The sequence below is a fragment of the Lederbergia citrea genome (assembly GCF_018343525.1).
Lineage (GTDB): Bacteria > Bacillota > Bacilli > Bacillales > Bacillaceae_C > Lederbergia > Lederbergia citrea.
The window spans coordinates 1-57,671 of sequence record NZ_JAGYPH010000001.1 but is presented as its reverse complement, the minus strand read 5'-3'; the positions used below and the strand labels follow the sequence as shown (position 1 = coordinate 57,671).

General features: G+C 39.8%; 48 protein-coding genes, 19 tRNA genes, 1 riboswitch and 1 other annotated feature (1 of these 69 running past the window's edge). Of the genes, 16 read left to right on the top strand and 51 right to left on the bottom strand.

The genetic code is table 11. The features are described 5' to 3' along the window. The 5 genes in view from KHA88_RS00335 to glgB are tightly spaced (at most 55 nt apart) and all read right to left on the bottom strand, a layout consistent with a single transcriptional unit that may run on beyond the window. Nucleotides 1-2,102, bottom strand: partial view of a glycogen/starch/alpha-glucan phosphorylase gene (locus tag KHA88_RS00335; RefSeq protein ID WP_213121259.1) — the 5' portion only. 325 nt of this gene lie to the left of the window's left edge; only the first 2,102 of its 2,427 coding nucleotides appear in the window; the start codon lies at nt 2,100-2,102; the stop codon falls past the left edge of the window. Between the two features lie 12 nt (nt 2,103-2,114). After that, entirely contained in the window at nt 2,115-3,539 is a 1,425-nt protein-coding gene (glgA, locus tag KHA88_RS00330) for a glycogen synthase GlgA (protein WP_213121258.1), read from the bottom strand. A 55-nt stretch (nt 3,540-3,594) separates the two neighbouring features. Beyond that, a complete protein-coding gene (gene glgD, locus KHA88_RS00325) occupies nt 3,595-4,701 on the bottom strand; it encodes a glucose-1-phosphate adenylyltransferase subunit GlgD (RefSeq protein WP_213097728.1) in 1,107 nt (368 codons plus the stop codon). Nucleotides 4,702-4,728: 27 nt separating this feature from the next. Beyond that, nucleotides 4,729-5,865 carry a glucose-1-phosphate adenylyltransferase gene (locus KHA88_RS00320; protein ID WP_213121257.1) on the bottom strand — a complete coding sequence of 379 codons (1,137 nt, stop codon included), beginning with the start codon at nt 5,863-5,865 and terminating at the stop codon, nt 4,729-4,731. Beyond that, nucleotides 5,862-7,784, bottom strand: coding sequence for a 1,4-alpha-glucan branching protein GlgB (gene glgB / locus KHA88_RS00315; RefSeq protein ID WP_213121256.1), 1,923 nt, complete (start codon nt 7,782-7,784; stop codon nt 5,862-5,864). Before glgB ends, KHA88_RS00320 begins: the two co-directional genes overlap by 4 nt. A 295-nt stretch (nt 7,785-8,079) precedes the next feature. Here glgB and pulA point away from each other — a divergent pair, with 295 nt between their 5' ends. Continuing rightward, nucleotides 8,080-10,236 (top strand): type I pullulanase, encoded by a 2,157-nt coding sequence (gene pulA, locus KHA88_RS00310; protein ID WP_249312844.1) that lies wholly within the window; start codon nt 8,080-8,082, stop codon nt 10,234-10,236. Nucleotides 10,237-10,284: 48 nt separating this feature from the next. Here the strand turns inward: pulA and KHA88_RS00305 are convergent, their stop codons facing one another. Beyond that, entirely contained in the window at nt 10,285-10,443 is a 159-nt protein-coding gene (locus tag KHA88_RS00305; protein WP_213121255.1) for a hypothetical protein, read from the bottom strand. Between the two features lie 113 nt (nt 10,444-10,556). Then, nucleotides 10,557-11,264 (bottom strand): pseudouridine synthase, encoded by a 708-nt coding sequence (locus KHA88_RS00300; RefSeq protein WP_213097732.1) that lies wholly within the window; start codon nt 11,262-11,264, stop codon nt 10,557-10,559. A gap of 140 nt (nt 11,265-11,404) precedes the next feature. Here KHA88_RS00300 and KHA88_RS00295 point away from each other — a divergent pair, with 140 nt between their 5' ends. Continuing rightward, nucleotides 11,405-11,758, top strand: a complete 354-nt coding sequence (locus KHA88_RS00295; protein ID WP_213121254.1) for a bZIP transcription factor — start codon at nt 11,405-11,407, stop codon at nt 11,756-11,758. Between the two features lie 97 nt (nt 11,759-11,855). On the opposite strand, the gene KHA88_RS00290 is transcribed toward KHA88_RS00295, so the two are convergent. Next, nucleotides 11,856-13,475: a putative polysaccharide biosynthesis protein gene (locus KHA88_RS00290; protein ID WP_213121253.1), complete on the bottom strand. Its 1,620-nt coding sequence runs from the start codon at nt 13,473-13,475 to the stop codon at nt 11,856-11,858. A 319-nt stretch (nt 13,476-13,794) separates the two neighbouring features. Continuing rightward, a complete protein-coding gene (locus tag KHA88_RS00285) occupies nt 13,795-16,911 on the bottom strand; it encodes a S8 family serine peptidase (RefSeq protein WP_213121252.1) in 3,117 nt (1,038 codons plus the stop codon). Nucleotides 16,912-17,273: 362 nt separating this feature from the next. Here KHA88_RS00285 and KHA88_RS00280 point away from each other — a divergent pair, with 362 nt between their 5' ends. Next, on the top strand, nt 17,274-18,536 hold the full coding sequence (locus tag KHA88_RS00280; protein WP_213121715.1) for a BaiN/RdsA family NAD(P)/FAD-dependent oxidoreductase: 1,263 nt from the start codon (nt 17,274-17,276) through the stop codon (nt 18,534-18,536). A gap of 57 nt (nt 18,537-18,593) precedes the next feature. Here the strand turns inward: KHA88_RS00280 and KHA88_RS00275 are convergent, their stop codons facing one another. From KHA88_RS00275 to KHA88_RS00240, 8 genes are all read right to left on the bottom strand, one after another. Continuing rightward, complete coding sequence (locus KHA88_RS00275; protein ID WP_213106673.1) at nt 18,594-18,776, bottom strand: sporulation protein Cse60; 183 nt, start codon at nt 18,774-18,776, stop codon at nt 18,594-18,596. A gap of 164 nt (nt 18,777-18,940) precedes the next feature. Next, nucleotides 18,941-21,334 (bottom strand): M14 family metallopeptidase, encoded by a 2,394-nt coding sequence (locus KHA88_RS21245; RefSeq protein WP_213097737.1) that lies wholly within the window; start codon nt 21,332-21,334, stop codon nt 18,941-18,943. 552 nt (nt 21,335-21,886) lie between these two features. Continuing rightward, nucleotides 21,887-22,777, bottom strand: a complete 891-nt coding sequence (locus tag KHA88_RS00265; protein ID WP_213121251.1) for an ABC transporter permease — start codon at nt 22,775-22,777, stop codon at nt 21,887-21,889. Beyond that, on the bottom strand, nt 22,770-23,705 hold the full coding sequence (locus tag KHA88_RS00260; RefSeq protein ID WP_213121250.1) for an ABC transporter permease subunit: 936 nt from the start codon (nt 23,703-23,705) through the stop codon (nt 22,770-22,772). Before KHA88_RS00260 ends, KHA88_RS00265 begins: the two co-directional genes overlap by 8 nt. A 130-nt stretch (nt 23,706-23,835) precedes the next feature. Then, nucleotides 23,836-24,150 carry a rhodanese-like domain-containing protein gene (locus KHA88_RS00255; protein ID WP_213097909.1) on the bottom strand — a complete coding sequence of 105 codons (315 nt, stop codon included), beginning with the start codon at nt 24,148-24,150 and terminating at the stop codon, nt 23,836-23,838. Nucleotides 24,151-24,310: 160 nt separating this feature from the next. Next, nucleotides 24,311-26,728 carry a leucine--tRNA ligase gene (gene leuS / locus KHA88_RS00250; RefSeq protein WP_213121249.1) on the bottom strand — a complete coding sequence of 806 codons (2,418 nt, stop codon included), beginning with the start codon at nt 26,726-26,728 and terminating at the stop codon, nt 24,311-24,313. A gap of 62 nt (nt 26,729-26,790) precedes the next feature. Then, nucleotides 26,791-27,022 (bottom strand) — a binding site (T-box leader). A 94-nt stretch (nt 27,023-27,116) separates the two neighbouring features. Further along, complete coding sequence (locus KHA88_RS00245; RefSeq protein ID WP_213097910.1) at nt 27,117-28,307, bottom strand: MDR family MFS transporter; 1,191 nt, start codon at nt 28,305-28,307, stop codon at nt 27,117-27,119. A 156-nt stretch (nt 28,308-28,463) separates the two neighbouring features. Further along, on the bottom strand, nt 28,464-28,754 hold the full coding sequence (locus KHA88_RS00240; protein WP_213097741.1) for a YtzC family protein: 291 nt from the start codon (nt 28,752-28,754) through the stop codon (nt 28,464-28,466). 189 nt (nt 28,755-28,943) lie between these two features. Between KHA88_RS00240 and mnmM the strand changes: the two genes are divergently transcribed. After that, nucleotides 28,944-29,516, top strand: a complete 573-nt coding sequence (gene mnmM, locus KHA88_RS00235; protein ID WP_213097742.1) for a tRNA 5-(aminomethyl)-2-thiouridylate-methyltransferase MnmM — start codon at nt 28,944-28,946, stop codon at nt 29,514-29,516. A 24-nt stretch (nt 29,517-29,540) separates the two neighbouring features. Here the strand turns inward: mnmM and KHA88_RS00230 are convergent, their stop codons facing one another. Together KHA88_RS00230 and KHA88_RS00225 are read right to left on the bottom strand one after the other, a co-directional pair. Then, a complete protein-coding gene (locus KHA88_RS00230) occupies nt 29,541-30,638 on the bottom strand; it encodes a tetraprenyl-beta-curcumene synthase family protein (RefSeq protein ID WP_213097743.1) in 1,098 nt (365 codons plus the stop codon). Nucleotides 30,639-30,658: 20 nt separating this feature from the next. Then, nucleotides 30,659-31,465: an alpha/beta hydrolase gene (locus tag KHA88_RS00225; protein WP_213097911.1), complete on the bottom strand. Its 807-nt coding sequence runs from the start codon at nt 31,463-31,465 to the stop codon at nt 30,659-30,661. Between the two features lie 541 nt (nt 31,466-32,006). On the opposite strand from KHA88_RS00225, the gene KHA88_RS00220 reads away from it, so the two are divergent. Continuing rightward, nucleotides 32,007-32,519 (top strand): gamma carbonic anhydrase, encoded by a 513-nt coding sequence (locus KHA88_RS00220; RefSeq protein WP_213121248.1) that lies wholly within the window; start codon nt 32,007-32,009, stop codon nt 32,517-32,519. A 114-nt stretch (nt 32,520-32,633) separates the two neighbouring features. Then, a complete protein-coding gene (locus KHA88_RS00215) occupies nt 32,634-33,479 on the top strand; it encodes a C39 family peptidase (RefSeq protein ID WP_213097912.1) in 846 nt (281 codons plus the stop codon). Here KHA88_RS00215 and asnB read toward each other — a convergent pair. After that, nucleotides 33,476-35,368: an asparagine synthase (glutamine-hydrolyzing) gene (gene asnB / locus KHA88_RS00210; protein ID WP_213121247.1), complete on the bottom strand. Its 1,893-nt coding sequence runs from the start codon at nt 35,366-35,368 to the stop codon at nt 33,476-33,478. The two genes, KHA88_RS00215 and asnB, sit on opposite strands and share 4 nt — an antisense overlap. A 674-nt stretch (nt 35,369-36,042) precedes the next feature. Beyond that, nucleotides 36,043-36,300, bottom strand: a complete 258-nt coding sequence (locus KHA88_RS00205; protein WP_213121246.1) for a hypothetical protein — start codon at nt 36,298-36,300, stop codon at nt 36,043-36,045. 484 nt (nt 36,301-36,784) lie between these two features. Here KHA88_RS00205 and KHA88_RS00200 point away from each other — a divergent pair, with 484 nt between their 5' ends. After that, the gene (locus tag KHA88_RS00200; protein WP_213121245.1) at nt 36,785-37,552 is read left to right on the top strand and encodes a CPBP family intramembrane glutamic endopeptidase; all 768 of its coding nucleotides are present in this window, start codon (nt 36,785-36,787) and stop codon (nt 37,550-37,552) included. Nucleotides 37,553-37,709: 157 nt separating this feature from the next. Here the strand turns inward: KHA88_RS00200 and metK are convergent, their stop codons facing one another. Next, nucleotides 37,710-38,912 (bottom strand): methionine adenosyltransferase, encoded by a 1,203-nt coding sequence (metK, locus tag KHA88_RS00195; protein ID WP_213121244.1) that lies wholly within the window; start codon nt 38,910-38,912, stop codon nt 37,710-37,712. A 155-nt stretch (nt 38,913-39,067) separates the two neighbouring features. Further along, a riboswitch (SAM riboswitch) is annotated at nt 39,068-39,195 on the bottom strand. A gap of 195 nt (nt 39,196-39,390) precedes the next feature. Here metK and pckA point away from each other — a divergent pair. Beyond that, entirely contained in the window at nt 39,391-40,977 is a 1,587-nt protein-coding gene (gene pckA, locus KHA88_RS00190; protein WP_430413686.1) for a phosphoenolpyruvate carboxykinase (ATP), read from the top strand. A gap of 47 nt (nt 40,978-41,024) precedes the next feature. On the opposite strand, the gene KHA88_RS00185 is transcribed toward pckA, so the two are convergent. Both KHA88_RS00185 and KHA88_RS00180 read right to left on the bottom strand, forming a co-directional pair. Then, nucleotides 41,025-41,267: a DUF2584 domain-containing protein gene (locus KHA88_RS00185; RefSeq protein ID WP_213097748.1), complete on the bottom strand. Its 243-nt coding sequence runs from the start codon at nt 41,265-41,267 to the stop codon at nt 41,025-41,027. 25 nt (nt 41,268-41,292) lie between these two features. Then, a complete protein-coding gene (locus tag KHA88_RS00180) occupies nt 41,293-42,114 on the bottom strand; it encodes an alpha/beta hydrolase family protein (protein WP_213121242.1) in 822 nt (273 codons plus the stop codon). Nucleotides 42,115-42,259: 145 nt separating this feature from the next. On the opposite strand from KHA88_RS00180, the gene KHA88_RS00175 reads away from it, so the two are divergent. Genes KHA88_RS00175 through KHA88_RS00165 form a run of 3 tightly spaced genes read left to right on the top strand, consistent with a single transcriptional unit; the run spans nt 42,260 to nt 44,833 of the window. Then, nucleotides 42,260-43,252, top strand: a complete 993-nt coding sequence (locus tag KHA88_RS00175; protein ID WP_213107402.1) for an ABC transporter substrate-binding protein — start codon at nt 42,260-42,262, stop codon at nt 43,250-43,252. Nucleotides 43,253-43,266: 14 nt separating this feature from the next. Further along, on the top strand, nt 43,267-44,058 hold the full coding sequence (locus tag KHA88_RS00170; RefSeq protein WP_213121241.1) for an ABC transporter ATP-binding protein: 792 nt from the start codon (nt 43,267-43,269) through the stop codon (nt 44,056-44,058). Beyond that, complete coding sequence (locus KHA88_RS00165) at nt 44,024-44,833, top strand: ABC transporter permease (protein WP_249312842.1); 810 nt, start codon at nt 44,024-44,026, stop codon at nt 44,831-44,833. Before KHA88_RS00170 ends, KHA88_RS00165 begins: the two co-directional genes overlap by 35 nt. Before the next feature lie 31 nt (nt 44,834-44,864). On the opposite strand, the gene ytkD is transcribed toward KHA88_RS00165, so the two are convergent. Together ytkD and KHA88_RS00155 are read right to left on the bottom strand one after the other, a co-directional pair. Then, nucleotides 44,865-45,341, bottom strand: coding sequence for an RNA deprotection pyrophosphohydrolase (gene ytkD / locus KHA88_RS00160; protein WP_213121239.1), 477 nt, complete (start codon nt 45,339-45,341; stop codon nt 44,865-44,867). A 77-nt stretch (nt 45,342-45,418) separates the two neighbouring features. Beyond that, nucleotides 45,419-45,754: a hydrolase gene (locus KHA88_RS00155; protein WP_213097753.1), complete on the bottom strand. Its 336-nt coding sequence runs from the start codon at nt 45,752-45,754 to the stop codon at nt 45,419-45,421. A gap of 194 nt (nt 45,755-45,948) precedes the next feature. Here KHA88_RS00155 and KHA88_RS00150 point away from each other — a divergent pair, with 194 nt between their 5' ends. Then, on the top strand, nt 45,949-46,191 hold the full coding sequence (locus KHA88_RS00150) for a DUF6154 family protein (protein WP_213097754.1): 243 nt from the start codon (nt 45,949-45,951) through the stop codon (nt 46,189-46,191). A gap of 52 nt (nt 46,192-46,243) precedes the next feature. Here the strand turns inward: KHA88_RS00150 and KHA88_RS00145 are convergent, their stop codons facing one another. Beyond that, nucleotides 46,244-46,693, bottom strand: a complete 450-nt coding sequence (locus tag KHA88_RS00145; RefSeq protein ID WP_213097755.1) for a Dps family protein — start codon at nt 46,691-46,693, stop codon at nt 46,244-46,246. 144 nt (nt 46,694-46,837) lie between these two features. Here KHA88_RS00145 and yidD point away from each other — a divergent pair, with 144 nt between their 5' ends. Together yidD and KHA88_RS00135 are read left to right on the top strand one after the other, a co-directional pair. After that, nucleotides 46,838-47,068 carry a membrane protein insertion efficiency factor YidD gene (gene yidD, locus KHA88_RS00140; RefSeq protein WP_213097756.1) on the top strand — a complete coding sequence of 77 codons (231 nt, stop codon included), beginning with the start codon at nt 46,838-46,840 and terminating at the stop codon, nt 47,066-47,068. Between the two features lie 85 nt (nt 47,069-47,153). Next, complete coding sequence (locus KHA88_RS00135; RefSeq protein WP_213097757.1) at nt 47,154-47,306, top strand: DUF1540 domain-containing protein; 153 nt, start codon at nt 47,154-47,156, stop codon at nt 47,304-47,306. A gap of 73 nt (nt 47,307-47,379) precedes the next feature. On the opposite strand, the gene KHA88_RS00130 is transcribed toward KHA88_RS00135, so the two are convergent. The 5 genes from KHA88_RS00130 to KHA88_RS00110 all read right to left on the bottom strand — a co-directional run bounded on the left by KHA88_RS00130 (nt 47,380) and on the right by KHA88_RS00110 (nt 53,736). Then, nucleotides 47,380-48,846 carry an o-succinylbenzoate--CoA ligase gene (locus tag KHA88_RS00130; protein WP_213121238.1) on the bottom strand — a complete coding sequence of 489 codons (1,467 nt, stop codon included), beginning with the start codon at nt 48,844-48,846 and terminating at the stop codon, nt 47,380-47,382. A gap of 100 nt (nt 48,847-48,946) precedes the next feature. Then, nucleotides 48,947-49,765: a 1,4-dihydroxy-2-naphthoyl-CoA synthase gene (gene menB, locus KHA88_RS00125; RefSeq protein ID WP_213106670.1), complete on the bottom strand. Its 819-nt coding sequence runs from the start codon at nt 49,763-49,765 to the stop codon at nt 48,947-48,949. 16 nt (nt 49,766-49,781) lie between these two features. After that, complete coding sequence (menH, locus tag KHA88_RS00120; RefSeq protein WP_213121237.1) at nt 49,782-50,600, bottom strand: 2-succinyl-6-hydroxy-2,4-cyclohexadiene-1-carboxylate synthase; 819 nt, start codon at nt 50,598-50,600, stop codon at nt 49,782-49,784. Next, the gene (gene menD, locus KHA88_RS00115; RefSeq protein ID WP_213121236.1) at nt 50,600-52,342 is read right to left on the bottom strand and encodes a 2-succinyl-5-enolpyruvyl-6-hydroxy-3-cyclohexene-1-carboxylic-acid synthase; all 1,743 of its coding nucleotides are present in this window, start codon (nt 52,340-52,342) and stop codon (nt 50,600-50,602) included. The genes menH and menD overlap by 1 nt, the downstream gene beginning before the upstream one ends. Beyond that, nucleotides 52,339-53,736, bottom strand: coding sequence for an isochorismate synthase (locus tag KHA88_RS00110; protein ID WP_213121235.1), 1,398 nt, complete (start codon nt 53,734-53,736; stop codon nt 52,339-52,341). The genes menD and KHA88_RS00110 overlap by 4 nt, the downstream gene beginning before the upstream one ends. A 198-nt stretch (nt 53,737-53,934) precedes the next feature. On the opposite strand from KHA88_RS00110, the gene KHA88_RS00105 reads away from it, so the two are divergent. Continuing rightward, nucleotides 53,935-54,858: a 1,4-dihydroxy-2-naphthoate polyprenyltransferase gene (locus tag KHA88_RS00105; protein WP_213097763.1), complete on the top strand. Its 924-nt coding sequence runs from the start codon at nt 53,935-53,937 to the stop codon at nt 54,856-54,858. A gap of 166 nt (nt 54,859-55,024) precedes the next feature. Further along, entirely contained in the window at nt 55,025-55,771 is a 747-nt protein-coding gene (locus KHA88_RS00100; protein ID WP_213097764.1) for a TraR/DksA C4-type zinc finger protein, read from the top strand. 59 nt (nt 55,772-55,830) lie between these two features. On the opposite strand, the gene KHA88_RS00095 is transcribed toward KHA88_RS00100, so the two are convergent. From KHA88_RS00095 to KHA88_RS00005, 19 genes are all read right to left on the bottom strand, one after another. Beyond that, a tRNA-Glu gene (locus KHA88_RS00095) sits at nt 55,831-55,902 on the bottom strand. Nucleotides 55,903-55,925: 23 nt separating this feature from the next. Continuing rightward, a tRNA-Ser gene (locus KHA88_RS00090) sits at nt 55,926-56,016 on the bottom strand. 4 nt (nt 56,017-56,020) lie between these two features. After that, nucleotides 56,021-56,092: transfer RNA gene (locus KHA88_RS00085), tRNA-Asn, on the bottom strand. Between the two features lies 1 nt (nt 56,093). Then, nucleotides 56,094-56,170: transfer RNA gene (locus tag KHA88_RS00080), tRNA-Ile, on the bottom strand. Nucleotides 56,171-56,183: 13 nt separating this feature from the next. Further along, nucleotides 56,184-56,257, bottom strand: a tRNA-Gly gene (locus tag KHA88_RS00075). An 18-nt stretch (nt 56,258-56,275) separates the two neighbouring features. Then, a tRNA-His gene (locus KHA88_RS00070) sits at nt 56,276-56,351 on the bottom strand. Nucleotides 56,352-56,378: 27 nt separating this feature from the next. Continuing rightward, a tRNA-Phe gene (locus tag KHA88_RS00065) sits at nt 56,379-56,454 on the bottom strand. A 43-nt stretch (nt 56,455-56,497) separates the two neighbouring features. Further along, nucleotides 56,498-56,573, bottom strand: a tRNA-Asp gene (locus tag KHA88_RS00060). A 35-nt stretch (nt 56,574-56,608) separates the two neighbouring features. Then, nucleotides 56,609-56,682 (bottom strand) — tRNA-Met (locus tag KHA88_RS00055). Nucleotides 56,683-56,704: 22 nt separating this feature from the next. Then, nucleotides 56,705-56,797, bottom strand: a tRNA-Ser gene (locus KHA88_RS00050). Nucleotides 56,798-56,809: 12 nt separating this feature from the next. Then, nucleotides 56,810-56,886, bottom strand: a tRNA-Ile gene (locus KHA88_RS00045). A gap of 6 nt (nt 56,887-56,892) precedes the next feature. After that, a tRNA-Met gene (locus KHA88_RS00040) sits at nt 56,893-56,969 on the bottom strand. A gap of 23 nt (nt 56,970-56,992) precedes the next feature. Continuing rightward, nucleotides 56,993-57,068 (bottom strand) — tRNA-Ala (locus KHA88_RS00035). Between the two features lie 18 nt (nt 57,069-57,086). Further along, nucleotides 57,087-57,163: transfer RNA gene (locus KHA88_RS00030), tRNA-Pro, on the bottom strand. Nucleotides 57,164-57,188: 25 nt separating this feature from the next. Continuing rightward, nucleotides 57,189-57,265, bottom strand: a tRNA-Arg gene (locus KHA88_RS00025). Between the two features lie 14 nt (nt 57,266-57,279). Next, nucleotides 57,280-57,365: transfer RNA gene (locus tag KHA88_RS00020), tRNA-Leu, on the bottom strand. Between the two features lie 8 nt (nt 57,366-57,373). Continuing rightward, nucleotides 57,374-57,448: transfer RNA gene (locus tag KHA88_RS00015), tRNA-Gly, on the bottom strand. 9 nt (nt 57,449-57,457) lie between these two features. Continuing rightward, nucleotides 57,458-57,539 (bottom strand) — tRNA-Leu (locus KHA88_RS00010). 8 nt (nt 57,540-57,547) lie between these two features. After that, a tRNA-Lys gene (locus KHA88_RS00005) sits at nt 57,548-57,623 on the bottom strand. Between the last annotated feature and the right edge of the window lie 48 nt (nt 57,624-57,671).

Below are 57,671 nucleotides of genomic sequence, written 5' to 3'. Positions count from 1 at the left end.
TGATGATAGTAATGTAAAACTTCATCCGCTGTTAAACCGAAAATAAAAATATTTGGATCGCCGACTAAATCCTTAATTTCAATGTTTGCCCCGTCTAATGTTCCGACAGTTAAAGCACCGTTCATCATCATTTTCATATTGCCCGTGCCCGACGCTTCTTTACTCGCGGTTGAGATTTGTTCACTAATATCAGCGGCCGGAATGATTCTCTCCGCAAGACTTACGTTATAGTTTTCTAAAAAAATGACTTTAAGCTTTCCTTGAATATCCGGATCATAGTTTACAATGGAGGCAACTTTATTGATTAGTTTAATGACTTCTTTCGCTAAATGATAGCTTGGCGCTGCCTTTGCTCCAAATATAAACGTACGGGGTATCATATCAAGATTGGGATTTTCTTTCAATTCATTGTATAAATAAATGATGTGAAAAACGTTAAGCAACTGCCGTTTATATTCATGAAGCCGTTTAATTTGGACATCAAATATCGATTGATCATCCACTAAAATGCCAGTGCGGTCATGAATGAAGTCGGCTAATAATTGCTTATTTTTCCGCTTCACCTGATCGAACTTTTCTAAAAACGAACTATCCTTCGTGTATTTCAATAAACTAATCAACTGTTTCGGACGTTGGATCCACTGCGGACCAATGATATCAGTGATGAGACCCGCTAATTTCGGATTTACTTGCAATAACCAGCGGCGATGGGTGATTCCATTCGTCTTATTGTTAAATCGATCAGGGTAAAGTGAGTAAAAATGCTTCATTTCTTTTTTCTTTAAAATATCGGTATGAATTCGTGCAACGCCATTCACGCTAAAGCTTCCAACAATCGCCAGCCGGGCCATGTGAACTTGATCGTCAGCAATGATAGCCATCTCAGGTATTTTTTCTCTCAGATCTTGATGATCGAACCAAATACCTTTACAAAAACGTTCGTTGATCTCATCAATGATCATGTAAATACGTGGAAGCAAATGCTTAAGCATCCCCTTTGGCCACTTTTCGAGCGCTTCACTCATGATGGTATGATTCGTATAAGCTATCACCTTCGTTGTTACTTCCCAGGCATCATCCCAGCTGAAATGTTCCTGATCCATGAGAATTCTCATCAGTTCAGGAATTGCCAAGCTTGGATGTGTATCATTAATTTGAATGACAACCTTTTCAGGCAGACGCTTTAACGACATTTGACAATTTTGTTTAAAGTTTTTAACGATATTTTGAATACTGGAAGAAACAAGGAAGTATTGTTGCTTTAAGCGCAATACTTTTCCATCATGACTTGAGTCATCTGGATATAAAAATCCGGAAATTTGTTCAATAGAATGCTGATGATCTAAAACATGATAATAATGGGATTCTTCTGTTAAGTGGTTCCCTTCTTGAAAAACCGGTTCGGCACTCCAAAGCCGAAGAGTGTTAATCACATCGTTTTTATACCCAACGACAGGAATGTCATAAGGAATTGCCATGACTTTATCAGTATTTTCATATTTGAATTCAAGCGTGCCATCATTCTTTTTGAACATATGTACATCGCCATGAAAATGGATACAGATGGCTTCTTCTTCTTTCCTGGTTTCCCAAGCATAATGATCATTTAACCAATAATCAGGTAGTTCAATCTGATTACCGTGAATAATACGTTGTTCAAATAAACCGTAGCGATATCTAATTCCAAATCCGTGACCTGGGTAGTGAAGAGAGGCTAATGAATCAAGAAAGCAAGCCGCTAATCGACCTAACCCCCCATTCCCTAAGCCTGCATCATGCTCAACCGCATAAATTTGCTCAGGATTTAAGCCAAGTTCAGTTAATGCCTGATTTGAATGTTCAAGCATCCCGCAATTAAGAAGATTACTTTCAAGTAATCTTCCGACTAAAAACTCCATCGATAAATAATAAACTTGTTTACAGTTTTTCTCTTTGTATTTTTTTTGAGTTTCGAGCCAATGCGGCATGATTTCTTCATTCACAATCGAAGCGATTACGTAATAAATATCTTTATTCTGTGCATCTAATATGTCTATCCCTTTGTCTGTCTTCAGTTTGTTTACAATCCGTTCTTTTAGTTCCTCTACAGTTAGCTGTGGCAAGATCAGCCCCCCTTATACGTAAATAGATGTAATTTCCTCATAAAGGTTTGCATAGTCGCTAGCTGAATCCTTCCAACTGAACTGACTTTTATTGACATTTTTTAGAAGCTGAGACCATTGAAATGGATCATTGAAAATTGTTAATGAATAGCGTAACACACTCAAAAGATCATGAGCATTGTAATTTGTAAAACTAAATCCATTTCCTTCACCCGTTATTTCGTTAAATGGATGGATCGTATCTTTTAGCCCGCCTGTTTCTCGAACAATAGGAACCGTTTTATATTGCAAGGCAATCAGTTGGGCCAGTCCGCACGGTTCAAACTTAGATGGCATGACAAAGAAATCGGCACCCGCATATAATTGGCGCGCTAGCCCTTCATCAAAGGTTAATATCGTCGCTAGTTTTTCCGGATAGCGATGAGCAGCCTCCGCAAAAAACGATTCAAATTCTTCATCACCAGTGCCTAAAATTGCCAATTGGACGTCCTCTTGAAGAAAATCATCTAAAATATGTTTTACGAGATGAAGCCCTTTTTGCTCTACAAGACGAGTAATAATAATATATAGTGGCTTTTCACTATCAATCGGCAACCCAATTTTTTCTTGAAGAGCAATTTTATTACTCTTCTTTCTAGCTCTCGAAGAACGATATTTCACTGGAATAGATGGATCTTTTAATGGATTATATTCATTTGTATCGATACCGTTAAGCACACCGACTAAATCAGCTGACCTTTCTAAAAGGATGGAATGAAGTCCTTCACTATAATAAGGATCTTTAATTTCCTCAGCATAACTCGGGCTGACGGTAGTAATTTTATCGGCATGAAACAGTGCACTTTTTAGGCAGTTTAACATCCCATTCCATTCCATACCGCCAATATGCTCTGCAGGTAATTGAAGGAAATCGTCATATGTGCCAAGAGGCATGACTCCTTGGTATTTAATATTATGAATGGTAAAGACCGTTTTCATGTGTTCAACCGGCTGCATAATTTTCACGAGTGCCACAGCCATTCCTGCTTGCCAATCGTGGGCATGGAAAATATCCGGTTTAAAATCAATATGTGCCAAAGCTTCAACGACAGCTCGGCTGAAAAATACAAACCGTTCTCCGTCATCATAATACCCATAAACACCTTTACGGGTGAAATAATAGTCATTGGCGATGAAATAATAAAGAATATGATTATGTTCAAGTGTATAAATACTGACTTCCTGGTTACGCCATCCGAGGGGGACATTGAAGGAAGCGAGGTATTCCATCTGATTCCGCCATTCTTCCGAAATTTCATCATAAAGTGGCAGAATGACGCGCACCTCCATCCGCTCATACTGTTTCAAGCTTTGAGGGAGTGACCCAATCACATCTGCTAGTCCTCCAGTTTTAACAAAAGGTGTACATTCCGATGCGACAAATAATACGTTTTTCAAAAGAGATTTCTCCTTTCATGCCTATGAACACTTACTGTCTAGCCTCCAGAGACTTTTAAATAATTTGTCTTTTTGCGATTATATACGGTTTATCCTTTGAACCAATAAACCTTTGGTTTGCCGTTACGTGAACATCTTTATCTAAAATGACATTTTCTAAATAAACTCCTGGTTCAATCGTACAACGCTGCATAATGATCGAGTTTTTGATTGTAGCTCCTTCTTTTACTGAAACACCACGAAACAGCACACTGCCCTCTACCTCGCCATCAATGATGCAGCCATTTGCTAGAATTGACTTTTTGACACTCGATTCATTGCGATATTTCACCGGAGGCTGGTTACCAACTTTTGTACGAATAAATGGTTCCTTGTAAAACAGATCCCGAAAATTATCTTCCGACAGTAGATTCATATTGTGACGGTAATAACTTTCAATCGTATTGATAAACGCACAGTAGCCATTATATTGATAAGTTTGAATCTTTAAATCAGAGAGATTATCTTTAATTCCATGGATAAAGAAATGATCCTGATGATGGGCGATACATTGATCGACCAAATCCATCAAAAGTTCTTTGTTAATAATATAAACTCCTGTAAATAATTTCGGATTCTTCTTATCATTCGTTATATCTTTGACCCATCCATCTTCATCAGCTTCAATTCGAAAACATGAGTCATGTTCAGTATCAAACGTCTCAACATGGGTAGAAATAAGCGTCACATCTGCTCCGCGATCTAGGTGAAATTGAAAAGCTTCTTTATAATCCGTATTTGAAATAAATTGACTACCGCTGATTAGGACATAGGAAGACGTACCGCGATGAAAATAATCCCGGTTATTATGGAAAAATTGTAAGTCTCCTTTTGAAATATCAGATGGGTCATTCCAATCAGGCGGAAGAATAAATAAACCACCATGTCGCCGATCCAATTCCCAGTTTTCCCCTGTTCCAAGATGATCCATTAAGGAACGATATTTATTACGCGTGAAAATTGCTACTTCTTCGATATTAGAATTAACCATATTGGAAAGAGTAAAATCAATCAAACGGTAACGCCCAGCAAAAGGAATGGAGGAACCGTTTCGAAAATAAGTTAATTCATGGAAAAAATGATGCTCATGCTCTAGATTAATAAGACCCATCATTGTGTTCATCTATCTTCTCCTCCTTTAAAATCATTTTTACGATAATATTCTTGTTAAGTTGTCTTGATCGATGATGAGCGGTTCCTGATCCAGTCCAATCCGAATAGTCGTACCTTCCGGAATTTCCGTATTTTCCATCACAATGACTCGTTCTAAAGTAGAATTTTCACCTACTTTTACACCAGGATGCAAGATTGATTGTTTAATCATGCTGCCTTGTTGAATGATTACATTTTTAAATAATACGGAGCTTTGCACTGTTCCACTTATCCAACATCCGGAGTTTACGAGTGAATGCTTCACAACTCCTGTTTCAGCGATATATTGTGGTGGAAAAGTTGAATCATTCGAGTACATTCTCCAGTTTTTATTGTTTAACGAAAGGCTCCAATCTTCGTCCAGTAAGTCCATATTTGCTTCCCAGTAGCTTTGAACAGTACCGACATCCTTCCAATACCCTTCAAACCGATATGCATAAAGGCGACGGTTATCACCAAGCATGGCAGGAATAATATCTTTGCCGAAATCGTGGCTGGAAAACTCCAATTCTGCATCCTCTAATAAATAGGATTTTAAAGTGGACCATGTAAACATATAAATACCCATAGAAGCCAAATTATTTTTCGGATATGCCGGTTTTTCATCAAATTCATAGATTCGCATATCATCGGTAGTATTTAGAATTCCAAAGCGGGATGCTTCCTCCCAGGCAACAGGAATGACCGATATGGTGGCATCTGCCCCAGTTTGTTTATGGTCTTCCAATAGCTTTTTATAATCCATTTGATAAATATGGTCACCCGAAATAACAAGAACATATTCAGGGTTGTGTTGATCAATAAAATGAATATTTTGATAGATTGCATCTGCCGTTCCAGAATACCAGTTGCCGCCATCTTTCGCAGTATAAGGCGACAGGATTGTGACGCCCTCATTAGGTCGATCCAAGTCCCATGGCTTGCCATTCCCGATATGTTTATTTAATTCAAGTGGAGAATATTGGGTCATGACACCCAACGTATGAATGCCGGAATTTGTACAATTACTTAAAGTAAAATCAATAATGCGATATTTTCCGCCAAAGTGTACGGCTGGTTTTGCCAAATTCGTCGTTAATTCCCTTAACCTCTTTCCTTCCCCACCAGCTAATAACATGCCTACACATTCTTTCATTCCATGACCTCCTCAGTCATTTTTATCGTGTTTTTTCGTTTGAAAACGGCGATGGCTAAAGGGGGGACTTTAATTTTTATATGCTGCGGTAATGTATGCCACTTTTTCGGTATACTAAAATGATCAGCTTCATTGATCTGACCTGATCCCCCGAATTCTGCTGCATCTGAATTAAATACTTCTACATACGTCCCAGGAGCCGGAACACCAATTTTATAGTCATAACAAACATTCGGTGTGAAATTACAAACAATGATCAGTTCATCTTCCTGGTTCGAGCTGCGTCTGCGAAAAGCAACGATGCTTTGATCCACATTATGGGGATCAATCCATTCAAAACCTTCAGAATGATGATCCAACTCATAGAGCTCCGTGTTATCAAGATAAAAGTGATTTAACGCTTTTACGTAAGTAAACATTGCTTCATGAAGCGGATAATCCAATAAGTGCCAGTCAAGTTGCTCTTTATCTTTCCATTCAGCGTATTGTGCCAATTCTCCCCCCATAAATAGCAGCTTTTTACCAGGGTGTGCCATCATATAACCATATAGCAATCTTAGATTGGCAAACTGCTGCCATTGATCACCAGGCATTTTATTAAGCAATGATTTTTTTCCGTGGACGACCTCGTCATGTGACAGCGGCAGTAGAAAGTTTTCCGAATGGGTATACATAAATGAAAAGGTAAGTAAATTGTGATGCCATTTACGGTGGATGGGATCTTTCTCCATAAATTTGAGCATGTCATTCATCCAGCCCATATTCCATTTAAAATTAAATCCAAGACCTCCTGCATAAGTCGGTGCAGTAACCAGTGGCAAATCTGAACTATCCTCCGCCATCATCAAGGCGGTCGGTTCATAAGAAAAAACAATCTCATTTAATTTGCGGATGAAAGCATATGCTTCGAGGTTCTCTTCACCGCCAAATGAATTGTAGATCTTTTCATCGCCATCATATTTATCGAAATTAAGATAGAGCATGCTTGCCACTGCATCTACCCGGATGCCGTCTATATGGTATTCCTGAAACCAAAAAAGGGCATTTGAGATTAAAAAGCTTTGTACTTCAGGGCGTCCAAAGTCAAAGGTTAAAGTTCCCCAAGACTTTTTCTCTGCTTTACGAGGATCTGCATATTCATATAATGGTTCGCCATCAAACTCTCGAAGGGCAAAGTCATCCTTACAAAAATGTCCGGGGACCCAGTCCATAATGACACCAATGTTGTGCCTATGGCACTCATCAACGAAATGTTTAAAATCATCACGAGGACCGTACCTCGATGTTACAGAAAAATATCCGGTAATTTGGTAACCCCACGATAGATCAAAGGGGTGTTCAGCCAGTGGTAATAATTCAATATGTGTATAACCTAGCGATTTGACATAAGGAATTAATTCACCTGCAAGCTCACGATATGTATAAAATTCACCGTCTTCCTTTGTTTTCCAAGAACCTAAATGAACCTCATATATTGAGACAGGGGATTTATAAGCATCGAATTTTTTCTTTTTTTCTTGCCATTGTTGGTCATTCCATTCATAGACTGACGATATAGGGGTTAAAGATGCTGTAGCAGGTCGAAGCTCAGATTGAAAAGCGTAAGGATCTGCTTTTAACAATACATGACTATTAGATGTCACAATTTCGTATTTATAGGGAAGATTTTCGGGAATATCCGTAAAAAAGCCGACCCATAAGCCCTCATCAGTAATTCTCTTTAATGAATAGGCACTGCCATTCCATTGATTAAAATCACCAACAACACGAATTTCTTTGGCGTTAGGCGCCCATACTGCAAATCTATATCCATGGGTATCTTTCCAATCAATATGATGACAGCCTAATAATTGATGACTATGATAATTCGTCCCTTGGTGAAATAAAAATATATCTCGTTCAGAAATGTTGTAATACAATGTGCTGACTCCTTTCTTGAACTGTTGAAGAACATGTTACTGTAAAAAAATGTATTGCAGAAAACTAATCAAGTTCTATTATAGGAGATTATGAAGGGTATTTACTGAATTTTCCTTCGACAAATATCTCATTGATCAAGTAGATTTACCCCGGTGTTTGTCGAACAAATTATTTAACTATAACAGAGCAAGTTTAGGATCCTTGTTATAAATTGGAAAATCAAGGATAATAATTTAAAATAGGAAGAAATCCTTATTCTAGGTCATTCGTTTCCCGGAATTAGACTAAAAACATATGATAAAAAACAGAAATGTTAATGATGAAGGGGTTGCTATTGTGGATACACATGTGGCCTGGATTGATGATGTTCACGTGTTAACAGTTATTGCAGAAAATATCTCATCATTGCTTCATGCTGATGAGCCACCTGTCATTTATTGGGCAGCGGAAGATAAGTATTTTACGGCAAAAGTGGAAGCTGTCATTGATCATTCCACTGTGAAAATAATTTTTTTTGAAGAACTGCCGATTGGAGAAAGTCTTGTCCTTATGTGGGGAAAAGCGAACATGCCTATTTACCCAAGAGCAATCGTTCGAACTAGTTGGTTTGACCTCCATTATTCCGCTTTGAATAGTGAATTGGGTGCATCTTGCGAAAAAGAAGTAACTACATTTTCTATTTGGGCTCCTACTGCGTCTTCGGTAAAGTTATATTTAAATAATAATATTTTTTTATTAAAAAAACTTAAAAATGGTGTGTGGGAAAGAAAAATCGAAGGAGATTGGCATGGTTTCACTTATGAATACGAAATTAGTGTCAATGGAAAAACGTCATTCATAAACGATCCTTATGCGAAAGCTATGCTTGCTAACAGTGCAAAAGGTGTGGTTGTTGATTTTTCCAGAACGAATCAGCTTAATTTTGACAAACTAAAGAGACCGAAACTCGAACATTTGCAAGATGCGATTATTTATGAACTACATGTAAGGGACGCGACGAGTCAAGAAGAAAGTGGGGTAGTCAATCGAGGGAAATTTTTAGGTTTAACAGAATTAGATACAAAAACTCCTAATGGTTATTCAACAGCAATTTCTTATATAAAAGAATTAGGAGTCACACATGTTCAACTTTTACCAATAAATGACTTTGCTCGTGTCAATGAGTCTTATCCTGAAGATGATTATAATTGGGGCTATGACCCATTATATTTTCAAGTTCCTGAAGGGAGTTATTCGGGTTCTCCGGAGGACCCCATCGCAAGAATTAATGAATGTAAAAAGATGATTCGGTCATTTCATCAGGAAGGACTTTCTGTCATTTTGGATGTCGTCTATAATCATGTGTTTATTATGGAGGAATCGCCATTTGAAAAGCTTGTTCCCGGGTATTATTTCCGCTATCACGAAGATGGCAGGTTGAGTAACGGAACAGGAGTTGGCAATGATCTCTCCACAGAGCGGACGATGGTTAGAAAGTTTATCCTGGATACGATTCATTTGTGGCTGAGTGAATACAAGGTAGATGGCTTTCGTTTTGATCTGATGGGGGCCATGGATATTGAAACAATGAAAGAAATTCATGATCGCTGTGCTGATGAAGCAGTGCCGATTATGTTACTAGGTGAGGGCTGGGAACTTGCGACAGCATTGCCCTCTGAACAGAAAGCTACCTCCTCTCATTCACATCTTTTACAAGGTATCAGGTTTTTTAATGATTATTTCCGTGATTCAATTAAAGGAAATTTATTTAATACTAACGATGCCGGTTATGTAAATGGGAATGGTCGTTTTATTGAAAGGATGCCCCATCTTATCTCCGGCTCTGCCTTAGAAGAGTTTGGTACCCCGATCGTTTCGGAGGTAAATCAAACAATTAACTATGTTGAATGTCACGATAACCATACACTTTGGGATCGTCTTCTTCTTACTAATGATCAAGAAAGTGAATGGGTGCGAAAGAAAATCCATCAGCTCGCTTCAGGGATTACATTAGTGAGTCAAGGAGTACCATTCATTCATGCAGGGCAAGAGTGGTTTAGAAGTAAACAAGGTGATGAAAACAGCTATCTTTCCGGTGATCATATCAATCAATTAGATTGGAGCAAAAGGGAAATAGAAGACGAAAATATAAAATTTATTAAAGACCTCATCGCATTGAGAAAAAAATATGATGTTTTTCGCCTTACTACTAAACAAGAAATCAGAAGAAGATTACATGTTTTAGACACGCCCGTACCAGTTTTCGGCTTTGCATTATTTGGAAATAACGAGGACTTTTCCATATATGTCAATCCAACAAACCAAGACTATGAACTCCAATTGCCCTCACCTGGGAAGTGGCATACGGCTGCAACAAACGATTTACAACGACACAACCAAGAAGTAAATGGCGAATACACATCCGTCGGACCCTACGAACTCGTCATCCTAATGAAATCCCGTGAAAAATAAAGAAAAATCGACAGGTGCCTGGCACCTGTCGATTTTTCTTTATTTGCCTTACTTACCTTTTCGACCAAGTTGGGAATTGCGATTTGCCCCTTTCATCGGATCTTCTCCAGCGGCAAATTCGGCAGTAAAGTCACTTTCCTCAATATTTTTCTTCGGTGTTTTACTATACTTCTCTGCAGCATTTCGTACAGCTTTACGCTTAACCATAAAAAATCCCCTTTCAATCGCGATAAAATCATAAATAGTTTCTCCACTTATGACCTCCATATCCGCGGGAAAAGGGATTCGACAAAATCCGGGGCGTGCCTGTCACTTGTCGATTATTCTTTAAGTAATTGTATTTCTTTTTCGGTCAGTTCTCTGTATTCTCCAAGTTGTAATATGTCGTCCAGCTGAATCGGTCCCATTGATACTCGCTTCAGATAAACGACTTTTTTGCCAACGGCTTCGAACATCCGTTTAACTTGATGGAATTTCCCTTCAGTTATGGTTAACTCAATGTCGGAATGCAAGCCTGATTTTAAAATAGTGAGTTCTCCTGGTTTAGTATGATATCCATCATCGAGGATGACACCTTTTTTAAATTCTTCGATATCAGATTCCGTCACTTCGCTATTAATTACGGCAAAATATGTCTTCGGAACATTTTTCTTTGGCGAAAGTAATTGATGTGCAAGCTGACCGTCATTCGTTAGAATCAACAACCCCTCCGTATCTTTGTCAAGGCGGCCGACAGGAAATGGCTCATAGACGGAGTGTTTTGGATCAAGTAAATCGACAACAGTTTCGTCATGATAATCTTCAGTCGCCGAAATCACACCAGGTGGCTTGTTCATCATCAAATAAATAAATTCACGGTATTCGACTTCTTCGCCGAAAATCAACACGGAATCTTTGTAGGGATCGACATGGAATTTGGCATCCTTGATGGTTTGTCCATTGACCGCGACACTTCCACCTTTTAAAATTTTCTTCACTTCTTTTCTACTTCCATAACCAACATTAGAAAGCAATTTATCAATTCTCATGAACGAGCTCCTTTAAAAGATAATAACTAATTTTAGGCATTCGCCCATACACCTCGCCTACTTTTACATAGGCTGATGATGCAGGACCTAACAGAATGGAGTGAAATTGCATGGACTTTCGCCAGCAACTGCCTGGAGGTATGTTTCAACCGTTTCCCGGGCAAGAAATGATGCCTAGTCAAATGCCCACCTCATCAGGTACATCGGGCATAGGTAACAGATTAACTCAGTTAGAAAGACAGATTCAGCGTATGGAACGCGAACATGAGCGCTTAAGCCGCCGGTTGACAAATATCGAAAATCAAATGGGCGGCATGGGGCACTCTAGTCATTCAGGGCATACTGGGCATTCAGGCTCAATGGGATATCCCGGACAACCAGGCCAGATGGGCTTCCCCGGGGGAGCTCAGGGATTCCCTGGTGGCGGGACCCAAGGATTCCCTAGCGGCACTGGATTTCCAAACTTTCCGGGCCAGATGGGCTTTCCAGGATAACATTTTTTAGGCGGAAAATAAAAAATGTGTTTTCCGCCTAATTTCCTTATTTAATTCCGGAGCTTCAGCCGTAAAATCAGCCCTCTACAGATTTCCACTAAATACGAAGCTTCTGTTTTATTTTCCCAAGACGGTCACCAAATAGTCTGTCAGCTAAACCTGATTTAAGTCCGAGATATGCATAGACGATGCCGCCAATACCCGCACAAACAATAATTAATAGTACTGATTGCATTCTCGTTTCCGGGCTTAGTAAATATAGAAGCCCTTTATAAGCGAAAAAGACTGGAACGGCCATTAGCACATTAAATATTATGATCAATAGAGATCTTCTTACAACAAGCTTGAATGGGTAATATGCAAAGCGTTTGATCACGAAAAAGTTAATCATTATTGAAACGGTATACCCTAATGCTGTCGCATATACAGCTCCCTCAGTTCCAAATGCTTTTATAAGCGGAATGTTGAGGCTTAGTTTCACCAGCAATCCAGTTAATAAACTTAAAATGGTGTAGCGCTGTTCATTGATTCCTTGTAAAATAGCAGCTGTTACAGCATAAAGAGCGAATAAAATGGAAACCGGTGCGTATGTCCTTAGTACTTGTGCGCCGTATTCATCATAGCCGTAAAAAGCGGTATACATTGGCTCTGCAAGCAAGGCAAGTCCGATCGCAGCAGGCATAGTAATGAATAAAAGCACCTGAAACGTCTGATTAAGCTGGCGAAACATGATTTGCCTGTCTCCTTTTACATACGACTCAGTCACAAGCGGAACTAATGTTAACGCAAATGCCGTTGCAAGGGAAACAGGGATGATAACAAGTTTATGAGTGGTGAAATTTAATATTCCGAGTGAACCGAGCGCTTCAGCCGATTTTCCAGCCTCAGCCATCGCTCTATTAAATGTGATTTGATCGATAAATTGAAAAAGTGGATTCGCAATTCCAACAAGGACGAATGGCAATGCGTAGACGATTATTTCTTTATACATGTCGGAAATCGACACTTCGATTGTCCCTTTATCAAACTCTAAAAGTTCATTAAGGCCACGCTTTCGTTTTTGCCAATACCAAAGCAGGATAATGAGACTTGCGATTCCCCCGATAAAAGCGGCAAATGTTGCTACACTGATTGCCGTAACCACACTGCCTTTTAATACGTACAAAACAACATATGCTCCAGCCAGCAAAAAAGCAATTCTTGCAATTTGCTCTACAACGGTAGAAACCGCTGATGGCCCCATTGATTGATGGCCCTGAAAAAATCCGCGAATCAAGCTCATAATTGGAATAATTATTAAAGCAAAACTGACCGCTCTCATGACCAACGTAACATCTTCAACTGTAAAAGAATGTTCACTATCAGCCCCTCGCAGCACAAGCTCAGCAAACCATGGAGATAAAACATACATAGCTAAAAACGAAAAAATTCCCGTTGCAAGCATGACTACCATACCTGAACGGAATAACCTACGGCCAACCGCATATTCTTCAAGCGCATTATATTTGGATATGTATTTGGAAACAGCGAGCGGCACGCCAGCTGTCGCAATACTGATAAAAATCGTGTACGGCACGTAGCCAAATTGATAAAGAGCGGCTTGTTCCTTCCCACCGATAATCGCATAAAACGGAATAACATAAAGAAGGCCAAGCACCTTCGATAAAATCGTACCCAATGTTAATATGAACGTTCCCCGAATTAATTTAGAAGACATAGAATCTCTAACTCTCCATTATTTTATTATTGAGGATTATTTCCTCTTTTATATGAGTTACTACCGTTATTTAAGGTTTACTACCGATTTTTAATTTTCACTACCGATTGTGAATCATTTACTACCGATTGTTTAGGGCTTACTACCGATTATTGAAATTATCGACCGATACTCTTAAAAAACAGCATCATTATAAAATCAGTTTTTTTTGCAACACTACTTGATAGTGTACAGCTATCGACGGAATTTGACAATGAACAGAGTATGTCCATCATAGAAAAAAGGAAGAGGTCGTGGTGAGGGCCCCTTCCTTTCGTGATTATTTATTCTTCTTGTTATCTTTAGGATTATAACTAGGCTTTTCGGATGGTGAAATTGGCTTTGGTGTGAATCGGTTTTGTTTAATACTGTAAGAGCCATTATCTAAGTCCCATAATGCATAGTAATATTTATTACCTAAATCATCTTTATATTGCAGTTTATAGTAAACATCATCCCAACCCTCTTTATAATTAAATACGTTTTCCCCTTTTTTCAGAGGATACGTTTTCTTATAAACTTCACTATCAGACCAAAAGTCATAAACATATAATGTAGTACTTACCGGCTTATTAACGTTAATTTCAAATTCATATTCGCAATAATATTTGTCCGATCCTATATATGTGTATAAATATTTATGTGAATTAAGCCAAGACGGGTTCTCTTTATTTGTCATCTTGCCATTGACAGTCGTTAAATTTCCTCCTGAGTTTTTAGCTATGATTTTGTACGAATAAGTATTATCCCAAGCATAATCTCTATCTTTATCCAAACCGTCCCATTTAAAAGAATTTATACCAGCTTTGCGTGATTTGTAATTTAAGGTACGTACTTTAGAATTATAACTATCATAAATTTCAACAGTAACATCCGCGTCTTGCGACAATTTATAATATACCTCGCTTGCGTAATCGTAATCGTCATAATAAATATCATAAAACTGTACAACGCCCGGATGCGTAATAACCACTTTCGTCAAAGCCACTGTCATAGCACCAGTATAAGTGCCAGTCAACTTGTATTTATCAACCAAATTGATTTTATATCGGTATTTTCCATCTGCAAGAAGATTACCTGCGTCATCTTTTCCATCCCAAGTAAACTTTTGTGATCCCCCAGCTTTTTGGATGCCAGATTCCACATTTCTCACAACTTTACCATCTTTTAAAATTTGAACCGTTACCTTCCCAGGTTTGCTGATCGAATAAGCATATGATGCATTTCCGGAATTGCGATAATAGAAATCTGCCGTCGATTTAATAGTCGGTTTCTGCCAATCTTGTAAAGAAAATACTTTAGACTTCGCAACAAGTGTGTTTCCAGCGGCATCCTTAACTTCAGCCTCATAGCGATATTTTCCTTCACCAACGTATTTGCCTTTATCATTTTTCCCATTCCAGTTTAATGTAAAAGGGCCTTTGTTGTAAGATTTATTATTCGTGAGTCGCTTAATTTTCACGCCTTTATCAGTCGTTACATAAGCGCTCACCTTAACCGTTTCTTTAACAGTAACTTTTACTCCCGGTTTTGATTTTCCGTCTAGCTTGAACGGTGTCGCTAATACCGAAGTTGCAGCTGTCGGTTTAACCGTGTCGATTTTAATGGACATTGTCTTATTCGCTTCTACTTTATTCGAATCAATTCCTGAAACAGTTAGTTTATAAGTTCCGTCTTTCACCAATTTGCCGTGACTGTTTTTGCCATCCCAAGCAACTGTCCTTTTTCCTGGACTCAAAGACTTATTGTTTAGGATTGTTTTGACAAGCTTATTCTTACTGTCATAAATTTTCGCAGTGACCTTGGCAGTTTTATTAATTTCATAGGAAACAGTCAACTTACTCTTCACTTTTGGTGAGAATATGGCTGATGAACCTATCTTCACAACTAGTTTAATCTTATTGGTTACCTTTATCGTTTTTTTCTTGGTGATAGATTTTTTTCCATTTGATACTTTGCCTACAATTGAAAATGAACCTGATTCTACGAATAGTCCATTATCCTGCTTACCGTCCCAAGCTGTAGAATATTTTCCACCTTTCCAATTTTTCGTTGTAGCAAGCTTTCGAATAGTCTTCCCTTTAGAATTTTGTACATAAACAGATACAGTCGCTCCTTTAGATGCTGTAAAGGTAATATTGTTTTTACTTTTTCCTGTAACCGTGAAATTTGTCGTAGAAAGAGATAGATTAGATATTGGTATAGGTGTTTGTTTTAAAGCCTTATGCGCATTTACCCGTCCATAACCGTAAAAATAATACGAGCCTACATAATCGGCAGAATCTTCCAAAATAGTTTCTACCTGATCTGGACTCAAAATTGGATTCTTGGATAGTACTAACGCAGCAACGCCGGATACAACTGGTGCGGCCATGGACGTTCCATCCATATATGCATAAGTGCTTCCTGATACGGTTGAATAGATACCCTGCCCCGGTGCCGCTAAAGCAATATGGGATCCATAATTTGAAAATGAGGTTATATAATCATTCTGATTAGTCGCACTTATTGCAAGGACCGATGATAATCCCGCAGGATATGCCACCATACTAGTATCATCATTTCCAGCTGCAGCGATAATAATGGCGCCTTTACTTTTAGCATATGCCGTTGCAACATCCATATAATAGCTGTATCCATAGCTGCCGAGACTCATGTTTATTACATCTGCACCTTTGTCTGCAGCGTATACAATGCCTTCTACTATATCGTCTGTATAGGCACTAGATCCATAGAATACGTTAATAGGCATAATCTTAACATTAGGTGCTACCCCTACTACACCTTTCTTATTTATTGATGCTGCAATGGTTCCAGCTACGTGTGTTCCATGTTGTTGGGGAGAACCCCCGGTAATATTTTTTGCGGAAACAATTTTCCCTTTTAAATCTGGATGGTTTGTTTGGACGCCAGTATCTATTACAGCGACCTTGATGGCGGAAGATCCCTTCGTAATATCCCACGCTTTTGGTGCTTGAATCTTTTTCAAGTGCCATTGACTTTTATATCCAGGGTCACTAGGGGTATAAGCTTTTGTTATTTCATAATTTGGCTCAACAAATTCTACTTTTTTATTTTTAAGTAATTTCTCGGCTATGGTAACAAGCTTTGGACTATCTGGAACTGATACGAGAGAAAATTCCCCGTTAAGTAACTGTGAAACCTCTTTGCCTTTTATGTTCTGTAAAATCTTCTTTTTCTGCGCCGAAGTTACAGATGATTTGAACTTAACAATTAACTCATTGCTTTTGTATTCCTGCTTGTCATCAAACAGGATATTCGTACTAAATTTGGAAATCTCCGGTTCAACCTGAATTTCCTCTGCTGAAACAATAGATACAGATAGGAAGAAACTAAATAGAACTAATAGAAATGGTGCTGCAAGCCTGTGCCTCATGGCCTTCCTTCCTCTCGCAAAAAATATGAATCTATTATAAATATCGGTTAAATTCATATTTTTTATAGTTTATGGAACGCTGAAATCGAAGATAACGCTATTTACAGACATTACTGTTCTTCTATTTCCTCCTTGTTTATCTATCCAATCTGATATAATAGATTAATTTTATCCTCAACCTTTTTTCCCCGGTAAATTGTTTATCTATCATTATTCTAATCTATTTACGGCAGGAAATATATATATAATCTTTTGAATTTACTGGATATAATTTCATGCGATTACAATTCCAACAACGTTTGCTTTTCATCCATACTAACTTTAAAATAAATAGACTAAATAGACAGCAAGGTGTGGAACGGATTATGTATGATGTGATTATTATTGGCGGTGGACCTTCAGGTTTGATGGCGTCCATTGCAGCTGCTGAAAATAAAGCGAAGGTATTGTTAATCGATAAGGGAAATAAGCTCGGCAGAAAATTAGCGATATCCGGAGGTGGGCGCTGTAACGTTACAAATCGGCTGCCTATTGATGAAATCATCCGCCATATCCCCGGAAATGGACGTTTTCTGTATGGTGCATTCTCTGTTTTTAATAATGAAGATATCATTCGTTTTTTTGAAAACCTCGGCATTGAACTGAAAGAGGAAGATCATGGTCGAATGTTTCCCGTGTCTGACCGTGCCCAATCTGTTGTCGATGCACTGCTTACACGCATGGAGGAACTTGGTGTTGAGGTACGGGTCAACAGTCCTGTAAAAGATGTTTTATATCATGAACATCAGACAGCTGGAGTTCTACTCGAATCCGGTGAAAAAATTAGTAGTAATGCTGTTGTCATTGCATCGGGCGGAAAATCGGTACCTCATACAGGCTCAACCGGGGATGGTTTTCCTTGGGCTGAGGCTGCTGGACATACGATTGCCGAGTTATTTCCAACAGAAGTTCCGGTAACATCCGCGGAATCCTTTATTAAGGAAAAAACATTACAAGGACTATCTTTACGTGACGTTTCATTGAGTGTTTTGAATCCAAAGGGAAAACCGCTCATCACTCACCGAATGGATATGATTTTTACCCATTTCGGCATCTCAGGACCTGCAGTTCTTAGGTGTAGCCAGTTTGTCGTAAAGGCACAGAAAAAATGGGATTTGGACGAAGTTACCGTTTCACTAGATGCGTTACCTGACCGCCAACAAGAAGAATTATTTCAGGAACTCCAGAAAACGATGAAAGAAGATGCGAAAAAAGCAGTTAAAAATGCAATAAAAGGGATTGTACCAGAGCGCTATTTATTGTTTTTACTTGAAAGAAGCAATATTGACCCAAGTGCTCTTTGCGCATCTATCTCCGCCGAGAAATTACGGAGATTTACTGAATCGTGCAAACAATTTCGCTTTGCAGTTAACGGAACATTACCGCTAGAAAAAGCATTTGTGACTGGCGGCGGCGTCTCTGTAAAAGAAATTGAACCGAAAACAATGGCTTCAAAGCTCATGTCAGGACTGTATTTCTGCGGGGAAGTATTGGATATTTACGGCTACACAGGCGGTTATAATATTACTTCAGCATTAATTACGGGAAGATTGGCTGGGGCTAGTGCTGCACTATTTAAAGGTTAATTTAAAAGAAGAAACTGTCCTTTGATGACTGGACGGTTTCTTCTTTTTTTATCAGTATCATTTCACATACAAAACCATCGCGCTAAAACAGTAAACTTGATCCGCTTCCGCTTCACCGATGGCAGCGACATGATATTTTACATCTATGATATTCCTATCCTCCATATCGCTTAAAAATTCGTTCATGTTTTCTTCTAAGTCCTGCTCGTGCTCACAATCAAACAATTTCACTTGAACCATAGCATTCACCCCTTGGGACTTTTTTAATAGATTGCCCAAATTCTTTTGGATTTATACACCAAATCACAATATTCAAAATAATCGATTGCTAACATGACATGAAAAAACATAGTCGTGAACAAACAAAGAACTGACCTTAAGGCCAGTTCTCCCCTTCCTTTTTCTTACTTAATTGTAATATTAACTGAATTATAATTTTTTCCATTCCCAATGGGATTATAGTTTTTCTCAATATTGCCTGCTGCATCTACCGCAAACCAATTAATAGTAGTTGTCTTGTTTATCCGAAGAGATTCCGCAAATTCCCTTGTACCGCTTAACCTAATTTTTTCCGATTCGAAAGTTGGGCGGCTGCCATCGAGTGTGTAATAGATGGTAGCTGGTTCACTCGCTTCAAGTTTCACGTCAATGGGTCCCGTATATTTACCGCTTCCTGGAACTGCTTTTGAGGATGGCCTTTGATGGTCTTTAGCATGATTATAAGCTACCTTAATCATGCCAATTAAACCGTTGGCAAACTCCATTGCTTCTTCATGGCCTTCTTCAAAGCCAGGCTGGAATCCTACTGCAGTCCATCTGTTCGTTTCTTTATTCCAAAGATCCGCACCCACCTCGAAATTCCAGGCGTAAATGCCTTTTTCATACCATAAATAATCTGCTGAGTTTCCAGCCGCAGAATAAAGAACGTCTGGAATCGGGCCTGTCCTACTCGGAAGGATGACAGTACCCCGATGATCTTGGATATCATTTAAAATTTGGTCTGATGCCGCCCAATAGAATGCTTCTTCACCGGCTGATGGCCGTGGGAGCGTGTTACGCTGAGCGTCATAAGCGCCAGGTGACCACATAAAATATCCACCGTAGCTATGAATGTTCATTGCAAACTTAATATTTGGGTTTTTATCTGCCAGCCATACAAGGTTCTTGGCTTCTGGCTCGGAATTTTCAAACGGGCCAGCATACGTATCACTCGTACAGCTTGTCGAAGCACCGATATAACCATCAAAAACGGAACCAACAGAATGGTTTCGATTTAAATCTACTCCCCAGTTGTTACGATATCCCGGATCGGAAGCGTTTGGACCACAGTGATTTGTCATATTTCTACGCTGCATATTATAGTCGTAGAAACTATAATGGGCACCGTCAGGATTCACTGATGGGACTAAGAAAATATCAAGATTATTTACTAATTGCTTTGTTTCACCATCATGGCCGTAGTTTCTCAATAGCCGTTCTGCTGTTTCGATTGTTACAAGCGGCGTTACCCACTCGCGTGCATGTTCTTGTGAGTAGCCTAGTACTCCGGGCTTGGATCCGTCACGATGCTTCCCAATCCGGATTGCTTTTACTGTAAACGGATCACGAGAAATATGATTTGGTGCCTTTAAATTATCTGTTAACACCACATTAGCAGGGGCAACTATTCCGGTACCGCCATTCCCCCGGTATGTAGTTGCGGAAACTAAGCTACTTGCTTCGGAATTAAGAGCCGCTACTACTTGAGAAGCTGTACTCGTTGTGCCTCCGCTAGAGTTAGTAGCCAATTCGACAACGATATTCTTCCCATCAACAGAAACTTTTAGCGATGAATTGTTTTTATTAGGATTTTTGAAAACAACGGAAATATCGTTTCCACCTTCATGTCCCCATGCTTTAGATGTGACGACAACTGCTGAAGTTGTCACACTTCCCATTGTTGCTTGTGCATGGCGTCTATATCCATTCGTTTTGTTTGGCATGTCGATGATTTCAACAAGATCAGGAAATTCTTTAACCAGTTTTTCAGCACGTTCATACAATTCAGTCGGGTCCATATAATGGTCGACAAAATCCTTTACATAGTGTTTTTTTGGATTGCCGGGTTTATCGTCACCAAGCCATTCTGTTACTGCCTGACTCGATGTTCCTCCTAAATTACTGTTAATTGTAACGCTTTTAGGTTTACCATCAATCGGCAATAGTAAATAGTGATACAAATACTCACCATAATCCACTTTTCGTGATAGTGTAGCAGACTTGTCTACACCATTCTCATTCCATAATGCTGTTAATGCCGTGCTTGATGTTATTCCGGCGGTAGATTTAGCTTCGATGTAAAGGAAGTCTCCTGATTGATTTGTAAAATAATTCGCACGAAGGATTTGAATTTTATCTTCTGCTGCTGATACTTGAGATTGTTGCTGTATTGCTGATCCTCGTTCTGCCGTTCTTTCCTGCCATTGCTGTTCATTAATCAGTGTGTTCTTTACAGTAATTCCCTTTACTTTTAACATTGCGATCTCTGATGGGGTAACTACAGCATCCACTTCCCATACCCCATCATGTTCATGAACCCTATGCGCAAGATCGATGTCAAGTTCCATCAATGTATCCAACGCTTTTTGATTCGGCACATGTAGTTGTACAATAGAAGCTGACTCCTCTTTGGCAATTGGTTCGGGAACTTGTTCCACGGCTGATATTGACGTACTGAAGCCGGGGTACACGGTAGAAATGACAAGTCCTGAAAGAGCGATCAAACCGAGTAAACTGCTTTTCCATTTCTTTTTTTCCACTAGCAAAACACCTCCCCTATTAATAGAGTCAGTATAAGCTTTTAAATTCCAGCCAACTGTCGAATGATTGGGAAGTATTAAAAATGAGTCTTTACTCTCTTAAATTTTATGAAAAGCTATGTAAACATGATTATTTTTAATTAAAAGGAACTAATGGTTTTCAGCAATTCTGATTACTATATGTTTAACACTAGGTTAAAAGTTTTATTATATGTTGGGGGAAATCTTTAAAACGAATCGAAAATAGTCTGATTTTAAGGGATTTTGATGAAAGAAATTTGATTAAAAAAACGACTATTCGAAAATAGTCGCATCAGATTGTCGACAAAAGGCATTAGGATTGATCTTCTTCCCAATGCCTTTTACGATTTTCAGATGATTTTTACCTGATTCGAGGGATTTCGGTGAAAATACTGTTCTTCGAGCAGCTCTCTTTATGTCCTTTTCCATGTCAATCTGGCAAGCCTCTTGAGATTCATTGGAGCAAAAGTCAGCATCGCCTGCATGGACAATTTTTTAAGACCTCTTAACGTTGTCCAACGTTTCATAACTTTAAGTTAAATGACGATTGAAATATATTCTTAATCCCTCACCTAACATATTAAATGTCAAAATCATATAAGTTAAAGCCAATGCCGGGAAAAATGGAATCCAAAATGCGCTTCTAATATCTTTTCTCGTATCTGTCATGATTGATGGCCAATCTAAACTAGAATTGACGATCTCGCTATACCCATAATTCACTTGAATTAATTCTTGCTTAAGGAAAATATTCAGGATTGCGAGCTGTCCAATTAGAAGAGTTACACGCCCTACATCAATACAAAAATTTGTAATGATTTCAGGTGCTAAGTTTGGTAAATAATGATTTTTAAGCATGGAAAATGGCTTTACACCTATCGTTTTCGCCGTTTCAATAAACGCCTTTTTTGATAATTGATTCGATTGTTGCTGGACAATTTGACTCACCCGCCCTACATCGAATAAAGCGATAATAAGGAATGCCCATATCAATCGATCTTTACTATACAGCAAAAAAGGTAGATTCAATATAATAATAATCAATAAATTACTAGGAAGACTAGAAAATACTTTATCCCATCCTTGAATAATCCAAGAAACTATTCCTTTCTTTTTATAACCAAACATTCCTAGAGGAACAGCAATTGCATATCTAAGTAAAGCAATACCAATAATAAATACAATTGTATTTTTCGCCCCTAATATAAGCATACTGAACAAGTCTCTTCCATCTCGATCTGAACCCAAAATATATCGTTCAGAGGGTGAAAAGGGCGCAGTCTCTATTTTTCCTTTTTCAGGATAGTATAACCGCTTTGCTTCTAGCTCCGTATCAACAAATGGTAAATAAGGTCCTGCAAACATAATAAAAAAAAGGACTGCCGACAGAATTAATCCGACAATTAAAGGTTTATTATTCATTTGCGATACTCCTATCAAGCCCTAAACTTTTTCTAGTAATGAAGGCCACCATTTGCGCAAACATCACCGTTCCCATAAAACAAACGGTTGCGCCGAGAATCATTGCCGGTTCGAAAGACCTCTGCCCTCCACCAATACTTGTAAAAATCTCTAAGGAAAAAAACATTCGATAGGCAATACCTTCGTAGGCAAATAAATACTCAGCCATAATTAAACTAGATAATATGTAAACCATTAATGGCGTAATATGCGCTAAAATTGTTTGCATACAATTTTTCAACATATGTTTATAAACGATTATTCGTTCTTTCAATCCTTTTGAACGCGCCACTTGAATATATTGTTGACCATCTTCGTTCACTAAAGCTGCAAATGTAATTCTGGCTATGTATAACGCTGGATAAATCGCCACAATAATTCCAATAAAGATAAAGTTATACCAAGTTGAGTTACTGAATACCCTCAATGAAGGGATCATTGCAAGGGCCAGCCATTGAATGGAGAGAATGACAAAGAAGTCCGGGATTGATTGGAAAAGCCAAGTCGATCCATTACCTAAGAAGTTCAGTTTGCTCATTCGATATCGGTAGTCGAACACTCCTTTTAATATACCCGCAATAATACTGAAGAAAAAAGCAACTAATATCACTTTTGCACTTCTCGGGAAGTATGTCTTGATTTCATCTTCAACTAAAACTCCATCGTAACGGGTTACTCCTAGTGTTCTATGTTCAGTAATGCTCAAATAAAATACCTTAAGATTATAAATATACGTTTCTGGATGGAAATCGTATGTCAATATAGGTGTAGAGGCCTTTCCTTCATAAGAGACGGTAGGATTATTCGGAAAAGCCAGGATAAAAATAAGTATGATAAAAACAAGAAAATAGAGAGCTAACATTTTTAAGCCCCCAAAAATAAGATCCAATCTATTCCCCCCTCAATCTCCAACATTTCCCTTTCATTATATTCCATTTATTCACAATTGTATATACACTTACGTTTTACGACAATAATAAACGACCTTCGTATAACATCGAAGGTCGTTCTTAAATATATTATCGTTTTGGTTCCTGCGGTCCAGTCCATTCGAGCATACCGCCGACCATATTTTTCACATTCAATCCTTGTTCCATTAAGTATTCGCAAACTCTTCCGCTGCGTCCGCCCGATCTGCAAACAAGTATATATTCATTGTCACGATTTAATTGATCAAGCTGATCTGGAATCTCTCCCATCGGTATATGAACTGCTTTTGGAATCATTCCTTCTGCAACCTCATCATCCTCACGGACATCAATTAAATGTAGATTTTTCCCCTCACGGAGCTGATTCTTCACTTCTTCAGGTGTTATCGTTTTGATTTCTTCCACACGCGTCACCCCTTCTACTGATTTAACAATTTCTATTATAACAAAACATGATGGCAAAAATAACTGATCCAACTTAGACTTACATACTCATTCATATTTTGGCGAGATGATGGATTAAGCTCATATTGAAAAAACCCCCGTAAACGGAGGTTTTTCTTGCTTAATTTGCTACAATATTCACCAATTTCCCTGGAACGGCAATCACTTTACGGATGGTTTTTCCTTCAATCATTTCTTTTACCTTATGATCATCCATAGCAAGTGCCTCAAGCTGATCGCGCGTTGTGTCCCGAGCGATGACCATTTTGGATCGGACTTTTCCATTAATTTGAACAACGATTTCAACTTCATCATCGACAAGTTTTGCCTCGTCATAAACTGGCCACGCCTCGTAGGACAATGTGTTTTCGTGGCCTAATTTTGCCCAAAGTTCTTCAGAAATATGCGGGCAAATCGGCGCTAGCAATTTTACAAAGCCTTTAATATATTCTTTCGGAAGGGTTTCCGCTTTATATGCTTCATTAATAAAAACCATCAACTGGGAAATAGCAGTGTTGAAGCCAAGCGTTTCGTAGTCTTCCGTCACTTTTTTCACAGTTTGATGATACACCTTTTCAAGCTCCGTAACGGCGCCTTCACGGATTTTCTCAGTCAAGCTACCGTCTTCTTCATTCACAAGCAAGCGCCAAACACGATCGAGGAAACGACGAGCTCCATCAAGACCTGTTGTTGACCAGGCAATGGAAGCATCAAGCGGCCCCATGAACATTTCGTATAGGCGTAGCGTATCTGCTCCATGACTTTCGACAATTTCATCCGGGTTAACAACATTACCTTTTGATTTACTCATCTTTTCATTGTTTTCACCAAGGATCATCCCTTGGTTAAATAGTTTCTGGAATGGTTCCTTCGTTGGTACAACACCAATGTCGTATAAAAACTTGTGCCAGAAACGTGCATACAGCAAGTGAAGGACGGCGTGTTCTGCACCACCAATGTAAATGTCGGTAGGAAGCCATTTTTTCAATAGCTCCTCATCTGCCAACGCTTCTGTATTATGCGGATCAATATAGCGTAGGTAGTACCAGCAGCTTCCTGCCCATTGTGGCATCGTGTTTGTTTCGCGACGCCCTTTTTTCCCAGTTTCCGGATCTTCAACATTTAGCCAGTCAGGAATATTGGCAAGCGGTGATTCACCTGTTCCCGATGGTTTAATTTGATCAGTTACCGGAAGAATGACTGGAAGCTGATCTTCTGGAACAGCAGTCATCGTGCCGTCTTCCCAATGGATGATTGGTATCGGCTCTCCCCAATAACGCTGGCGGCTGAATAGCCAATCACGAAGACGGTATGTCACTTTTTTCGTTCCGGCACCTTCTTTTTCAAGCCAATTGATCATAGCAGAAATGGCCTCTTCTTTATTCAACCCATCTAGGAAACCAGAATTAACATGCATTCCGTCGCCCGTATACGGGGCTTCTTCAATGTTTCCACCTGCTACGACTTCTTTGATTTCTAGACCAAATTTTTCGGCAAACTCATAGTCACGCTCATCATGCGCAGGAACTGCCATAATTGCGCCCGTACCATAGCTCATTAATACATAGTCTGCAATCCAGATGGGCATTTTTTCACCATTCACAGGATTAACTGCATATGCACCTGTAAAAACACCTGTTTTATCCTTTGCAAGATCCGTTCTTTCCAAATCGCTTTTCGATTTGATTTTTTCAATATATGCTTGCACATCAGCTTGCTGCTCAGCTGTCGTAATTTTATCTACAAATGGATGTTCAGGAGCAAGCACTGCATATGTGGCACCAAAAAGCGTATCTGGACGAGTGGTGAAAACGGTGAATGTTTCATCATATCCATCGATGCCAAATGTCACTTCCGCGCCTTCAGAGCGGCCAATCCAGTTTCGCTGCATATCTTTAATGCTTTCAGGCCAATCCAGTTCTTCCAAATCATCAAGCAAACGATCTGCATATTTCGTAATTCTTAAAATCCATTGTCTCATCGGACGACGCTCGACGGGATGTCCGCCGCGTTCGCTCTTTCCATCGATGACTTCTTCATTGGCAAGTACCGTACCAAGTGCCGGACACCAATTCACAGGTACTTCATCCACATAGGCAAGCCCTTTTTCAAACAGCTTTAGGAAAATCCATTGTGTCCATTTGTAATAGCCAGGATCGGTCGTATTGATTTCACGGTCCCAATCATAGGAAAAGCCAAGTGATTTAATCTGTCTTGTAAAGGTTTCGATATTATGCTGCGTAAATTCGGCAGGGTCATTTCCAGTATCTAGCGCATATTGCTCTGCAGGAAGGCCGAATGCATCCCAGCCCATCGGGTGAAGGACATTATACCCTTGCATCCGTTTCATTCGCGAAAGAATATCCGTTGCCGTGTATCCTTCAGGATGCCCAACATGCAAGCCTGCGCCAGATGGATATGGGAACATATCCAGTGCGTAAAACTTTTCACCTTCACCATAGGCATCCGTTTTAAATGTTTTATTTTTCTCCCAATATTGTTGCCACTTTTTTTCAATTTCATTGTGTCTAAAACTCATGATTGTAAACCTCCTACAACTTTTTAAAAAACAGAAAAACCCCTCATCCCAGAAAAATTCTTTCTTGGGACGAGAGGTTTCGATTCTCCCGCGGTACCACCCACATTAGTGCACATGCACTCGCTTCGTTCATCCTTAACGCGGAAAACGGCATGGACTACAGGGATTTCTAAAAATCCGTTCACGCATGCAACTCGAAAGGCGAGTTCATGATTTCACCCGATTGGCTCGCACCTGCCGCCAACTCTCTAAAACGGGCTGTCACCATTACTATTCCTTTGTTTACGTTTCATTTATTTATTAATGATATTTCCAATTGTAATCAACTTTATACATTCTTTCAAGCCTAAATGTAAAAAATGATCTGCAGTTTCACCCTGATTAGGGATTAAGAACTTTTTGTCGCCTGTTCTTGGTTAGCATTTTTCAATGGAACATCATAAAAATAAGCCAAAATCAATGCGATGACAAGCAGCACCATCAAGAACCCGAATAGTATCCCCATGCCATACAAATCGACAAGCACGCCTCCAAGTACGGGGCCTATCATTCTCCCACCTGTTGCCGTGCTATTTACAATCCCCTGGTAAAAGCCTTCTCTTCCCCTCGGAGCTAACCTGTCAGCAACTGTAGGAACAACTGGCCAAACAAGCATTTCACCAATTGTTAATATGATCATTGCGGCAAGAAATCCTTTAAATTCACTAGAATACCCAGCAACTCCAAATGAAATAATAAAAATGACGAAGCCCGTCATAATCTGCCCCTTTAATCGGTCGCTGTATTTTCGAAGCACCCATTGTAAAAGCGGTTGGGCTAGAACAATTAATGCTCCATTAACTGTCCATAACACGCTATATTGTTTTAATGATATATTCACTTCTTGGGTGTAAGCGGCGATTGTTGATTGCCACTGAACATACCCAACCCAGCCTAATAAATAGGCTCCGCACAAAATCATGAGAGCATAAAATTTATGTTTATTCCGAAGTGGTTTCCGTTCTTGTATTACGTTTGTCGGGCTAATTTGACTTCCTGCCATATTCCTATAGCCAAACAAAGCGATAAAAAGAAAAGCGATGAACATCAGTAAATTAGCGAGAAAAATATAGTTAAAGGAATAGAAAGCGACAAATCCACCCAATGCCGAACCAATCGCTACACCAGCATTTTGGGCAACGTAAACGGCGTTAAAAGCTTTTCTCCCACCATCCTTCCAAACCGAACCCGCCATTGCATACATAGAAGGAAAAATAATTCCGCTTCCGAGACCAATAAATATTAAAAAGAAGACGTAATGAGGCCAGCCATGCCATAAAGTCAAACCAAATAAAGCTAAAACTGAAATAGTAATTCCTAGCAAAATTGATCGGTAGCCACCAATTTTATCGTAGAGGAATCCTCCCCACAAGTTTCCAACCACACTCGCACCTGAATTTAACATTAAGACAATTCCAGCAACAGATAATGATTTTCCTAAGTGATCATGTATATAAATCGCATTAAGCGGCCATAAAAAAGAAGCTCCTGTTACATTCACAAGCATCCCGATGATTAATAGCCATAAGGCTTTCGGCATGTTTTCCAGCACCCTTTCCAAACGATATTTCATAAACACTAAGCAATTTTATTCCTTTTGGTAAAAGGGCGCAAGAGAATAATGGATAAAAGTGAATTCAGTTAATTAGGATCAGGCACTTTGAAGACAAACCTCAAAGTGCCTGATTGAAACAAGTTAATGCCAAGTGCTGTAAAGTGGGTGGTCATGGTCTAGGAGAATCATTTTGTTCTGCAGCTGCTGAACCTTCAAACCAACACGATAAAGCTGTTCACGCTGCTGTGCATTAGAGCTATCAGCCAGCTTTTCAAGCTCTTGTGCCGCTGCTTCCAATTGTCCCTGTGCATCGCTGAATTCTACATCATGGTAATGTTCCTGCCGGCTTCCCAAAGTATATTGCTCCTCAGCATTGAGAATGGCTGATTCCACACGATTAATGCAGTCTTCGATCGATTGACGCGTCGCCATTAACGTCCACCTCACATCTGCGATTTTGAACCTTGTTTTAAATCAATCCCTAAACATGGTTCATCTTTAGTGTGTTCTCAAATGGGGACGTCTATGTTACAATTTTTGAAGAAAAGTGGAAGCTTTTAATCTTGGCAGCGACTAAGCAAGATTGGATCCTTTTTTGACAGAACGTGAGGAGATTGAAACATGGGTTTACAGCGGGTACTTTCTTTCGCACGAACATTGCTCGAACGAGCCGTAAAGCCAGAAGACGCCGTCGTTGATGCGACCGTTGGAAATGGGCATGATACAGTTTTCCTAGCTCAACTTGTTGGAGAACAAGGCCGAGTGTATGGATTTGATATTCAAACAGAAGCAATCGAACAAACAAAACTAGCTCTTGAATCCAAAAATCTAATGGAACGTGTTTCTCTTTATGATAGTGGACATGAAAGTTTATTGGAGACAATCCCATTTGAAGAAAAAGGTAAAATTACCGGTGCGATTTTCAATCTCGGATATTTGCCCGGAGGAGATAAATCAATTGTAACTCATGCTGAAACAACGATTTCCGCAATAGAACAGTTGCTTGAACTAATGCCAAAAGGTGGCATCGTTGTCCTCGTTATTTACCACGGCCATGCCGCAGGTGCTATTGAACGGGATGCTTTACTTGATTATGCAATAAATCTACCGCAGGAAAAGGTCCATGTTCTTCAGTACGGTTTTATAAACCAAAAAAATAATCCGCCCTTTATTTTGGCGATTGAAAAAAAATAACATGCTTACTCTCGCATGTTATTTTTATCTTTGAGGAGCCAAAAACTTTGCAGATCCAGCCAAAAGATTTTGAACTCTTCGATAAGCACGGCCATTCCAATAAAAAAAGTAACTGATTGCTCCGCCCCGCTTCATCATTTTTTTCGCAATGGACCTCACATCCTTTTGCTCATTCACTTTATTATCGGACAAGTAAACACCGAGCAGTCCGCGGTTAATCAGCTTATGAAATTTTGTATCAGGCAAATGCTTCGTATGTCTGTCGGCTTCATCTAAAAAATGAATAAATCGTTTAAGCATTTGCTCTTCATTTTCATAATAAAAACAGAAGTTCAGATCACCACCAGCACGGTCCTCATCCTGGTCGATAAAATAATCAAGTAATATATGCAATCCCTGTATATATGGAAAATAACCTTCCCGGATCTTTTCCGCATGCTTTTCTTCAAAATCTTTCCTTAACGCATAGGAAATGAGGCAAAAAATTCCTAGTGTAGAACCAGAACAGGCTGAAAATTCATGCCAATCCATATCTGGCAGCATGCTTTTATTTTGGGCGAACCATTTCATTAAGCGTTCTTCTCTTTCTTCCGTACAAACGTGTTTATGTATTTGCAGATCACAATAATATTGGCATAATTCAAGTAAAAATGGCTTAACCGCTTCGTAATGAGGGACTTTTTTCAATACAGACTGGCAAGTTTCAACAAGATCCTCCAAATATCCACCATCATCTCTATCATCCCTAAAACGGTAATACTGTTTCGGAATGGAACCGATAGACAAGGCATCTTTCATCGATTCATGCAAGGCCGCAAAATCTTCGGGATCAAGGGAAGTACTTCGATCACAAAGGTTGTCCAAGTAATCGCTGATTGTTTGATAAGCGACAATAAACTTGATCGCTGCCTTTTTTTGGTCCAAAGCGGTTAAGGCCATAATTGCTCCACCCTCACAGTGAAACGTCTTATGTTCAATACTTGCCAATGCCTGCTGCCTTAGTTCGGCATTAGGGATTCCTTCCGCTCTGCTTCTCCAATATGATAATTCCTTATGGACGACAGGCATAATTTTTCTATACACTTGATTCATCAATGAAATAGGATGCGAAGGTAAACTCATCTTGATATCACCTCAATTTTTTAGTCATAAATATAACCTAGAATACGGAGTCTTGTTTCAGCAAAGCTTTTAGCATAGTCGAAAATGATGTCTCTTTCTGGCTCATTAAAAATTTCATGGTAGTTATTTGGCCATTCCTTATAAATTTTTTCAGTAATATCCACTTGATTAAACCAGCTTCTGACATCTATTTTATTTACAATCTTATCATCTCCACCTTGAAGAACCAAAAGAGGAACATCAGGAAAGTCTGAAATATTTGTGAATGCTTCTTTCATCGCTTTTAAAAGCTCCCTATACCATCGTACGGACACTTTTGTTACATATAAACTATCATTAAGGGCTCTGTTCTTTTCATCGTCACTTCTTGTGATCATATCAATAGTTAAGTTACTATTTACTTTTAACTCCGGCATAATCCAATTTAAGCCAACGGACAAAGCGTTAAGTGGAGTAGGCGGGTATTCTACCAGTCCGAAACATGGAGATGATAAAATCACTCCATCTATATTCATTTCTGCAGTTTGCATTAATCGGATGGCTGCTAGCCCACCCATGCTATGCCCTAGTAAAAACACCGGTAAAGCGTACATATTCGCTTCTTCCACCCAAGTTTTTATCTCTTGTATATATTCATCAAATGAATCAATATGTCCTCTTTGTGATCTAGTAGTCAGTCCCTGTCCCGGCAAATCACCCATAATGACATGAAAGCCGTTTAATCGCCACATCTCAATCAGCCATCCATACCTTCCATGGTGTTCCATAGCACCATGCACAATAACTATTACTGCTTTTGCACTCTCAAAAGTTTCCCACTTTCGCATCCGACCAACTCCTTGTACAGTTAATATAATCTCGGCATTCACCGAGTCATATGGTACAAGATTTTCTTGTGCCATATTTTTTATACTCCTCCTACTTTTAATAGGGGGATAGCTCACCTTTTTTTACACACGTGTACGTCTACCACCGTTGATTTCCGTTCCAGGCGCACGCCCCGCGGAAAGCGAGCAACTGTAGCGGAAATCAACCACGCACTACCTTGGTAAAGCAAGATGTTTTCAAAAAAACCCTTTTTAAAAAATAAATTTGTGACGCTCCTTTGGCATGTTGTTTTTTTTTGGAAAAAGTTTTGAAAGTGAATACCAATTTTTCAATAAAACTTAATTCCCAGTAGGTTTTTGGAAATCCGGGCAGATTTACGCCACGAAATTCCGAGAGTCTATACTTATTCTACCCATTTTCAAGGCTATGAAAGACGATTAACCTTTATTCTCGAAATTAAATGGGAATTTCCACATAAACCGTATTTTTTTGTTAAACTACTAACAAGGCAACGACATAGAAAGAGAGTTGAAATTCACAATGGCGATATACCCTTACAATGGAAAAAAACCTGAAATTGCTTCATCTGTTTTTATTGCTGATTTTGTGACAGTTACAGGTGATGTGAAAATAGGCGAGGAATCAAGTGTTTGGTACAATAGCGTAATCCGTGGAGATGTAGCACCAACGATTATCGGCAGGAAAGTGAATATCCAAGATAACTCCGTTTTGCATCAAAGCCCTGGAAACCCACTTATCATCGAAGACGAGGCAACGATTGGTCATCAAGTTATTTTACATAGCTGCGTAATCAGAAAAAAAGCACTTATTGGAATGGGCTCGATCATCTTGGATGGAGCTGAAATTGGCGAAGGAGCATTCATTGGAGCAGGAAGTCTTGTTCCCCAAGGAAAAACGATTCCCCCAAACACATTGGCTTTTGGAAGACCTGCCAAGGTGGTTCGCGAATTGACTGAAGAAGATATAAAAGATATGGAGCGAATTTCGAGAGAATATGCTGAAAAAGCCCAGTACTATAAATCAATTCAGTAGATAAAATACAAAATGCTTCTTTGTCACATAGTTTTCATGATTAAAGATGGAAATTTTAGGATTTTGACCGATAAAATGCATGAAACCATTTTTATGATAAAGGTGAGTCATGCAATGAAAACACTGCAGTTCATAACGATCGCAAGTGCCGCTGGCGTCTTCATCCTGCTCTTCCATAAATATAAGCGAAATCCCATCTTTTCAGCAATATTCTCCATTTTTGCCATTACTCTTTTCGGCCTGGCAATCACTGTATACGGCACACGCGGGACTGGAGGTATTTCTCCGGTTGAAAAAAAGATCAGTCATACGAATTCTACCGAGCAAATTAAAAATCTGGAGTTAATAAAAATTAAAGACAAAGTTCTGCTTAACGCTCCTGTGATTGAACAATTTCCTGAGCTGCCGCGCGGATGTGAGGTCACGACTCTTGCCATGTTGCTTGAAAACGCAGGTGTGAAGGCGGATAAAATGAAGCTTGCGAAAGAAATAAAAAAAGATCCTACTCCTCGTACCATTAAAAATGGAAAAATCCATTTTGGAAATCCACATAAAGGTTTTGTCGGAAATATGTATACATTTAGCGAACCAGGACTTGGCGTTTATCACGAACCCATAATGGAACTTGCGCAAGACTATATTCCCGGAAGAGTCATCAATTTATCTGGACAATCGTTTGACGAATTGAAAATCCCGCTGTCTGATGGGAGACCTATTTGGGTGATTATTAATTCTCAATATCGTAAATTAGAAGATTCATATTTTCAAACATGGCATACAGACTCCGGGAAAATTCGAATCACAATGAAAGAGCATTCTGTTTTAATTACTGGATATGACAAGGAGTATGTCTATTTCAACGATCCACTAACAGGCATAAAAAATAAAAAAGCACCCATAAAAGACTTCGAGCAGTCATGGGTGCAAATGGGCAGCCAGGCGCTAACATATTCTTATTAAGAAAGAGCGCCGGCTGTTTTATATTGGTTTTGGAAATCATATTGTTCTTCCATATAGACGGAATGCCATACCATGAAGACGATCGCTGTCCATATTTTACGACTATGATCCATCTTCCCTTGGCAATGATCTTCAAGCAAGTTCAAGATATATTGTTTATTAATAATATGATCAGTATTACTGTTTTTAATAATTTCCTTCACCCAGTCATGCATTTCATCTTTTAACCAATGACGAATCGGCACTGGGAATCCGAGCTTTTTCCGGTTTAATACATGGTCAGGAACAATACCTTCCGCAGCTTTACGAAGTACGTATTTGGTTGTACCCTCTGCCGTTTTTAAGCTTGTCGGAATTTTCGAAGCAATCTTGAATACTTCCTTATCAAGAAATGGCACCCTTACTTCCAGTGAGTGGGCCATCGTCATTTTATCCGCCTTCAGCAAAATATCTCCGCGCATCCACGTATGGATATCAATATATTGCATCCGAGCTACTGGATCATAACCAACCGTATCAGCATATAGCGGTTTCGTAATGTCCCGGTAATCGATACCTTCATTGTAGCTTTTAAGTATTTGGCGCTTTTCTGATTCGGAGAACATTTTTGCATTTCCAATATACCGTTCTTCCATTGGCGTTACGCCGCGCTCAATAAAGCTTTTTCCTTTTACACCTTCTGGTAATGCTTTCGCAAGTGCTCTTAGTAACGAAATGCCAATAGGAGGGATTTTATTGAATACTTCTAATGATTGTGGCTCTCTATAAATATTGTATCCTCCAAACAATTCATCCGCACCTTCGCCAGAAAGGGCGACCGTTACATGTTTCCTAGCCTCTCTCGCTACAAAATATAGCGGTACACACGCTGGATCTGCTAATGGATCATCCATAAGCCACATGATTTTCGGCAGTTCCTTCATATATTCTTCCGGCGTAATGACATAGCTTATATTCTCTACACCAAGTTTGTCTGCTGTTTCTTTCGCAACATCAATTTCACTAAATCCGTCCCGTTGGAAACCAACAGAGAATGTTTTGATATTTGGATGAAATTGTTTAGCTATTGATGCGATGATTGATGAATCAATCCCGCCCGATAGGAATGAACCAACCGGTACATCACTTCGCATATGAAGATTAACGGAATCAAACAATACATCTTTAATTTCTCTTACGAAGTCGGATTCAGCTTTTTGGATTGGCTGAAAATTGGCTTTCCAATAGCGTGATATTTTCATGGATTCACCGAGCTTCTTCGTGAAATAATGCCCAGGCTCCAATTTTTTAATCCCAATCGTTAACGTTTCAGGTTCGGGAACGAACTGATATGTCAAGTACTGCTGTAATGCATCAGCATTCAACTCGTTTTCATTGATCGCAAGCAAAATACTTTTTTTCTCTGATGCAAAGAAAGTTCTGCCAGCTTCTTCCTTATAAAAGAAGGGCTTAATGCCAAACTGGTCACGGGCACCAAATAATTCCTGACTTTCTTTATCCCAAATCAGAAACGCAAACATACCGCGAAGCTTTTCTACTGCTTTTTCTTTCAATTGGCTGTAAAGAGCAATGATTACTTCAGTATCTGAGGCTGTTTCAAAAGCCAATCCGTCCTTTACAAGCTCCTCACGCAGCTCCACAAAGTTATAGATTTCTCCGTTGAAAATAATCCAATACCGGTCATTTTCATAAGATAAAGGCTGATGCCCGCTTTCAACATCAATAATACTTAGTCGGCGAAAACCGAACTGAATATGTTCATCTTCAAAATACCCATCATCATCTGGCCCGCGATGGGTAATCAAATCATTCAATTGTTTGAATGTTGCTTGATCGGGCACTTTATTGTCCGTAGCCTGATCATGGATGCAACCGATAAAACCACACATATAATGTCACCTGCTTTATTAAAGTTGAAGCGCAAAGTTTGTCAAATCCATGCGTCACATACCTGTTAATACTATCATTGTTTTATTAAATTTGGCAGTAATAATTACGAAAAAAAAAGCTTTTTTCGTAAAGATGATTGTTTAAGGCAAAAACATAAAACAAACACACAAAAATTGTTAATATTTGGTATCCTAGAAGTAATGTTAACAAACGATCAGATTTATTCCACGCAAAGAAGCGTCACATATTTATTTATGTTTTTAAAAGATTGTTTTTGTAAACATTGTTGCTTACCAAGATAGTACTTGGTTGATTTCCGCTACAGTTGCTCGCTTTCCGCGGGGCGGGCGGTGAGCCTCCTTGGCGTAAACGCCTGTGGGGTCTCACCTGTCCCGCTGATCCCGCAGGAGTCTCGCACTTTCGCTACAATCAACCTTCAACAGTTTTTATTTTAAAAGCAACAAACCCTTTGAAAAGATCCTTTAAAAAGAAGAAGCTAGTGAAGAGAAAATATGACCGTAAGGAACAACAGTTCATCTTTTTGATAAGCATACCAAGCGTCAATGTGTTGACACATCTTAATGGCATAAAAAGTTAGCCGGTGCTAATTCATCTACCCATTCAGCAATGCTAAGTGTTGGTTTAGCCAAAAGGAGCAGAATGTAGGAGCGCATCATGGAAGCTGGATCACGTGGTTCTGATCCTCTATTAGAATAGGAGATCCTAGGCCACAAGTAAGATAAGAGAGAGCGGTGATCCATAACTTGTAAATAATGGGCCAATCATTATTTACAATGGTGAGCACATTTCCAGAGTAATGCTTTCTTCTTAATTGGCCCATAACAGAGTTTTGATAATCTTCATGTGGAACGACAGTAGGTTTCAACTCCAACACCCCAATCACAGTTAGTAAGGAAATAAATTCCTTCACCGGCGATTATTGTTGTTTTTTTGAAAAGTAAAGTGTTTCCGACAAAAGTGGCAACAAAGTTTCATTGTATAAATAACGAACTTAAGCATTTCACGGAAATCGTATGAAAAGGAAGGGATATTTTGAAACAGGGTATGATCGTGGTCTCACCATGAGCAAAAGCATATCTTAGTTGATTGGAGTGGAAGGCGGCGACTCCTGGGGGATCAGCGTGGCAAATGAGACCCCGCAAGGCGCGAAGCGACTGAGGAGGCTCAACGCACGCCCCCCGGAAAGCGTCCGCCTGGAACGGAAATCAACTGTGGCCGGCTTTCAGTTGTATGTAGATTATTATCTCGTTCAATATAGAACGGGTAACTTTACTAAAAAAAGAGAAATATTCCCCTATTAAATGTAGAAGGGGAAATAAAAAATAGCACAAGAAAACCTGTACCATCTGACTGGGTGAATGCCCAGAGTATATTATATGAAGGAGGGAAATTTCATGTTGTATAAAATTTTAGGGCTTTTATTTCTTTGGGGCATGATCCTATTTACTGTATTGCAAACGGATACGATATTATGGATACTTTCTGCCTTATGCTCAATTATTTTCATGCATTTCATTTCCAAATGGACGAAGCAGGGAGGTTTTTCCCAAATAGGCTTACAGATGCAGAAAAGATGGTTACGTTATTTGTTCTTTGGTTGCTTAATTGGAGTAGGTTATATTTTATTTCGATACATCATTATGTTTAGCGCAGGTATCATAACATTTCATCCAATATCTTTTGATGTTAATCCCCTAATCATTTCGACCGTTATTTTATTGGTTTCAACGGCATACATCGGTTTTGCTGAAGAAATAGTATTCCGAGGTTATCTCATAAACATGTTGCACCCTTACTTTTCTAATAAGATTGTTATCATTATTTCTGCAACTGTTTTCACTCTAGGGCACTTAGTAGATGGAAATTTCAATATTTCAAGAATATTCTTCTTCTTCTTTTCTGGTCTATTTTTTGCTACCTGTTATATTGTGACTCGTTCCCTATGGTTTGTGGCAGGAATTCATTGGTCTTGGGATTTTACATGGTTTTACCTTGGAGCTGATGGAAGTACATCGAGTTCTAAAATAATCGACGTAACCCTCAATCAAGAAATGTCATTCTATTATGGATGGATTGATGCAATTATCGCTCTCGGGTTATTTTTACTACTGTTATTATTAACGAAACGGTCGTTTTCAAAAACAACGACAATCTCTGGATAGCAGGTATTTCCTCAAAAAGCAACAATCTATACAAAAAAACAACTTATCAAATAAAGAAAGGAGTTAACACGACACTTCTTTTACTGATTTTGTTTTACTCCAACTTTTATGCAATATAAAACGGAGCCGCATGTTTTGCGCCTCCGCTCTTATTTTGTTACTTTTTAAGCGTTATGTTCCGAATTGCTTCAGCTTTGTCTGTTCTTTCCCATGGCAAATCAAGGTCAGTACGGCCGAAATGTCCGTAGGCTGCTGTTTGCTTGTAAATCGGACGACGAAGATCGAGCATGCGGATAATTCCAGCAGGACGGAGATCAAAGTTTTCCCTAATTGCTTCAACCAATACTTCTTCAGCAATTTTGCCAGTTCCAAAAGTATCGACTGAAATTGAAACGGGTTGGGCTACACCGATTGCGTATGCAAGCTGGACTTCACATTTGTCAGCTACACCTGCAGCCACGATGTTTTTCGCTACGTAGCGTGCAGCGTACGCTGCAGAGCGGTCTACTTTTGTCGGATCTTTACCAGAGAAAGCACCACCGCCATGACGTGCATACCCGCCGTAAGTGTCGACAATGATTTTCCGGCCTGTAAGTCCTGCATCACCTTGTGGTCCGCCAATAACGAAACGGCCAGTAGGATTAATAAAGTATTTCGTGTTATCATCCATTAGCTCAGCTGGAACAACAGGTGCAATCACATACTCCTTAATATTGCGCTGGATTTGCTCAAGGCTAATTTCAGGATGATGTTGTGTCGAAATAACAATCGTATCAATTCTTACCGGTTTGCCATTTTCGTCATATTCAACCGTTACTTGAGTTTTCCCATCAGGACGTAAATATGGTAATATTTCCTCTTTACGCACTTCTGTCAATCTCCGAGCAAGCTTATGTGAGAGCGAAATTGGAAGCGGCATGAGTTCTTTCGTTTCGTTACATGCGTACCCGAACATTAAGCCTTGGTCTCCCGCACCGATTGCGTCAATTTCTTCATCAGACATTTGACCTTCTCGCGCTTCCAACGCCTTGTCAACACCTGCAGCAATATCGGGTGATTGTTCATCAATGGAAGTTAGTACAGAACAAGTATCCGCATCAAACCCGTATTTAGCACGTGTATAGCCGATTTCTTTCACTGTATCCCGGACTATTCTCGTAATATCCACGTAAGTACTCGTTGTAATTTCCCCTGCTACAAGCACGAGGCCCGTTGTTACAGATGTTTCACAGGCAACGCGAGCATTCGGATCGTTCGCAAGAATCGCATCCAGAATGGAATCAGAGATTTGATCACAAATCTTATCCGGATGTCCTTCTGTTACAGATTCTGAAGTAAATAAACGACGATTTTTGGACATCAATCATGTTCCTCCTTTAACAATATCTTCAATCCATATATTATTTTTTAACGGTACTCGTTCCCTTAATAATGAAAATTAGCTTTAGAAAAATAAAAAAACCTCTCCTACATTCATGTAGAGGAAAGGTTTTGACATTTGTTCTGAGCCTTTCACTCTTATCGCCCAAGGCTTGGCCTTGCAACAGGTTAGCACCTTTCTTCCTGGGAAACAATCGTTTCCGCTTGTCAGTAGGTTGCTGGGTTTCATAGGGCCTGTTCCCTCCACCATCTCAGGATAAGAGTATCCGTTCAATGTAAAATAATAACCTATTTTACCGAATAAAGTCAACCTGAAAGTATTTTACGCGAGTTTTTATCTATTTAATATGTTGTGTAAGAAAAATTTTAAGCATTTATATGAGTCGTTATTATCATAGACAATTAACCTTAATATGCTATACTTTTTATCAAATAAATCCAAAAAGGATGAAAATGAGATGAATTTATTAGGAATGAAGCGTGAATATGAATCATCAAAGAACGGACCGACCATTCATTTTCAACTTTCAGTTCCAGAGCTCGTAGAAAAAATCCTAAACCGAAATGAAGGAATTCTCACATCTTCAGGCGCCGTTCGTGTAGAAACTGGAAAATACACCGGACGCTCCCCTAAGGACAAATTCATAGTTAAAGAACGAGCAAGTATCGACAAAATTAATTGGGGTGCCGTTAATAAACCCATCTCCCCCGAAGCGTTTGAACGTCTATATTCAAAAGTAACCGATTATTTGGAATCAAAAGATGAAATTTTTTCATTCAAAGGCTTTGCAGGTGCGGACGAGCAGTATCGCCTGCCCATTCAAGTAATCAACGAATACGCTTGGCATAACTTATTTGCCCATCAGCTCTTTATTAGACCTTTGGATCAAGAAATAAAAGAGTTCGAGTCAGAATTCACGATCATTTCTGCTCCCGGCTTTAAAGCTTCACCCGAAATTGACGGCACAAACTCTGAAACTTTTATTATCGTCTCTTTTGAACAGAGGATCGTACTAATTGGTGGTACCGAATATGCAGGAGAAATGAAGAAATCTATTTTCTCCGTCATGAATTTTGTTCTTCCTGAAAAGGATGTTTTCTCCATGCATTGTTCAGCCAATGTCGGTCTTGATAACGATGTTGCGCTTTTTTTCGGCTTATCCGGAACTGGTAAAACAACTTTATCAGCTGATCCAAGCCGTCGGTTAATCGGGGACGATGAACATGGATGGTCCTCTAATGGAGTTTTTAATATTGAGGGTGGCTGCTATGCTAAAACAGCGGGATTAACGGAAGAAAAAGAACCGCAAATATACGAAGCCATTTCATTTGGCACAGTTTTGGAAAATGTAAGCGTCAACAAACATACACGTCAAGCCATTTATAGCGATACTTCTTTAACAGAGAATACAAGAGCAGCATATCCAATTCAAGCAATCAAAAATAATGTCGATCCAAGTATAGCTGGGCATCCGTCTACAATTATCTTTTTAACTGCTGATGCCTTTGGAGTTTTGCCTCCAATTAGCAAACTAACAAAGGAACAGGCGATGTATCATTTCTTAAGTGGATATACATCAAAGCTTGCCGGAACTGAACGTGATGTGACTTCACCTCAGGCGACTTTTTCAACTTGCTTTGGGTCGCCTTTTTTGCCTCTTCCAGCTGAACGCTATGCTAACATGCTGGGCAAGAAAATTGACGACCATCAGGTTCAAGTGTTTCTAGTAAACACCGGCTGGACTGGCGGCGAATATGGAACCGGTAAAAGAATGAAACTGAGTGAAACGCGATCGATGGTCCAAGCTGCAATAAACGGAGAATTAAATCATGTGGAAACAATTAAAGATGAAATTTTCGGATTAAACATTCCGCTTCATATTAACGGAGTTCCTGATGAGGTGCTGCAGCCTTCTAAAGCTTGGGAGGATGAGGAGAATTACAAGCGTATAGCAACTCAACTTGCTGGAAAGTTCAAAGAAAACTTTTCTCATTTTGCCGATATAGATAAAAAAATTGAGCAAATGGGTGGCCCGCTCGTATAACAGGCCACATCAAACAAACCCGCGGAGAAAACCTGCGGGTTTGTTTGTTAATTAATCGAGTGCAAAGATACAAGCTTATAAGTGACAATCGTAGTTTCGTTTGCCCATTCCACTTTTTGAATAACAGCTGTTGCCCTGTTTTCACTGTCCTTGGAATAGCGGACCTCTAGTGGAATATCAATGGGATATAGTCTATACCCCGATTTTTCAAGCGTAAAGATATTATCATTTTGTCTTTTTTCATTTCCCTTTGTAACGATCATCGTATTCAATTCAAGTGGCATTCCCATTCTGAATCCCCCTTATCCGTTTTTATTACTGATTAGCGCGTCCTTCACTTGCTTCCATTATACATGATTGCCGTTTCATCCACATGCATAAATCGGTGACAACTTCTCGATTTCGAGCTGGAGGAAAATAATGTGTGAAATTTTTAAAATACCAAGTATCTACATACTTCCCAAGGGAGTTCAATCTTTTCTCAAGGCGCTTAGCATGTTCTATTGATACGTTTCCGTCCAACTCACCATGAATAATGAGGACCGGTGCCTTCAACTTTTCCAGTTCATAGAGTGGTGTACGAAATTCATATTCTTTCGGCTCTGTTTTTGGTGTTCCGCCGATGACTCTTTTCATCATTCTTCTTAGGTCCTTCCTTTCAACATAGGTGAGTACCATATCTGTCACTCCTCCCCATGTCACAATAGAAGCGGCATCCACATAGTGAATACCAGTTAACAAAGCCATCACCCCTCCTCTCGAAAAACCAAATATATGTACTCGGTCCTTCTTCACAGATGGGTGCGCCTTTAACAATTCAAAGGCAGTAAAAGCATCCTCCCTATCTGCACCAGCAAAATCCTCGTTGCCTTCCCCACCTCGATTGCCACGGTAGAAGGGGGCAAAAACGATGAACCCCTCCGCTGCAAATTGTGCAATTCTCGCCGGGCGAACCATCCCAACATTTTTAATCCCACCTCTTAAGTAGAGGAAACCTTCGTACAATCCCGGCTCTTTTGGCTCAGCAAGTAAACCTTTCACTTTTAATTCACCGGATAAATATGTAACGGAAAATAATCGTACGAACGGATTTGGTGAAGGAAACGGTTGTATTTCCAGCATATATTGTATAGCCATTGATATTTTACTCCCTCCATTCATATTGTTCCTTTTCCTCTAAAAATAGGCTATCACACATTTTCTTATAGTTCATACGATATGGTAGCCCAAGTTAATTTTGCCTCACCAGGCACTTAAAAGGAGGAATTAATCGATGAAACCAATGCTGAAAGCCTTAATCCTCATTGTTATTGCCACTTTAGTTGCAATGACCGCAGTAGCATGTGATCAAAAAGGCGACTTAGAAAAAGTCAGGCTGGCCGAAGTAACCCGTTCCATTTTCTATACTCCCCAATATGTTGCACTTGAAAAAGGATTTTTTAAAGATGAAGGTCTTGATGTCGAATTAACAACAGCCTGGGGCGGGGATAAAACGATGACAGCCCTTTTGTCTGACGGTGCTGATATTGCGCTTGTAGGCTCAGAAACGTCCATATACGTCTATGCGCAAGGGGCATCGGATCCAGTCATTAACTTTGCCATGCTGACGCAAACAGATGGAACCTTTCTCGTCTCTAGAGATAAAATTGATCATTTTGAATGGGGAATGTTAAAGGGTTCCACATTTCTTGGCCAGCGTAAAGGTGGAATGCCGCAAATGGTTGGGGAATTTGTATTGAAAAAGCACGGAATTGATCCTCATGCAGATTTAGATTTAATCCAAAATATCGATTTCGCAAATATTGCTAATGCTTTCGGCTCAGGTACAGGAGATTATGTTCAGCTATTTGAACCAACTGCCTCCATTTTTGAGAAAGAGGGAAAAGGTCATATTGTTGCTTCTTTTGGTAAAGAGTCTGGCAAGGTACCATATACATCATTTATGGCAAAAGCAAGCTATATTGACAAAAACGAAGCGACAGTAGAAAAATTTGTCCGCGCACTCCATAAAGCACATCAATGGGTTGAAGATAACAGTGCTGCAGAGATTGCTAAAGTAGTTCATCCTTTCTTCGAAGACTCAGATCTTGGGACATTGGCAACGGTAGTTGAGCGCTATAAAAGCCAAGGCTCATTTGCAAAAGAAATGAAGCTAACAAAGGATAGCTGGGATAATCTACAAGCAATCATGGATGAAGCCGGCGAATTACCTAAGCAAGTTGAATATGAAAAGCTTGTGAATACAAAGATTGTGGAAAAGGTAACCAAAAAATAAAGGAGGGCCGTGTTATGAGCTTTCTCGTTGTTGAAAAAGTCGGCCACCATTATTTTTCTCCCTCCTCTGCCACAAAAGCATTGGAGGATGTTTCCTTTAAAATTGATGAAGGAGAATTCGTCTCACTTCTAGGTCCAAGTGGCTGCGGAAAAACAACCATGCTCTCGATTTTGTCAGGATTAATCATGCCCACAATTGGTTCAGTTACCATAGATCAAAAGCCCCCTGCCTACCATTCCAATTTAATTGGCTATATGCTTCAGCAGGATTATTTATTTCCGTGGAAAACGATAGAAGAAAATATATTACTTGGACTTAAATTAAATGGACGGCTCGACGAAGTTTCTCAACTCACTGCTTTATACTTTTTAGAGCAAATAGGTTTGGCTGGGGTAGAGAAGCAATTTCCCCGACAGCTTTCAGGCGGCATGCGCCAGAGAGCAGCTTTAGCTAGAACAATGGCAGTCAATCCGAAATTACTGCTTCTGGATGAGCCTTTTTCCGCTCTTGATTACCAAACCAAACTGAAACTAGAAGACCTCGTCTTTGAAATATTGAAGGAATATGGAAAAACTGCCGTGCTTGTTACCCATGATATCGGAGAAGCCATTGCTATGAGCGACCGAATCTTGCTTTTTTCCGCTAATCCCGGCAGGCTTCATAAAACGTTCGAAGTACCGAATTCACTCCGAAAACTGAAGCCCTTTGATGCTCGAAGTACAGAGGAATATAACATTTTATTTCAAGAAATATGGAAGGAGTTGGAGTCGCTTGAGGAAAATAGTGGACCCAAATCTCCTGTATGAGCATTATAAACAAAAAATAGCCGCAGAAAAAAAATGGGTGCTTTTTTATCAGCTTCTCATTTTCATCATTCTTTTTTCTTTTTGGGAAATAGCGAGCAGACTCCAATGGATTGACCCACTTATTTTCAGTTACCCATCAAAAGTTGGAAATTTATTCATTGAAAAAGTGGCCGATTCTACGATCTTTACACATTTGGGCGTAACTGTATTTGAAACAGTGTTCGGCTTTGTCCTTGGAACGATTCTAGGTACAATCTTAGCAGCCGTTCTATGGTGGTCCCCTTTTCTATCTAAAATCCTTGACCCATATCTCGTAATCATGAATGCCATGCCAAAGGTTGCTCTTGGACCTATTTTGATTGTTGGACTTGGTCCCGGGTTTACTTCCATCATTGCAATGGGCGCCATCATATCTATAATTATCACAACGATCGTCGTTTACACAGCATTTCGCAGTGTTGATAATAACTATTTAAAAGTGTTAAGTACTTTCGGGGCTTCGAGACGGCAAAAATTTCAGGAAGCCATCCTCCCTGCCTCTTTTCCGACGATCATTTCTACTTTAAAAGTGAATGTTGGTTTATCCTGGGTAGGTGTCATTGTCGGAGAATTTCTCGTTTCTGCGAAAGGGCTCGGCTACATGATCATATATGGTTTCCAGGTATTCAACTTCACGCTCGTCATGCTTTCACTATTGCTCATAGCCATTTTTGCGACAATGATGTATAAAGTAGTCGAATGGCTCGAAAAAAAATTAATTAAAGATAAAGAATAGGCTGTTTCCGAAGGTGGAAACAGCCTTTTACTTATATTAGGCCTAGTTCTTTTACTTTGGCCAAGGCTCGTAATACTACCTCATCTTGCATAATGAAGCTAAATTCGGGATTAGGAAGCTTAGCTAAAATATCGTCACTAATTAAAACAGGTCCTCCTGTTTCCATGTAATCGGCCTTTACATCAAGTTTATCGATATGAGCGAAAAATATGGCTTTTACAAATGGCCCCAAATCTACATCCTCAATAAAATATTCGCCAATAAAGGTGAGTGATTGAACAATCCCACCAGTTTCCTCATATACTTCTCTAAATGCGGTTTCGTTTATATTTTCTTGGTCTTCTACTTTTCCACCAGGAAATTCGAGGCCACGCACCGAATGGTTTGTTAGCAGCCACTTTTTTTGAAAGCGGCATATGACTAGAACGTGTCGCGCTTCAATAGAAAAGGAAGCTTGTTTAAAGGAAAGGAAGACCTGATTTCCTTTTACGTCATTAAATTCAAACATCGTACTCTCTCCATGTCTGCACAAGATAGAACCATTATACTTGAAACAATGGATCAAGTACGAAATTAGCGCTCTTTTTATTCACTTGTAAAACCGTTCAATATTCCCATGTTCTCTACATGATTTCTAGCTTCCTCATCTCCAAGCCGGTGTATCATTTCATAAATTCGAATTAAATTTTCGTCATGTTGATCATTTGTCGGATCATTATGGTATTCTATAAATGGGATATGGGCGCGAAGAAAATCATCTATACTGTTATCATAATTGGAATCAAATATCTCCCGCAGCCGTGTTATTTCATCATCCGTTGCTTCAATTTTAAATTGCCATGGAGAATCGTTTGCTGTGGTCATAATTTCTCCCGCACCAACCGATATATAATATGTTTTCTTGTCCTCCACGATCTTCATCCTCCTCATCATTGCGTTCTGATAAAAAAAATCCTATGCATATTTTGCTGCTCTCACACCTATTTTATTCTTAACAGGATTTTTCTAAAAAATATTGATTGCAAATTTTTTATGCGGGTATAAGACAAATATTAGTTGATTGGACAGAATGAATATGGGATGATCATTTTATAATAAAAGAGGTGAGAAACAACATGAAGCTAGTTGACGAGTTATTTGCCATGTATCGCGATAAGCTATCAGGTGATGAAGAAGATTTAGATATGATTACATTTGCGGTATTAGAGCATTACGACCGGGATGAATTAATGGGGATTGTAAAGGATATGAATGAACATGAACTACAATATTTCATTCGTTTGTACTTACTGGAAGCGTTAAAGGGGAAGTTTGCTCAATCAGAGGGGTATCCCGCATCATCCAAACATTTGCATTAATGATTTCATACATAGAAAAGGGGCTGTCCCATAAATTGGGACAGCCCTTCACTTATCCTAAATATGCTTTTAGCATCCAATTATGCTTTTCTAAGCTCTGATGGACAGCAAGCAGCATATCCCCCGTCGTATCATCACCCGCCGCCGTAGCAAGGTCTATGCCTTCCTTTAATTCTTCAATAATAATCGTGAAGTCATCAACGATAGATTGAACCATGCTTTCAGCGTCTTGTTCACCATTAGCCTCTTTAATGCTTGCCATTTCCAATGATTCTTTTAGAGTCGCAACGGGATTTTCTTCAAGTGCAAGCAATCTTTCTGCCAGTTCGTCAATATGAACAGCTGCCTCATTATAAAGTTCTTCAAACTTGTCATGAAGAACAAAAAAGTGATGTCCTTTTACATACCAATGATAGTTATGTAGCTTTGTAAAAAGAACCGTCCAATTGGCAACTTGTTTATTTACAATTTGTGTTAATTTTTTCGTATCATTTACAGCCATTTTATCACTCCTCCTACTAAATAATTACCCTCTTTTTCTCCTGTCAAACAGGTTTATTTTCTCCTGACGTGGTTGAATTATGCTAAAATAACTTACGTAGTGACAAAGGAAAAAAGTGTACATCAGATAGAAAGAAGCGATCATATGCTTAAATCTGTTTTATTGAAATTCATTCGATTTTATCAAGTTGTTATTTCCCCCATTAAACCACCAACTTGCCGATTTTACCCAACCTGTTCCCAATACGGGATAGAAGCCATTCAACGGTTCGGTGCTATACGTGGCGGCTGGCTTACCATAAAAAGAATAATGAAATGCCATCCGTTTCACCCCGGAGGAATGGACCCTGTTCCCGAGAACAATAAGAAAGATTAACTAGATGCTTAATATTTCCTCTCATAAGGCTGATCATAAAGTCTAAAACTATTTGTGTATCTATATCTTAAAAGGAGTGATACACATGGCGGAAGATGTTTTATGTGAAGTGCAGAACTGTCATTATTGGAAAAACGGCAATCAGTGTTCTGCTGATTCAATTTATGTAGTAAGTCATACTGGAAAAAAAGCCGAAACTGAACATGAAACCGACTGCCAAACATTTAAACGAAAGTAAACAAGCCTTTGGACGCACAAACTTCCAAGGACAAAGTTAAGAGGGGCTGTCCCATACAGCCCCTCTTCATGAATCAATCTATATATTGAATTAAATTCCTGCGCATAAGCTTATTCGATCCATTTCTCGGCAGTTCTTTAATTTGAATTATTTGCTTAGGAACTTTATATGAAGCGAGTCTTTCATGACAGAAATGGAATAACTCTTCTACTGATAAAACCTGCTTTGAAACAATAAAAGCATATGGGACCTGACCCCAAATAGGATCATCTACTCCCGTCACACCTGCTTCAACCACCCCGTCATGCTCTAATAGCACTTCTTCAATCTCTGCCGGATATATATTCTCTCCTCCAGATATGATTAAGTCAGAACGCCGATCAAGTATGTATAAAAAACCTTCTTCATCCAAATGGCCAAGGTCACCTGTTGAAAACCAGCCATCTTGAAAGGATTCTTCATTAGCTTTCTCTCTGTTTAAATAACCAATCGTTACATTGGGCCCCTTTACAGTAATTTCGCCAATTTCTCCATTGGGTAAGCTTTGACCGCTATTTGAAACCACTTTTATTTGCGATGGAAATATGGGTTTACCTGCGGAACCAATTTTTTTCAAACTATCTTCCGGGGATAGTGTGACAATTTGCGAGGAGGTTTCTGTCATCCCATACGTTTGAAATACAGGTATTCCTTTATTCAAACATTCCTCTAGAAGTGGACGCGGAGCCGGTCCCCCGCCTAGAAGCATGCACCGAAAATTCGCATGGTAGGTTTTATCCTCTAAAACAGCAAGCATGCGATTCATCATCGCTGATACTGCGGACATGATGGTTATTTTTCCACTTTGCAATAAGGTGTTTGCTTTCTTTTCATCAAATTGTTCCATCAAATAAACGGGAATACCGTAGATGACACTTCTCATCAAAATCGACATACCACTAATATGAAAAATCGGCACTGTACAAAGCCAAGCATCATTTGCTTGAAGTCCAAGATTTAATGAAGATCCAATAGCACTCCACCAATGATTGCCGTATGTTTGCATGACACCTTTTGGCTTTCCAGTCGTTCCAGAAGTGTACATGATTGAACATACTCGATCGAGAGAAAATTCCGTTTCCGTTAACTCCTTTTTATCGAAGCGGTTTATTTCATCAACAGTAAATGCTTGTATCTTATATTGCGAAAGTATTTTTTCCACTGTTTGTAAGAAATCACCATCATATATTATTACTTCGGCACCACTATCCTTTATTTGAAAAGTTAATTCAGAGGCTGTCAGTCTATGATTAAGAAAAACGGTTTTGACACCTATCTGCTGAAGCGCATGAATAACCCACACTGTTTCAGGACGGTTCTTCATCAGTACAGCCACCGTGTTGCTCTGCGATAATTCTAGAGAATGAAGGGAAAAAGCCATGTCCATGACAATTTCGGTCATTTGATGAAAGGACCACGATTGATTTTCAAAAACAAGCGCTGTCCGATTCGGCGTTAAATATGCTCGTTGAAGAAGCCAATTTGGAATCGTTTCTCCCATGATTAAAACCCCTTAAATTACTATTTTAAAAAAGAAAAGCCTGACGGTGTTAGCCATCAGGTCTAATTTTTTGTCTAGCTAATAGAGCCTAACCCCTTTATTACGGAAATCTTGGGAATTGATCAAAGTCTGGCTTCCGCTTCTCTTTAAATGCATCTCTTCCTTCTTTAGCTTCATCTGACGTATAGTATAGGAGTGTTGCATCCCCAGCAAGCTGCTGAAGGCCGGCAAGACCATCTGTGTCCGCATTAAAAGCTGCTTTTAAAAATCGGAGTGCAGTAGGACTCTTCTCAAGCATTTCTTCGCACCATTTTACTGTTTCTGCTTCTAATTGATCAAGGGGTACTACCGTATTAACAAGACCCATATCTAGCGCTTCCTCCGCGTTATACTGACGGCATAGGAACCAAATTTCCTTCGCTTTTTTATGTCCGATTATCCGCGCCAAATATCCAGAACCATATCCGGCATCAAAACTGCCTACTTTCGGTCCAGTTTGGCCAAACACGGCATTGTCAGCTGCAATTGTTAAGTCACAAACAACATGCAGAACATGTCCGCCTCCGATAGCATAACCAGCTACCATCGCCACAACTGGTTTAGGAATTACTCGGATCAACCTTTGTAAATCAAGCACGTTCAAACGAGGAATATTATCTTCCCCAACATACCCTCCGTGTCCCCTTACTGATTGGTCTCCGCCAGAACAGAATGCTCTTCCACCAGCCCCAGTTAGCACAATGACACCGACTGATTGATCATCTCTTGCGTACGCAAAAGCATCGATTAGTTCCATCACTGTTTTCGGTGTAAATGCATTATGTACCTCAGGTCGGTTAATCGTAATTTTTGCGATACCGTTGTATGTTTCATAAAGAATATCTTCATATTCTCTTTCTTTCGTCCATTGAATTGCCATAAAGATTTCCCCCTTGTTATGTAAAATTTTGTTTCAATAACTGCTTTCTTACTATTGTACCAAACTTTATTGGATCCTCCACATGAATTGCATGGCCTACACCATTAAATTCGACAAGCTTTGCATGTGGAATCAGTGATTTCATTTCATGAGCAACGTCACAAAACTTAACATCTAGCTCACCACATAATAATAATACGGGCATGTGCAAATTTTGTAGTTGATCCCACCAGGCGGTTTGCGATCCCGTCCCCATTCCTCTTAAGCTATTTACTAAGCCAAGCGGGTTGTTCGACAGGCGCTTAATTCTAATCTCGGAAAGGATTGACTTTGGAAGTCGCTCTTGTGATTTAAATAAAGGTATTTGTCCCCAGTAATTTACAAACTCTTCAATGCCTTTATCCAAGATCATATTAGCTAGCTTTTCATCCTGCCTAATCCTTTCCCTCCTTTCATCAGGTGTTTTTAAGCCTGGGGAAGCACTTTCGAGAGCAAGACTAAGGATTCTTTCAGGATAAAGCATGGCGAAACTAAGTGCCAGTCTTCCTCCCATCGAATATCCCAATATATGTGCCTTATTAATTTTTAATTGGTTGAGAATGACAATTATATCCTTAGCAACATTACTCATCGTATATCTGCTTATATCCCCAGGAGAAGCAGTCTTACCATGTCCAATAATATCAACCGCGATAATTTGAAATGATTGGCTCAATAGTAAACTTACTTTTTCCCATGTTGTGCTATCACCCGTAAATCCATGTAAGAAAACAAGTGGTTCTCCTTCGCCCCTTACATCGATATAATATTCCACCCCATCGACATTTATCAGCATTATTCAACATCCTGTAAATAATTGTTTATTTCCCGGGAAACATGCTGCCACATTTCGCGATGAGACTCAAGATTTTTAGCACGATCTGTCGGAATTTCAATTACATTTAAGCCTTCATGACTGACAGCTTCTAATATTGCTAATTTAAAGCCATCCCAGTCAAAGATTTTTGTATATTGACCATGATACATTTGTACTGCATGTTCATAATTCAACCCCGTCGGAGTCCCATATAATAATTCAAAATATTTAGGTTCCTTTGCCTGAGGCAGATAGGAGAAAATGCCGCCACCATCATTATTCAATAAAATAATATTAATGTTTAGCTTATGTAGCTTGGCAGCTAACAAACCGTTCATATCATGGAAAAACGATAGGTCCCCTATGACAAGAAAGAGTGGCCGCTCGTGCACCGCAGCACCTAAAGCGGATGACACAACTCCATCGATTCCATTAGCCCCGCGGTTAGCCATCACTCGAATATTACTTTTGTTTTTATGGAAAAATGTGTCCATATCACGGATTGGCATACTATTGCCAACAAAAACAGTACTGTCCTCAGGAAGTAATTTTGCCAGTTCAAATATAGCCTTTCCTTCTTCAAGTTCTTCGCTTGGAACCATATAAGTTGAAATTGCGTCTTTTGCAATTACGTCCATTTCTAGCCACATTTTCAACCACTTTGACTTTTTTGACTCCAAAATTTGAGCAGCTAGGTCATCACAAAAAATGGCCTCATCACTATTTATCATTGTTGTTGCCATATGGTTTGGTTCCCGCCATCCTGCCCCACCATCCACGATCACATATTGTAAATCTTGGAGGTTCTTAACGAATAATGAGAGTGGCTTTGATACAGGCATATCGCCGAAGCGAATAATCAACTCTGGTTTTAGTTGTTCCACTGCTTTCTCGGATTTTAAAATTGCATCGTAGCTATCAATCACATGATTATCTGTCACAACATTGCTCCGTAGTTGAGACAGAGGGTCGGCTAAAATCGGAAAACCGAGTTTTTCCGCCAAGTTTTGTACACTCTCGGAAAATCCAAGTTCATCAATCGGTCCACAAACAATTAAACCTTTTTCAATGGTCTGCCATTCTTCGGCAAGCTTTTTGATTGATTCAATAGGCAATAAAAGACGGCCATTTTCAATCAATAACGGTGGCCTTTGCTGACTAAATGGGTTTGGATTAAGTATTGGGATAAGCGGTTCGCGAAAAGGAAAGTTCAAATGAACAGGACCTTTAGGTAACCCCGTTGCTTCCTTTACTGCTCTGACTGCAGATGTTTCCGCATAATTAGCCTGGGCTCGTCCTTCTTCAGGCAATGCCATATCAGTAAACCATCTTACGTGGTGACCGTATAAATGAATTTGATCAATGGCTTGTGGCGCCCCGACATTACGGAGTTCATGCGGACGGTCAGCTGTCAAAACGATGAGGGGAATCCTTGAAAGACTTGCTTCAACAACAGCCGGATAGTAATTGGCTGCTGCTGTGCCAGATGTACATAGCAAAGCTACTGGTTTACGTGATGCTTTTGCGAGTCCTAGTGCAAAAAAGCCGGCCGACCGTTCGTCAATATTCATATATATTCGCAAGTCAGTATGCGCGGCCATCAACATAGCCAGAGGGGTAGATCGGGAACCGGGGCTAATGACGACATCTTTGATGCCAGCATGGACAAGACCTGTCACAAACGCAGCTAAGTATTGGGTAAGTGCTTCTTGATGTTTCATTCCTTTTCTCCTCTCAAAGCCCGCAGCATTGGTAGAAATTTAATGCCTGTTTCGACTAATTCATCTTTTGGTACAGAACCGGGCACTAGTCCACATCCGGCAAATAAAACGGCTTCTTTTTCTTTTAATATACCGGACCTAATAGCAACGATAAATTCCCCATTTCCTCTATAATCCGCCCATCCTAGCGGTGCTGCATAGAAACCACGGTCCATATTCTCTTTTTCCCTAATGACTTTCATGGCAGCATTAGTTGGAACCCCACCTAGTGCTGGAGTTGGATGAAGATCCTTTACAATTTGAAAAATTGAACTTTCCGGCTTTGTTTTTCCAGATACCGGTGTATATAAATGCTGAATATCAGGTGTTTTCATTAGGATTGGTTTTTCCGGAATGTTCATTTCCACACAGTATGGCTTTAACGCATTCTCAATCATTGAGACAACAAGCTCATGTTCAAATAAGTTTTTTTTATCTTTTAATAGAAAATTACCGAGCTCATTATCTTTATCCACATTTTTACTTCTCCCCATCGATCCCGCCAAACAAGTAGATAATACGTGATCACCGGTTTTCTTCACGAGTCTCTCGGGTGAAGCTCCGAGAAAACAGCTTTCCTCCGCTTCCATGGCAAAAATGAAACTGGTTGGCTGCTGGTCAATTAATTGTTGCAGTACATACGACGAAGAAGCTTGGTCTGCAAACCTTAGCTTCATTTTCCGAGCAAAAACCACTTTTTGAAGATCTGTTTCGGTTAAATCTTTCACGATATCTTTTACCGTATGCACCCATTCATCTTTGCCAATCTCATCGCTATCTTTAATGTAGATTGGAATATCACTGGAGGTTACCTTCCAATTCTCTAGCTGATTTACAAATTGAGATGCTTCATCTAGCAACATCCCTTTACTTGAAGCCGATTGGTCCATAAAATTTATCGTTAAATAATACTGCTCATCATTTGCTGTTAACATATACTTCGGTAAATAAAATAATGAATTTCCATACGACTGCCATTCTTTTTCTTTTTTACTCTCCGGATCAAAAGAAAAACCCCCAAATAGCAGCGGTCCTGTTCCGGGTATTTCGTATGGATTTTCAATTTCTGCATCGTTTATCAATGTTTCCCATTGTTCTTGGATTTCACTAAATCTTTCATTTGTGTTTTTACCATAAAAAACATGAGATACACCAATTCCCACTATCCATGATGATTGGTCTGAACTTTTCCAAAAAAATCTTCTGCCAGTAAAAGCAGGCTGATTATAGGTGAAAAAGTCGATAGGGTGGCGTGAATCTATTTTAAATGTATAACTAAAAAGCTTGTCAATGCCCTCATTACTTGTATGCTCCGTTTCAATGGCAAAGTTAGCTTGCGATAATGATTTCGTCAACATAATCTCTCCTAAAGCACCGAACTTTAATTATCCTTTTACTATCTTATTATATATGAATACACGACCTAAATGTAGCTTTCATGCTTGCGGAAATGATTCCCTTCATGATATAGCGGAAATAGATTGACACTTTCACCCTCATTACCTACACTTTAAGAGGTGAAGTTTATATATATATTAAGGGAGAGACAACGCATGAATGTACAGACAAATTCTGTCGTGCCAGCAGAAAAAGGTTGGCGGGTATGGTGGCAACTAACCCGTCCTCATACATTGACTGCTGCTTTCGTTCCTGTACTACTTGGAACAGCATTGGCAGTCAAAAATAATTCTATTCATATACCACTTTTTTTAGCAATGTTGTTTGCCAGCCTCCTAATTCAGGTGGCAACAAACATGTTTAACGAGTACTTTGATTATGCGAGAGGCCTCGATAACGAAAATTCAGTCGGTATCGGTGGGGCAATTGTTCGGAATGGAGTTAAGCCAGGAACAGTACTTCGCCTCGGTTTTACACTATTTGGGGTAGCACTTTTACTTGGTCTTTATATTTCCGCAAGCAGTAGCTGGTGGATTGCAGTGATCGGACTTATCTGTATGGCGGTAGCATATTTTTATACAGGCGGGCCGCACCCAATTGCTTACACGCCTTTTGGCGAATTAATGTCAGGATTTTTCATGGGTGTAGTCATTATTCAAATCTCCTTCTTTATACAAACGGGATACATCACAAACGTAAGTATACTCGTGTCCATCCCCGTTTCTATTTTAATCGGAACGATCATGCTAGCCAATAATATTCGCGATTTGGACGGTGATCAAAAGAATGGCCGAAAAACCCTCGCGATTCTAGTTGGCAGACAGAATGCGATTAAATTACTAGCCGGAATGTTTATTGTTTCTTACAGTTGGATTGTACTTCTCATCCTTTTTACTGATACATCTCCTTGGTTGCTAATTACGTTTATTAGCATTCCAAAAGCTTTGAAGGCTGTCAGGGGATTCATCGGCAAAACAGAGCCGCTTCAAATGATGCCTGCAATGAAAGCAACTGCACAAACAAATACAATTTTCGGCTTTCTCATGTCCATTGGTTTATTTATCGGCTATTTTCTTTAAAATCAACAGCACTTGCTATTTGCAAGTGCTGTTTTTCTTTGTGTAGGTTTAACTTTGAAGAGAAAAAGGAAAGATACGAACAATACGGCATAATTATTTCAGAACAAATAAGCTTTAGCAAAAACGTTCATACTATAATGATTGCATATGAAAAGGATGTGGCAACATGCTTACAGATAAACAAATTTCCTACTTGAAAAGTGAACTTTTAAATCAGCTCGATCAACTTACTCTTAATATTGATAATGAAGGAGAAGTTGTCGAGAGTGCAAATGCCCGGGAAAGAGAATTATCTATGTACGATAATCATCCAGCAGATATGGGGACTGAACTTTTCGAACGTGAGAGGGACATGGCCCTTTCCGTACATGCTGAATCGGAATTGGTTAAGGTTAAACAGGCCCTTGAGGCAATCGATTCGGGAAAGTATGGGAAATGTGAAACTTGTGGAAAAGATATCCCTTACGAACGACTAGAGGCCATCCCTAATACAACTTTTTGTGTGGAACATAGTCCTGAACAAATTTTACCCAGCGATCGCCCTGTCGAAGAAGAAATATTGGATCCGGCAGTGGATAATTCCTTTGCTGGCCGTGACAAAAGCAGCCCTGTAAGGCATTATCGTGACAGTTTTCAAGAAGTAGCCAAGTTCGGAACATCAGAAACCCCTTCTGATTTCGAGGGAGATTTTAATGACTACGATCAATTATATCAAGATGAACTAAAAGATGGGTTCACTGAAGAATATGAAACGTTTATTGGAAACGATATAGAAGGAAAGGATACGAAAATCTTCATGTCAGAGGAGAAAATGGAATACGAAGAAAGATTGGATGAAGAAGGAATTGAAGCACCCTTTGGAGATGTTCCTTATAAACTCACTGACGGCTATGTGGATGATGAAGAATCTTAATTAAAATATAAACAAATCAAAAAAGCCATCCGATTGGATGGCTTTTTTGCAAATCAGGATGACCCCTACGGGATTCGAACCCGTGTTACCGCCGTGAAAGGGCGGTGTCTTAACCGCTTGACCAAGGGGCCATATGTAAATGTTAAATAAGGTATGGCGGAGAAGGAGGGATTTGAACCCTCGCGCCGCTTACGCGACCTATGCCCTTAGCAGGGGCACCTCTTCAGCCTCTTGAGTACTTCCCCAAAACTCCGCAGGTAGGATTCGAACCTACGACCGATCGGTTAACAGCCGATAGCTCTACCACTGAGCTACTGCGGAATGGTGGGCCTGAGTGGACTCGAACCACCGACCTCACGCTTATCAGGCGTGTGCTCTAACCAGCTGAGCTACAGGCCCATATTGTAAAATATGGAGCGGGTGAAGGGAATCGAACCCTCATCATCAGCTTGGAAGGCTGAGGTTTTACCACTAAACTACACCCGCATATTAAATTCGTTATAATGGGGCGACTGATGGGAATCGAACCCACGAATGTCGGAGCCACAATCCGATGCGTTAACCACTTCGCCACAACCGCCATGTCATTGTTATGATAAAAAATGAATGGTGGCTCAGGACGGAATCGAACCGCCGACACAAGGATTTTCAGTCCTTTGCTCTACCGACTGAGCTACTGAGCCATATGATATATTTTCATACTGAAACATAATTACTTTAGAAAAATGGCGGTCCCGACGGGAATCGAACCCGCGATCTCCTGCGTGACAGGCAGGCATGTTAACCGCTACACCACGGGACCAGATAATTCAGGAGTTTAAACCTGAATTATTGTAATTGCGGGGACAGGATTTGAACCTGCGACCTTCGGGTTATGAGCCCGACGAGCTACCGGACTGCTCCACCCCGCGACGATAAGCTAAACAAAATATATGGAGGAGGTAGAGGGATTCGAACCCCCGCGGGATTTGACTCCCCTGTCGGTTTTCAAGACCGATCCCTTCAGCCGGACTTGGGTATACCTCCAAATAAGTATAATGGTGGACCTTGTAGGACTCGAACCTACGACCGGACGGTTATGAGCCGTCTGCTCTAACCAGCTGAGCTAAAGGTCCTCTATATGGTAGCGGCGGAGGGGATCGAACCCACGACCTCACGGGTATGAACCGTACGCTCTAGCCAGCTGAGCTACGCCGCCAATATAGGATAATTTCATAAAAATGGTGGAGCCTAGCGGGATCGAACCGCTGACCTCCTGCGTGCAAGGCAGGCGCTCTCCCAGCTGAGCTAAGGCCCCATTTTATAAGTTTAAAGATGGTCGGGAAGACAGGATTCGAACCTGCGACCCCTTGGTCCCAAACCAAGTGCTCTACCAAGCTGAGCTACTTCCCGTATATCTCAATTGTAAGATATGTATTGGCGCGCCCGACAGGAGTCGAACCCATAACCTTCTGATCCGTAGTCAGACGCTCTATCCAATTGAGCTACGGGCGCAAATAAAACTACTATGCCGAGAACCGGAATCGAACCGGTACGGTAGTCACCTACCGCAGGATTTTAAGTCCTGTGCGTCTGCCAGTTCCGCCACCCCGGCATTTCATTTGGAGCGGAAGACGGGATTCGAACCCGCGACCCCCACCTTGGCAAGGTGGTGTTCTACCACTGAACTACTTCCGCTTTACTCTATGCGGGTGAAGGGAGTCGAACCCCCACGCCTTACGGCACTAGATCCTAAGTCTAGCGTGTCTGCCAGTTCCACCACACCCGCAAAAAAAATGGTGAGCCATGCAGGATTCGAACCTGCGACCCTCTGATTAAAAGTCAGATGCTCTACCGACTGAGCTAATGGCTCGTACAATAAATTTCTAAAATTGACCAAAAATGGTGCCGGCCAGAGGAC

Excerpts from the sequence above, each read along its gene's own strand:
- glgD (WP_213097728.1), bottom strand. The coding sequence starts at position 4,701 with ATGAACACAATGATGGGTCTTATTAATCTAGAGCATGAGCATCATTTT.
- KHA88_RS00320 (WP_213121257.1), bottom strand. The coding sequence starts at position 5,865 with ATGAAAGAATGTGTAGGCATGTTATTAGCTGGTGGGGAAGGAAAGAGG.
- pulA (WP_249312844.1), top strand. The coding sequence starts at position 8,080 with ATGATAAAAAACAGAAATGTTAATGATGAAGGGGTTGCTATTGTGGAT.
- KHA88_RS00305 (WP_213121255.1), bottom strand. The coding sequence starts at position 10,443 with ATGGTTAAGCGTAAAGCTGTACGAAATGCTGCAGAGAAGTATAGTAAA.
- KHA88_RS00300 (WP_213097732.1), bottom strand. The coding sequence starts at position 11,264 with ATGAGAATTGATAAATTGCTTTCTAATGTTGGTTATGGAAGTAGAAAA.
- KHA88_RS00295 (WP_213121254.1), top strand. The coding sequence starts at position 11,405 with ATGTTTCAACCGTTTCCCGGGCAAGAAATGATGCCTAGTCAAATGCCC.
- KHA88_RS00290 (WP_213121253.1), bottom strand. The coding sequence starts at position 13,475 with ATGTCTTCTAAATTAATTCGGGGAACGTTCATATTAACATTGGGTACG.
- KHA88_RS00285 (WP_213121252.1), bottom strand. The coding sequence starts at position 16,911 with ATGAGGCACAGGCTTGCAGCACCATTTCTATTAGTTCTATTTAGTTTC.
- KHA88_RS00275 (WP_213106673.1), bottom strand. The coding sequence starts at position 18,776 with ATGGTTCAAGTGAAATTGTTTGATTGTGAGCACGAGCAGGACTTAGAA.
- KHA88_RS00265 (WP_213121251.1), bottom strand. The coding sequence starts at position 22,777 with ATGAATAATAAACCTTTAATTGTCGGATTAATTCTGTCGGCAGTCCTT.
- leuS (WP_213121249.1), bottom strand. The coding sequence starts at position 26,728 with ATGAGTTTTAGACACAATGAAATTGAAAAAAAGTGGCAACAATATTGG.
- KHA88_RS00245 (WP_213097910.1), bottom strand. The coding sequence starts at position 28,307 with ATGCCGAAAGCCTTATGGCTATTAATCATCGGGATGCTTGTGAATGTA.
- KHA88_RS00240 (WP_213097741.1), bottom strand. The coding sequence starts at position 28,754 with ATGGCGACGCGTCAATCGATCGAAGACTGCATTAATCGTGTGGAATCA.
- mnmM (WP_213097742.1), top strand. The coding sequence starts at position 28,944 with ATGGGTTTACAGCGGGTACTTTCTTTCGCACGAACATTGCTCGAACGA.
- KHA88_RS00230 (WP_213097743.1), bottom strand. The coding sequence starts at position 30,638 with ATGAGTTTACCTTCGCATCCTATTTCATTGATGAATCAAGTGTATAGA.
- KHA88_RS00225 (WP_213097911.1), bottom strand. The coding sequence starts at position 31,465 with ATGCGAAAGTGGGAAACTTTTGAGAGTGCAAAAGCAGTAATAGTTATT.
- KHA88_RS00220 (WP_213121248.1), top strand. The coding sequence starts at position 32,007 with ATGGCGATATACCCTTACAATGGAAAAAAACCTGAAATTGCTTCATCT.
- KHA88_RS00215 (WP_213097912.1), top strand. The coding sequence starts at position 32,634 with ATGAAAACACTGCAGTTCATAACGATCGCAAGTGCCGCTGGCGTCTTC.
- asnB (WP_213121247.1), bottom strand. The coding sequence starts at position 35,368 with ATGTGTGGTTTTATCGGTTGCATCCATGATCAGGCTACGGACAATAAA.
- KHA88_RS00200 (WP_213121245.1), top strand. The coding sequence starts at position 36,785 with ATGTTGTATAAAATTTTAGGGCTTTTATTTCTTTGGGGCATGATCCTA.
- metK (WP_213121244.1), bottom strand. The coding sequence starts at position 38,912 with ATGTCCAAAAATCGTCGTTTATTTACTTCAGAATCTGTAACAGAAGGA.
- pckA (WP_430413686.1), top strand. The coding sequence starts at position 39,391 with ATGAATTTATTAGGAATGAAGCGTGAATATGAATCATCAAAGAACGGA.
- KHA88_RS00185 (WP_213097748.1), bottom strand. The coding sequence starts at position 41,267 with ATGGGAATGCCACTTGAATTGAATACGATGATCGTTACAAAGGGAAAT.
- KHA88_RS00180 (WP_213121242.1), bottom strand. The coding sequence starts at position 42,114 with ATGGCTATACAATATATGCTGGAAATACAACCGTTTCCTTCACCAAAT.
- KHA88_RS00175 (WP_213107402.1), top strand. The coding sequence starts at position 42,260 with ATGCTGAAAGCCTTAATCCTCATTGTTATTGCCACTTTAGTTGCAATG.
- KHA88_RS00170 (WP_213121241.1), top strand. The coding sequence starts at position 43,267 with ATGAGCTTTCTCGTTGTTGAAAAAGTCGGCCACCATTATTTTTCTCCC.
- ytkD (WP_213121239.1), bottom strand. The coding sequence starts at position 45,341 with ATGTTTGAATTTAATGACGTAAAAGGAAATCAGGTCTTCCTTTCCTTT.
- KHA88_RS00155 (WP_213097753.1), bottom strand. The coding sequence starts at position 45,754 with ATGAAGATCGTGGAGGACAAGAAAACATATTATATATCGGTTGGTGCG.
- KHA88_RS00150 (WP_213097754.1), top strand. The coding sequence starts at position 45,949 with ATGAAGCTAGTTGACGAGTTATTTGCCATGTATCGCGATAAGCTATCA.
- KHA88_RS00145 (WP_213097755.1), bottom strand. The coding sequence starts at position 46,693 with ATGGCTGTAAATGATACGAAAAAATTAACACAAATTGTAAATAAACAA.
- yidD (WP_213097756.1), top strand. The coding sequence starts at position 46,838 with ATGCTTAAATCTGTTTTATTGAAATTCATTCGATTTTATCAAGTTGTT.
- KHA88_RS00135 (WP_213097757.1), top strand. The coding sequence starts at position 47,154 with ATGGCGGAAGATGTTTTATGTGAAGTGCAGAACTGTCATTATTGGAAA.
- KHA88_RS00130 (WP_213121238.1), bottom strand. The coding sequence starts at position 48,846 with ATGGGAGAAACGATTCCAAATTGGCTTCTTCAACGAGCATATTTAACG.
- menB (WP_213106670.1), bottom strand. The coding sequence starts at position 49,765 with ATGGCAATTCAATGGACGAAAGAAAGAGAATATGAAGATATTCTTTAT.
- menH (WP_213121237.1), bottom strand. The coding sequence starts at position 50,600 with ATGCTGATAAATGTCGATGGGGTGGAATATTATATCGATGTAAGGGGC.
- menD (WP_213121236.1), bottom strand. The coding sequence starts at position 52,342 with ATGAAACATCAAGAAGCACTTACCCAATACTTAGCTGCGTTTGTGACA.
- KHA88_RS00105 (WP_213097763.1), top strand. The coding sequence starts at position 53,935 with ATGAATGTACAGACAAATTCTGTCGTGCCAGCAGAAAAAGGTTGGCGG.
- KHA88_RS00100 (WP_213097764.1), top strand. The coding sequence starts at position 55,025 with ATGCTTACAGATAAACAAATTTCCTACTTGAAAAGTGAACTTTTAAAT.